Source organism: Occallatibacter sp., from assembly GCF_035317045.1.
Taxonomy (GTDB): domain Bacteria; phylum Acidobacteriota; class Terriglobia; order Terriglobales; family Acidobacteriaceae; genus Telmatobacter.
In genome coordinates this window covers 115,343-173,013 of sequence record NZ_DATHHT010000011.1, presented here as the reverse complement: position 1 = coordinate 173,013, position 57,671 = coordinate 115,343, and the positions used below count along the sequence as shown (strand labels likewise).

The 57,671-nt window shown below is 56.0% G+C and carries 48 protein-coding genes (2 of these 48 running past the window's edge); 28 read left to right on the top strand and 20 right to left on the bottom strand.

Translation table 11 applies throughout. The annotated features are described in order from the left end of the window. From VK574_RS04075 to VK574_RS04050, 6 genes are all read left to right on the top strand, one after another. Positions 1-87, top strand: partial view of a CpaF family protein gene (locus tag VK574_RS04075; protein WP_348262200.1) — the 3' end only. Its footprint begins 1,185 nt before the window's first position; only the last 87 of its 1,272 coding nucleotides appear in the window; its start codon lies beyond the left edge, outside the window; the stop codon is at positions 85-87. A 24-nt stretch (positions 88-111) separates the two neighbouring features. Beyond that, a complete protein-coding gene (locus tag VK574_RS04070) occupies positions 112-1,083 on the top strand; it encodes a type II secretion system F family protein (RefSeq protein ID WP_472798532.1) in 972 nt (323 codons plus the stop codon). A gap of 141 nt (positions 1,084-1,224) precedes the next feature. After that, positions 1,225-2,004: a type II secretion system F family protein gene (locus tag VK574_RS04065; RefSeq protein ID WP_472798531.1), complete on the top strand. Its 780-nt coding sequence runs from the start codon at positions 1,225-1,227 to the stop codon at positions 2,002-2,004. A gap of 453 nt (positions 2,005-2,457) precedes the next feature. Beyond that, positions 2,458-3,420: a PilZ domain-containing protein gene (locus tag VK574_RS04060; RefSeq protein WP_472798530.1), complete on the top strand. Its 963-nt coding sequence runs from the start codon at positions 2,458-2,460 to the stop codon at positions 3,418-3,420. A 110-nt stretch (positions 3,421-3,530) separates the two neighbouring features. Beyond that, positions 3,531-4,259 (top strand): glycosyltransferase family 2 protein, encoded by a 729-nt coding sequence (locus VK574_RS04055; RefSeq protein ID WP_472798529.1) that lies wholly within the window; start codon positions 3,531-3,533, stop codon positions 4,257-4,259. Further along, entirely contained in the window at positions 4,256-4,972 is a 717-nt protein-coding gene (locus VK574_RS04050; protein WP_472798528.1) for a methyltransferase domain-containing protein, read from the top strand. Before VK574_RS04055 ends, VK574_RS04050 begins: the two co-directional genes overlap by 4 nt. Before the next feature lie 143 nt (positions 4,973-5,115). On the opposite strand, the gene VK574_RS04045 is transcribed toward VK574_RS04050, so the two are convergent. Together VK574_RS04045 and VK574_RS04040 are read right to left on the bottom strand one after the other, a co-directional pair. Further along, complete coding sequence (locus VK574_RS04045; protein WP_472798527.1) at positions 5,116-6,495, bottom strand: hypothetical protein; 1,380 nt, start codon at positions 6,493-6,495, stop codon at positions 5,116-5,118. Between the two features lie 355 nt (positions 6,496-6,850). After that, entirely contained in the window at positions 6,851-8,359 is a 1,509-nt protein-coding gene (locus VK574_RS04040) for a hypothetical protein (protein ID WP_472798526.1), read from the bottom strand. Between the two features lie 619 nt (positions 8,360-8,978). Here VK574_RS04040 and cpaB point away from each other — a divergent pair. The 16 genes from cpaB to VK574_RS03960 all read left to right on the top strand — a co-directional run bounded on the left by cpaB (position 8,979) and on the right by VK574_RS03960 (position 29,379). Beyond that, on the top strand, positions 8,979-9,842 hold the full coding sequence (cpaB, locus tag VK574_RS04035) for a Flp pilus assembly protein CpaB (RefSeq protein WP_472798525.1): 864 nt from the start codon (positions 8,979-8,981) through the stop codon (positions 9,840-9,842). Beyond that, positions 9,839-11,389 carry a type II and III secretion system protein family protein gene (locus VK574_RS04030; RefSeq protein WP_472798524.1) on the top strand — a complete coding sequence of 517 codons (1,551 nt, stop codon included), beginning with the start codon at positions 9,839-9,841 and terminating at the stop codon, positions 11,387-11,389. The genes cpaB and VK574_RS04030 overlap by 4 nt, the downstream gene beginning before the upstream one ends. A 185-nt stretch (positions 11,390-11,574) precedes the next feature. Beyond that, a complete protein-coding gene (locus tag VK574_RS04025) occupies positions 11,575-11,997 on the top strand; it encodes a DUF192 domain-containing protein (protein WP_472798523.1) in 423 nt (140 codons plus the stop codon). A gap of 233 nt (positions 11,998-12,230) precedes the next feature. After that, a complete protein-coding gene (locus VK574_RS04020; RefSeq protein ID WP_472798522.1) occupies positions 12,231-13,436 on the top strand; it encodes a glycosyltransferase family 87 protein in 1,206 nt (401 codons plus the stop codon). Between the two features lie 412 nt (positions 13,437-13,848). Beyond that, positions 13,849-14,043, top strand: a complete 195-nt coding sequence (locus VK574_RS04015) for a Flp family type IVb pilin (RefSeq protein ID WP_472798521.1) — start codon at positions 13,849-13,851, stop codon at positions 14,041-14,043. 448 nt (positions 14,044-14,491) lie between these two features. Continuing rightward, positions 14,492-15,967 (top strand): hypothetical protein, encoded by a 1,476-nt coding sequence (locus VK574_RS04010; RefSeq protein WP_472798520.1) that lies wholly within the window; start codon positions 14,492-14,494, stop codon positions 15,965-15,967. Between the two features lie 31 nt (positions 15,968-15,998). Then, the gene (locus VK574_RS04005; RefSeq protein WP_472798519.1) at positions 15,999-16,784 is read left to right on the top strand and encodes a glycosyltransferase family 2 protein; all 786 of its coding nucleotides are present in this window, start codon (positions 15,999-16,001) and stop codon (positions 16,782-16,784) included. A gap of 22 nt (positions 16,785-16,806) precedes the next feature. Further along, positions 16,807-18,201, top strand: a complete 1,395-nt coding sequence (locus VK574_RS04000) for a hypothetical protein (RefSeq protein ID WP_472798518.1) — start codon at positions 16,807-16,809, stop codon at positions 18,199-18,201. A 37-nt stretch (positions 18,202-18,238) separates the two neighbouring features. Next, positions 18,239-19,597 carry a glycosyltransferase family 87 protein gene (locus tag VK574_RS03995; protein ID WP_472798517.1) on the top strand — a complete coding sequence of 453 codons (1,359 nt, stop codon included), beginning with the start codon at positions 18,239-18,241 and terminating at the stop codon, positions 19,595-19,597. A 66-nt stretch (positions 19,598-19,663) separates the two neighbouring features. Further along, complete coding sequence (locus tag VK574_RS03990) at positions 19,664-21,088, top strand: glycosyltransferase family 87 protein (protein WP_472798516.1); 1,425 nt, start codon at positions 19,664-19,666, stop codon at positions 21,086-21,088. A 25-nt stretch (positions 21,089-21,113) separates the two neighbouring features. After that, complete coding sequence (locus tag VK574_RS03985; protein WP_472798515.1) at positions 21,114-23,252, top strand: hypothetical protein; 2,139 nt, start codon at positions 21,114-21,116, stop codon at positions 23,250-23,252. 21 nt (positions 23,253-23,273) lie between these two features. After that, positions 23,274-25,460, top strand: a complete 2,187-nt coding sequence (locus VK574_RS03980; RefSeq protein WP_472798514.1) for a hypothetical protein — start codon at positions 23,274-23,276, stop codon at positions 25,458-25,460. A 374-nt stretch (positions 25,461-25,834) separates the two neighbouring features. Continuing rightward, positions 25,835-26,710 carry a methyltransferase domain-containing protein gene (locus tag VK574_RS03975; RefSeq protein WP_472798513.1) on the top strand — a complete coding sequence of 292 codons (876 nt, stop codon included), beginning with the start codon at positions 25,835-25,837 and terminating at the stop codon, positions 26,708-26,710. Then, entirely contained in the window at positions 26,707-27,933 is a 1,227-nt protein-coding gene (locus VK574_RS03970; RefSeq protein ID WP_472798512.1) for an acyltransferase family protein, read from the top strand. The genes VK574_RS03975 and VK574_RS03970 overlap by 4 nt, the downstream gene beginning before the upstream one ends. An 18-nt stretch (positions 27,934-27,951) precedes the next feature. Beyond that, positions 27,952-28,890 carry a glycosyltransferase family 2 protein gene (locus VK574_RS03965; protein WP_472798511.1) on the top strand — a complete coding sequence of 313 codons (939 nt, stop codon included), beginning with the start codon at positions 27,952-27,954 and terminating at the stop codon, positions 28,888-28,890. Next, entirely contained in the window at positions 28,891-29,379 is a 489-nt protein-coding gene (locus VK574_RS03960) for a GtrA family protein (RefSeq protein ID WP_472798510.1), read from the top strand. It abuts the gene before it with no gap. An 8-nt stretch (positions 29,380-29,387) separates the two neighbouring features. Here VK574_RS03960 and VK574_RS03955 read toward each other — a convergent pair whose 3' ends face one another. The 8 genes from VK574_RS03955 to VK574_RS03920 all read right to left on the bottom strand — a co-directional run bounded on the left by VK574_RS03955 (position 29,388) and on the right by VK574_RS03920 (position 37,160). Next, positions 29,388-30,479: a class I SAM-dependent methyltransferase gene (locus VK574_RS03955; protein WP_472798509.1), complete on the bottom strand. Its 1,092-nt coding sequence runs from the start codon at positions 30,477-30,479 to the stop codon at positions 29,388-29,390. Positions 30,480-30,576: 97 nt separating this feature from the next. Beyond that, entirely contained in the window at positions 30,577-31,410 is an 834-nt protein-coding gene (locus VK574_RS03950) for an SDR family oxidoreductase (protein ID WP_472798508.1), read from the bottom strand. A gap of 14 nt (positions 31,411-31,424) precedes the next feature. Continuing rightward, positions 31,425-32,267, bottom strand: a complete 843-nt coding sequence (locus VK574_RS03945) for an SDR family oxidoreductase (RefSeq protein ID WP_472798507.1) — start codon at positions 32,265-32,267, stop codon at positions 31,425-31,427. Positions 32,268-32,295: 28 nt separating this feature from the next. Beyond that, positions 32,296-33,066, bottom strand: a complete 771-nt coding sequence (locus VK574_RS03940) for an SDR family NAD(P)-dependent oxidoreductase (RefSeq protein ID WP_472798506.1) — start codon at positions 33,064-33,066, stop codon at positions 32,296-32,298. A gap of 4 nt (positions 33,067-33,070) precedes the next feature. After that, the gene (locus tag VK574_RS03935) at positions 33,071-33,913 is read right to left on the bottom strand and encodes a sugar phosphate isomerase/epimerase family protein (RefSeq protein WP_472798505.1); all 843 of its coding nucleotides are present in this window, start codon (positions 33,911-33,913) and stop codon (positions 33,071-33,073) included. A gap of 7 nt (positions 33,914-33,920) precedes the next feature. Further along, positions 33,921-35,741 (bottom strand): thiamine pyrophosphate-binding protein, encoded by a 1,821-nt coding sequence (locus VK574_RS03930; protein ID WP_472798504.1) that lies wholly within the window; start codon positions 35,739-35,741, stop codon positions 33,921-33,923. 9 nt (positions 35,742-35,750) lie between these two features. Continuing rightward, the gene (locus VK574_RS03925; RefSeq protein WP_472798503.1) at positions 35,751-36,278 is read right to left on the bottom strand and encodes a KdsC family phosphatase; all 528 of its coding nucleotides are present in this window, start codon (positions 36,276-36,278) and stop codon (positions 35,751-35,753) included. Positions 36,279-36,284: 6 nt separating this feature from the next. Then, entirely contained in the window at positions 36,285-37,160 is an 876-nt protein-coding gene (locus VK574_RS03920) for an N-acetylneuraminate synthase family protein (protein WP_472798502.1), read from the bottom strand. Positions 37,161-37,364: 204 nt separating this feature from the next. Here VK574_RS03920 and VK574_RS03915 point away from each other — a divergent pair, with 204 nt between their 5' ends. Beyond that, on the top strand, positions 37,365-38,486 hold the full coding sequence (locus VK574_RS03915; protein WP_472798501.1) for an NAD-dependent epimerase/dehydratase family protein: 1,122 nt from the start codon (positions 37,365-37,367) through the stop codon (positions 38,484-38,486). Positions 38,487-38,503: 17 nt separating this feature from the next. Here the strand turns inward: VK574_RS03915 and VK574_RS03910 are convergent, their stop codons facing one another. Both VK574_RS03910 and rfbH read right to left on the bottom strand, forming a co-directional pair. Beyond that, the gene (locus VK574_RS03910) at positions 38,504-39,124 is read right to left on the bottom strand and encodes a D-sedoheptulose-7-phosphate isomerase (protein ID WP_472798500.1); all 621 of its coding nucleotides are present in this window, start codon (positions 39,122-39,124) and stop codon (positions 38,504-38,506) included. Positions 39,125-39,152: 28 nt separating this feature from the next. Beyond that, positions 39,153-40,538, bottom strand: coding sequence for a lipopolysaccharide biosynthesis protein RfbH (gene rfbH / locus VK574_RS03905; RefSeq protein WP_472798499.1), 1,386 nt, complete (start codon positions 40,536-40,538; stop codon positions 39,153-39,155). Between the two features lie 134 nt (positions 40,539-40,672). Here rfbH and rfbF point away from each other — a divergent pair, with 134 nt between their 5' ends. From rfbF to VK574_RS03885, 4 genes are all read left to right on the top strand, one after another. After that, positions 40,673-41,443: a glucose-1-phosphate cytidylyltransferase gene (gene rfbF / locus VK574_RS03900; protein WP_472798498.1), complete on the top strand. Its 771-nt coding sequence runs from the start codon at positions 40,673-40,675 to the stop codon at positions 41,441-41,443. Then, positions 41,440-42,576 carry a CDP-glucose 4,6-dehydratase gene (gene rfbG / locus VK574_RS03895; RefSeq protein WP_472798497.1) on the top strand — a complete coding sequence of 379 codons (1,137 nt, stop codon included), beginning with the start codon at positions 41,440-41,442 and terminating at the stop codon, positions 42,574-42,576. Before rfbF ends, rfbG begins: the two co-directional genes overlap by 4 nt. Positions 42,577-42,617: 41 nt before the next feature. After that, positions 42,618-45,314 carry a DNA polymerase I gene (polA, locus tag VK574_RS03890; protein WP_472798496.1) on the top strand — a complete coding sequence of 899 codons (2,697 nt, stop codon included), beginning with the start codon at positions 42,618-42,620 and terminating at the stop codon, positions 45,312-45,314. Positions 45,315-45,440: 126 nt separating this feature from the next. After that, positions 45,441-47,048 carry an NAD(P)/FAD-dependent oxidoreductase gene (locus tag VK574_RS03885; protein ID WP_472798495.1) on the top strand — a complete coding sequence of 536 codons (1,608 nt, stop codon included), beginning with the start codon at positions 45,441-45,443 and terminating at the stop codon, positions 47,046-47,048. Positions 47,049-47,270: 222 nt separating this feature from the next. Here VK574_RS03885 and glmM read toward each other — a convergent pair whose 3' ends face one another. From glmM to VK574_RS03860, 5 genes are all read right to left on the bottom strand, one after another. After that, complete coding sequence (gene glmM / locus VK574_RS03880) at positions 47,271-48,644, bottom strand: phosphoglucosamine mutase (RefSeq protein WP_472798494.1); 1,374 nt, start codon at positions 48,642-48,644, stop codon at positions 47,271-47,273. A 4-nt stretch (positions 48,645-48,648) separates the two neighbouring features. Next, positions 48,649-49,995, bottom strand: coding sequence for an exodeoxyribonuclease VII large subunit (gene xseA / locus VK574_RS03875; protein WP_472798493.1), 1,347 nt, complete (start codon positions 49,993-49,995; stop codon positions 48,649-48,651). A gap of 110 nt (positions 49,996-50,105) precedes the next feature. Next, the gene (locus VK574_RS03870) at positions 50,106-50,438 is read right to left on the bottom strand and encodes an Hpt domain-containing protein (RefSeq protein WP_472798492.1); all 333 of its coding nucleotides are present in this window, start codon (positions 50,436-50,438) and stop codon (positions 50,106-50,108) included. Positions 50,439-50,447: 9 nt separating this feature from the next. Continuing rightward, complete coding sequence (locus VK574_RS03865; RefSeq protein ID WP_472798491.1) at positions 50,448-50,819, bottom strand: response regulator; 372 nt, start codon at positions 50,817-50,819, stop codon at positions 50,448-50,450. Between the two features lie 23 nt (positions 50,820-50,842). After that, positions 50,843-54,286, bottom strand: a complete 3,444-nt coding sequence (locus VK574_RS03860; protein WP_472798490.1) for a PAS domain S-box protein — start codon at positions 54,284-54,286, stop codon at positions 50,843-50,845. Positions 54,287-54,699: 413 nt separating this feature from the next. On the opposite strand from VK574_RS03860, the gene VK574_RS03855 reads away from it, so the two are divergent. After that, on the top strand, positions 54,700-55,626 hold the full coding sequence (locus VK574_RS03855) for a S1/P1 nuclease (protein WP_472798489.1): 927 nt from the start codon (positions 54,700-54,702) through the stop codon (positions 55,624-55,626). 48 nt (positions 55,627-55,674) lie between these two features. On the opposite strand, the gene VK574_RS03850 is transcribed toward VK574_RS03855, so the two are convergent. The 3 genes from VK574_RS03850 to VK574_RS03840 all read right to left on the bottom strand — a co-directional run. Beyond that, positions 55,675-56,145 carry a DUF2062 domain-containing protein gene (locus tag VK574_RS03850; protein ID WP_472798488.1) on the bottom strand — a complete coding sequence of 157 codons (471 nt, stop codon included), beginning with the start codon at positions 56,143-56,145 and terminating at the stop codon, positions 55,675-55,677. Positions 56,146-56,376: 231 nt separating this feature from the next. Then, positions 56,377-57,048: a uridine kinase gene (udk, locus tag VK574_RS03845; protein WP_472798487.1), complete on the bottom strand. Its 672-nt coding sequence runs from the start codon at positions 57,046-57,048 to the stop codon at positions 56,377-56,379. Continuing rightward, positions 57,045-57,671: the 3' portion of a purine-nucleoside phosphorylase gene (locus tag VK574_RS03840; protein ID WP_472798486.1), read on the bottom strand. 240 nt of this gene lie beyond the right edge of the window; the window shows 627 of its 867 coding nt (coding positions 241-867); the start codon falls outside the window, past its right edge; it ends in the stop codon at positions 57,045-57,047. Before VK574_RS03840 ends, udk begins: the two co-directional genes overlap by 4 nt.

The following is a 57,671-nucleotide window of genomic DNA, read 5'->3' as shown; positions in this document are numbered from 1 at the left end:
ATCCGTCCAAAGTTCCTCGAACAGCTGCGTACTGCCGGAATCTTCCTGCCGCCCAGCTTGTTTGAGAAAGTAACGGAAGTGAACTGAGCCGAAGCGTTTGCGGAGGTAAATATGGGAATTATTATCGTACTCGTGTTCCTGGGAGTTTTCGGGGTAGTTGTTCTGATCGCGGCCGCCAGTGGGTCCGGAGCGACGGAGCAGACCCGTGCAATCATGACCAGGCTTGAGTCCGCGATCGCCGTCGGCAAGCCTGAGATGGCAGATCTCATCGTTGACGTTCGCAAGAACGAACTGATGAGTTCGATTCCCTGGCTTGATCGCTACCTCTCACAACTCGAACTGGCGCCTCGTATTCGCCGCTTCCTGTACCAGGCGAATGTGAAATGGACGGTAGGCGGCCTGAGCCTGTTCTGCGGCATTTGTTTCATTGTGCCGGCTTACCTGGTTTACCTGCGCACCGGACTGGTGATTATCAGTCTTGTGATTGGACTGGTGACTGGGGCAGGGCCTGTGTTCTGGGTCTTCCAGAAGCGCAAGATGCGATTGGGTAAGTTTGAGCAGGGACTGCCCGAAGCGATCGAGCTGATTGTGAGCGCCCTCCGCGTCGGCCATAGTCTCAATGCTGCCATGGGCCTGGTGTCGCGCGAGTGTGCGGACCCAGTAGGTGGTGAATTCCGGCTGACATTTGACGAGATGAACTACGGCCTGGAGTTGAAATCGGCATTGGACAATCTGGTTACGCGCGTGCCCTTGCAGGACATAAAGATTGTTGCGACGGCGGTTCTGATCCAGCGCGAAAGCGGCGGCAACCTTGCCGAAGTGCTGGATAAGACGACGCAGGTAATCCGCGAGAGATTCCGCCTGAAGCGTCAGGTTGCAACTCATACGGCGCAGGGACGTTTGACCGGATGGATTCTGACGTTGCTCCCGGTGGTTCTGGGATTCCTGCTTTATCTCGTGAATCCAGAATTGATGAGTAACCTGTGGAAGAAGGATCTCGGAATCAAACTACTCTATGCGGCTGGTTCGATGATCGTCATCGGCGGTTTAATCATTCGCAAGATCGTGAACATGGACGTCTAGCGAGGACACATGACATTTGCAATCGTTTCATTCATCATCGCGTTTCTTCTTATTGGCAGCGGCGGCCTGCTGATCTTCTATCGCGACAAGATCCAGGAACGCATCTCGTCCGCGCTCTATCCGCGTGCCAATAAGAAAACGATGACCACCACGCTGGAAGAGACGCGCCATGTGATCGGCGGCGTGGTTGAACAATTTGAAAAAATTCTCCCCCGCAGCCAGGCCGAGATCTCAGTCGTGCAGCAGCGCCTCATCCGCGCGGGAATGCGTTCTGACAGCGCCGTGAAGACGTTCTATGGCGCCAAAGTGATGACGCCCCTCTTCCTGATCGTGCTGTCTTGGGTCACCGGCTTGATGCATTTCAGCCCGTTCTTCATTCTGACCCTGGCGGCAGGTATCGGCTTCCTCGTGCCGGACTTCTGGCTGGGGCGCAAGATCGCACACCGGCAGGCGGAAATCAGAAAGGGTTTGCCCGACGTTCTGGATCTGCTTGTGATCTGCGTGGAAGCTGGACTCAGCCTGGACCAGGCGACGGCGCGCACGGCGGCTGAACTGGTCAAAGCGCAGCCGGCGCTCAGCGATGAGCTTGGAATTGTTGCGCTTGAACAGCGCGCGGGACGTGGCCGGTCGGACTCGTGGAAGCACATGGCGGAACGCACTGATGTTGACGTCATCCGTAACCTGGTTTCGATGCTGGTGCAGGCCGAACAGTTCGGAACCAGCATCGGCAAGACGCTGCGCGTCCACTCCGATACACTGCGCACCAAACGTGTTCAGGAGATTGAGGAAAAGGCGGCAAAGCTTTCGGTGAAGCTGCTGTTTCCCCTGGTTTTGTTCATCTTCCCATCATTGTTTGTGGTCGTGCTTGGCCCCGCAGTTCTGGTCATGATGGATTCGTTCAAAGAGTTTTTTGGTCACTAGTTCTTAAACCATTCCATGAAGGGAGAGAATCGATATGGACACAACCACGATTATCCGGCTTGTAGCCGGGGTGCTTTTCGTTATCGTGCTGGTCATTCTGATTCAGCGTCGTCGCACACGGGTGAAGTAACCCGGCCTGTTTCGAGGGTGCCGTAAGGAGACACGGTGGATCTTATCCGTGTTTCTGTCCGGCACCCTTGCCTCGCATAGCGCCGTTTCGCTGCGGCGATGCGTGGGCTGTCTCGTCTGCGCCGATAGATTTTAGTGGTAGACTTCAACTGGCTTTTCCTCTTCGTGCGATCGAATGCTGTTGATCGATTGAGCGGATCTCATTCGGGGTGACATTGACGCGGGCGAAACTACTGCGTCTCCTGGCAAATTTTGGAGTTCGGAGCGAAGCGGACCCATTCGTACCGACCTTCATCCGGGCAGCTTTCTGAAGAGGCGCAGAACATGGAAACCCGCAAGTATTGTGTGTACAACCAAACGCGTGCGAGCTTTCTAAGTTTGGGCGTGAGTGTTGCAGATACCGCGGCCAAGCAACTGAAGGTTCTGATGGACAGCCTCTCCATCCAAGCTGACGCGGGCTTGTGGCTGACGCCTTTCCGGGGAGTTCCGGCCACAAAGGGTCTCACACCAGTGGATTTGATCTACCTCGACGAAGACAACCGCGTCATTCAGGCGATCGAGTCCTTCCCGAATCATGCAATCGAGCCGACGCGGGAGCAGCCCGCAAGCGTCCTGGTGCTTGCCGGGCACACTATTTTTTCCACGCAGACACAGCCCGGGGATGTTCTCTTGATCTGTGCCGCAGATGAAATGGAGGAGCGCCTGGCTCGCTCCTCAAACGGAGCTGGTTTCAATGCGTTGGCTTCGGGATCCGCAGCGGCGAGGTCGTCAGCAGCTGCTGTAAAGGAATCGTCTTCAGAGATTGACCAAGCAGCTGAACTCGAGAGTGCTCAGCAGCGTCTCGCGCAGAAGGACAGCGCCGATGCCGACGCCATTCAAAAAGCTTCGTGGTTCATCCGTTTTCTTCGCTGGCTTTCGACAGATCGGCGCGGTTCCAAGCGCCATCCATTGCCTGGCTTGGTTGCCTACTATTGGACAGGCGGCGCTCCGCAGGCTTTTCACATTTCGGATATCAGCACGAACGGCTTATATCTTCTGACCGACGAACGATGGTTTCCGGGAACGATGATCTTGATGACGCTGCAGCGGACGAATACTGATGGCGATGATCCAGATGATTTCATCTCGGTTCTGACCAAGGTGATCCGCTGGGGCACAGACGGCGTTGGGCTATGCTTTGTTCCATCGAATACTGTCGATCTGAACAGCGGAGAGCCACTGCCTGAAACTGGAGTAGGCAGAAAGGCTCTGCACCGCTTTATTCAGCGTGTGCAGGAACCATCCTGAGCCAACGGCTTCACCCATGAAGTTGGGAAGGAACCCGGGGTTGGCATGGAGCCGATTTTCTGTAGACGTCCATGCCTGCGCCATATTTCTTAAGCCTTTAAGCTGCTACGATGTCTGCAATGAAATCGAACGACGACATAGAATCGTGCATCTCGGTGGTGATGCCGGTTTATAACGAGTCCGTCACCGTTGCGGCAATTGTGGAATTGGTATTGTCGCAAAGCCACGTTGAACAACTGGTCATTGTGGATGACGGCTCACAGGACGGCACTTGGGACCAGCTCCAGCCACTCGCACAAAGCGATTTGCGCATCAAACTCATTCGGCAGGAAGTGAATCAGGGCAAGGGAGCGGCTTTGCGCATCGGCATCGCACACGCGACCTCGGAAATCGTCATCATCCAGGATGCGGATCTCGAGTACGACCCTCAGGAATATTCTCGCTTGATTGCGCCGATTTTGTCCGGCAAGGCGGATGTCGTCTATGGTTCGCGTTTTTGCTCCGGTGCGGATCCCCGCCGGGTTTTGTATTACTGGCATTCGGTCGGAAACAACTTCCTAACGACATGTTCGAACATGGCTACCAACTTGAACCTTACGGACATGGAAACCTGCTACAAGGCTTTCCGGCGCGAAGTGATCCAGAAGGTTCGGGTTAAGGAGAATCGCTTTGGTTTCGAACCGGAGATCACTGCCAAAATAGCCAGGACCAAAGCGCGCATATTTGAAGTTGGGATCTCCTACAGCGGCCGCACTTACGCCGAGGGTAAGAAGATTGGCTGGCGAGATGGTTTTCGCGCTCTGTGGTGCATCTGGAAGTATAATTTCTGGGACAGATGACCAATCAGCCCAACGTATTGGTGCAGTCGGCTGATTTCGAATTCGCTGCCTTGAGTGAGGCGAAGAACTATCGTGCGGCGCTGCTCCACGATTTCAGGGTGTATTTGCAAGGAAATGTACTGGAAGTCGGCGCAGGAATTGGCCAAATGACTTCCGAACTCCGACAGATTCCCGAAATCAAGAGACTATGTTCCATTGAACCCGACCCCGCTTTTTGCGCGAAGTTGCTTTCCACTATACCCCATCACGATTTGCTCAATGGAACGATAAGCGATTTGAAGTCAGAGACCAATTGGAATGCCATCCTGAGCATTAATGTTCTGGAGCACATCAAGTTGGACATCGAGGAGTTGGTTGCTTACCACCGATTGTTGCGGCCAGCGGGAGGTAAGCTTTGTCTGTTTGTTCCTGCACGGCCGGAGATTTACGCGCCGATTGACAGGGATTTCGGTCATTTCCGCCGCTACACCCGTCTCGAACTGCATACGATGCTGAAGAAGGCTGGGTTTAGAATCGAGCGGCTTCGGTACTACAACATCGTTGGTTACTTTGCGTGGTGGGTCAGCTTTTGTTTATTGAAGAAGCGATCCTTCGACGTCGCTGCGGTGAGATGGTTTGATCGCGCGATATTTCCGGTGGTCCATGGCTTCGAATCGCGCATTTGTCCGCCTCCAATCGGCCAAAGCCTGATCGCAGTAGCGGTCGCTGAGTGAATCAACACCCAACCTGCATTCAATCAGCTCCCAAGCGGGAATATGTTAGACACGACGCAGCCATATCCAATCGCCATGAATCGAATCCCCGCATTCTCCCCTGCGGCTATTATTTCTTTCTAGATGGCAGCTAGAATCGCTGTCTAGAAATGCGGACGGTAAATACCTAGCTTGGCCGACAGATTCAGGTTCGAGAGCATGCGTTCGCGCAATTTCACTCCGTCAGCTTCGCCGTTGGGTCCGGGGTAGCGGTATGGCGGAACCGGATATCGTTGAGGCGCATTCGGGTCAGGATGCTGGAATCTCGTGATGGCGGTGACGACGCTGTCGTTTCGCTGGCGAATCGATGCCATGCCGATCATGTCCCAGGAGAAGGAAAAAAGAACGGAACACGCCATTACCGCCAAGAATAATCCATTGTCCCAGGGACGCCGCAGGCGTGGAAGAAACCTCTCGACAAGAAGTATCCAAAGCAGAATCACGCAGGTGATGGAGTAGAGCGAATATCGCGAGTTGAGGCTCTGCGTTACGCCGAAAGCTGCTCTACGGCTTGCCGCGGTTGCGGCTGATAGCAGGAGGAACAGCGCACAGTCGAACGGCAAGTAATTCTTACTCATCTGGCCCGTTGCAAGCATCCATGCAAACGTCGCAACAAGCAAAATGCAGAGGATGAGAGCACCCGGCGGGAAATGGGAATTGACGCCGCCGGCGCTTCCCAGGAAAAACGCGACATAGAGGCAGTCTCTTGGGATGGTCAACCAGTTGAATTGTGGCATCGAGATTACGCCGCCCTCCGGCACGTGAAAGTCGAACCGGTACGCATAGATTGCCGCGCATGCCAGGGAGATCGCGAGGAAGAGCCCCAGTTCCTTGTACCGCCGTTTTCGCCCCAGAATCAACATTCCAATCGGAACGACCATGAACCCGTTGCCGAACGACGCAACGGCGAGCAGCAGGAATGCCAGTGCAGCCACAAACGACCTGTGATTGTCGCGATTCAGTTCGTAAAGTGCTGCGAGCGAGAAAAGAAGGCCAGCTATATGCGCCATCCCCGGAGTCACCACGCTTAGTTCGAGGGAATACTGGAGTTGGAACAGGAGAAACGTGACCGGAAGAAAGAGCGTCAGGCGCAACAGCCTATCCGGGCTCCTGGGGATGAACATCTTCCAGAACAGATAGGCGAGGCCAAGCAGGAGCCCTTCGGAAAACAGGGAGAGGAACCGGAAGTTCACGTGTCCCAGCACGGCGTACTGGGCAAGCACGATGGCGTGGAGAAGAAACAGTTTCACCTCGACGTGTTGGGAGGTCAGGAACCAGAAGAGCCTGTCGGTGATGCTTGGGCTGGTCGCCCAGCGATTCATGAACCCGAGAATGGCTTCATAGTCATCCAGGAGCGGAAGATCCAGCGCAGTCCTGAACAGGTTGAAGTAGAAAAGGAAAACTGGCAGCAGGACGGCTGACATCACACCGGCAAAAGCCCATCGGCGACTCCCGGATTCGGAACCGCCCGGTGCCACAATCATTGACGACTTTTTCTCTGTTTGGGAAAGTTCTCGCGCCATTTTCGCCTGTTTTCCTGGACCTTGGATTTCAAGACGTGATCGAACGAAGTATACCGGGAAGATAACCCATCGAAGACTGGGAAGCTGAGAGGAATGCCGCCAATGCCCACTTGCCCTGCAACAATGAGCAATCTGTCTTCAGAGAACATGCAGGCTCAAGAATCCCTGAAACAGGTATCCGTAATCCCTGAAACATCCCGATTCCAACGGACATATGAAGACGTTCCTCAGGAGAGTTTAAGGAGTTTTCGCGGCTCCTGCGACAGGCGGGCTGTCAGGAAAATCGCCGCAATCTCATCGGTGACTGTTCGAGCGGCTATTGATTGGTTTCCGGAATAATCAGAAGAACTTCGAGCTTCGCGACCTGGCCGTCATTGGTGCCGGCGCGGAACTGCCACTGCTGGAGGGCACCCAGCACGAGTTGCTCGCGCGCATAGCCGAGATCGGTCGGAAACACGACTGAGAGCTTTTCGAAATGACCGGCTTCATCGACGAACCCGTGAACCATAACGGCATCCGAATCGGCGTCATCGGGATTCAGGTTCGGGCGGACAATGTAGTACGGCCATGGGGCTGCAAGATGAGCGCTGCCCGCACTGGCTGAGTCGGCGGCACGCGGAAGTGAATACTGAAGGATCCAGCTCTTTTCCAGCCCCACGTGCAAGTAGACCGAGTAGGCCAGTCGGCCTTTCCATACATCCTGTGTTTCGGGGTATTGCTCGTCAAGAGACGATCCGACTACAACAACTCCGAATTGGCCGTTCTTTGGCACGTTGATGCGGGTGACCGCACCGTTATCGCCGCTGCCGGAGCCAAGGCCATTCGATGATCCCGAGCCTGCGCCAGGGTTGTGGCCGGTGCCTTTGCCCCCCCCGTCGCCTGCCTGCGAACCGCTTCCTGAAGTGCCATTTCCGGCGCCCTTCTGAGCGCCGCCCGTTCCGGGCCCGGCGGATTTGCCACCGCTTGCACTTTGTCCTTTGCCTGAGCCCTTCGCCGTGCCGGTGCTGCCCGTATCTCCCGAGCCATTTTGCAGAGCATTCGGTGTCTTACCGGTTCCGAGTCCGCCTTGGTCTGAACCTTCAGCAGATTGGTTTGCGCCAGGCATGGTGACAGTGCCCTGGTTCATATGAAGGTCAGAAGCGGAAAGTATCGCGGCAGGTGTGGGATCGATGGAGGCCACGGAACTCGTTTCCGGAACTCGCTGCACTTCCAGGTCGCGTTTCAGAACGACAGGAGACGAATTGGCCGGTATCGGCATCGGGAGCTTCGACTGAAAGCTGGTCGACGATACGTTCAGATCGGCAATCTGTACTTCCTTATTGGGGAAGTTCAACTTCGGCTTGTCGAGCGTAACGGAGGGAGGCTGCGGTTTCGGAGGAGTGAGAACCTGGACCTTGGGCCGATGGCCAGACCAGAGCAACATCGCAGGAAGAGGAGTCTCTTTCGGCAGCATTTTGTTTGGGTCTACATCGGGATCAATCAGTGTTTGCGCGGCCAGTTTGCGGCGCATGAAACGAACTCGGCTCGACGCGGGGGCGGCTAGCTCCTCATGAGCAGACGATTCAGCGGCCGATGAGGAAGACTTTGGATTCATGCTCCCACTTCCGCCGCCCTTCGGAATCGGCGGATAGGGCATATCCAGATTGACGTGCTGCATCATGTAGACGTCCGGTGTATTGAGCCGAAACTGCGGAGCGAAGAGAAAGGCGGAGAGTATCAGGAAGATCGCCGAGCCGTGCGTCACGACAGACGCCACCAGCGCCGACGGACTTCGGCGTAGTTCCGGCTGCAGCGTAAATAGGGTAATCGTTCGCGAAGACCTCATTCGCCGGGGGATCCTCTCTCCTGATGATGACCTGCTCGTACTTCACGGGGAACAGGTGCAGTTTCTGGTTGAGTGTTGAACCTCGAGGCACTCCGGACTTACGGAGCGGGCGAAGCTACACCCGGGAAAGGTCACAGCTGTATGGTCGCGTGATCCTTGTCTGCTAGGCAAACGTAGTTCAAGTATGCGCGTAGATGGTTAACTCGACAAGGGCATTTAGGTAATGCGAAACACTTTGGTCAGTTCGGAATTCTCTCTGAAACTTGCTTTCGAACTGGAGCGTTTTCACCAATGTTTTTGGGAACGCTTTGGTACTGTTGACAGCAAACCCCAGCCATGAGGAGATACGGTGACAAAACCGAATAAACCGAACAAGGTAGGCCCAAGGCTCACGCGGTTATTTCGTTAAGTGGCTTACTAGGTACTTCGGTTTGGAGGCGCTAAATTCGATGCACTCGAAATGCCACATAATGCTATACTCTAGCGGCATTCACCCGAGCAGGAAGTTCACCGTTTCGACCACTAACTCTGTGTGAAGAGGCCACTTCTACCTGTGCCTGCGCGATAAGGGCAGAGGAGGAGAAAACAGGGCGCTTCACCTCGCGAAGACAGGATTCTGATGAACCGAAGACTGGTAACCATTCTCCTTGCTGCATTTGTAGTGGCAGCACTGTGCTCCGTGCTCGTCTACCGGTTGGTCGGCACGCGCATTGCTGCTGCTAAACCGCAACCATCCACTCGCGTGGTTGCCGCTGCCAGAGACATCAAAATCGGCACGGTTTTGAGCGCTCCCGATTTGACCACAATTCAGATCATGGGCACGGCGCCGAAGAGTGCGATTCTGGATGCCAAAAACGCAATCGGCCGCGGAGTTACTTCTTCCATCTACAGCGGCGAACCGATTCTGGATGATCGTCTCGCCCCCATGGGCTCCGGAGGCGGCTTGGCCGCAACCATCAAAGACGGCATGCGGGCAATCGCTGTTCGAGTCGACCAGGTGGTTGGCGTTGCCGGTTTCGTCCTTCCGGGAATGCGCGTCGATGTTTTGATTTCGGGTGTTCCTCCCACCACCGCTACCAGTGGAGGCGGAGGAGGCAACAACACCCAGGTAAGGACCGTCCTTCAGAATATCGAGGTTCTTTCGGCCGGCACGGATATTCAAAAGGACGCCGAGGGTAAACCCCAGCAAGTGCAGGTTGTGAACCTGCTGGTAACGCCCGAGCAGGCCCAAGTGCTGGCACTCGCCAGCAATGAGACGCGCATTCAGCTCGTTCTGCGGAATCCACTCGACACAAAGGTCGCACCGGTGGAAGGAACGGCCATGACGAATCTGTTTCTGGATCAGAATGCGCCGGCGACCAAGCCCAAACTGACCGGCCGCGTCGCGCCCCGCAAGAAAGCGGCAGATACGTTTACGGTTACCGTCATCAATGGAACCACCAAAACCGAAGATAAATTTGCAGCGCCCGGGGGGAAACAGTGAACGCAAAAGCTGGGATCGTTATCGCCAGTGTCAGCGCTTTGACACTTGTATTCTGTGCCGAAGCGGCCATGATGGCCCAGGCACCCCCGCCGGGAGCCCAGCCGGCGGCATCGAACAGTCAAGATTCGACAAACGACTTGTCGCTCGCAGTGGGTAAATCGGTTGTGCTTGATCTTGCTAGGCCTGTAACGCGCATCGTTGTGGGAATGGGCGACTTTGCCAATGCGCAGGCCGTAAGCCCGACGCAGATTCTTCTCAGTGGCAAAGCACCCGGAGAGACCAGCCTGATCATTTGGGATCAAAGCGGCGGCAGGCAATTTTTCAATGTCACGGTAAGGCCAAGCAATTTCGCTTCAAATGACACGCTGGAGGGCGTTCGCCGCGAACTGCGCGCAGAACTGCCGGGACAGAATGTCAGGGTTTCCCAGGACAACGGGGTAATCTTCCTGCGCGGGACGGTGAGCAATCTGAATAGTTCAGATCGCGCTGTGATGGTTGCTTCAACCGCCGGCAAAGTTGTGAACCTGTTGAACGTGAATGTGCCGGCAGCAGAGCCGCAGATCCTTCTCAAAGTTCGCTTTGCCAGTATTGACCGAACGAAAGAGAAGCAACTCGGAATCAATATCTTCAGCACGGGGTTCGGCAACACGATTGGTTCGCTTACGACTGGCCAGTTCACGCCGACGATCCCAACAATCACGGGGACCACTGGAACTATTGGTAGTGTCACGCCGTTAAATCTCTTTGCGTTCTACCCGGGCATCAATCTCGGTGCGACGATGCAAGCGCTCGAACAGAAGGGTCTGGCGGAAGTTCTCGCTGAACCAAATGTCCTGGCGAAGAACGGACATCAGGCCAGCTTCCTCGCTGGCGGTGAATATCCCTATCCGGTCGCGCAAACGGGGGCCACCGGGGGCGGTTCTGCACCGATTACCATCCAATATAAGCAATATGGCGTTCTGCTCTCCTTCCTGCCAACGATCACGAATCGTGGCACGATCCGGCTACAGGTTGCACCAGAAGTCAGCGCTCTTGATTTCGCGAACGCGGTCAACATCGGCGGCGCGACGGTTCCTGCCTTGACCATAAGACGGGTTAAGACAGAAGTAGAACTCGCCGATGGGCAGAGCTTCGTGATCGGCGGTTTGCTCGATAACCGCGAGACAGCCAATTTCGAGAAGATTCCTTTTCTCGGCGATATTCCAATTCTGGGCAAGTTTTTCACAACGATGCAAAGGCAAAAGTCCAATACAGAGTTGATCATTATTGTGACTCCCGAGATTGTGAACCCGATCGACGCCAGTACGCCTATACCAGAGTTGAAGTTTCCAGAAGGGTTCTTGCCTCCAAATTCGCCGATTCCGATGCACACACCAGATTTGAAGGCTGCTGGAACTGCACCTCCGCCTCCGCCAGCGACGATACCAGTCGAAAAGCTGGTCGAGAGTCAGAAGCCGGAAGTACCGCTTATCGTTGAAGGCGGAGGAATGAGTGTCGGTGGTGGCGGTGGTGGCTCCTCCGCTTCAAGCCAACCTGCTCCGCAGTAATTCTGGGTGGGTCACGTCAACTCCAAATTCGGTGGCTTCTTGCTCTGCCCCAGCGTGCAACGAACGCTGGGGTGCTAATAGTGAAGGAATTCCAGGCCGGATTCAAATGCGGTTCGATTGTCGATCCGATGCAAGGGATACGAACAGGGACGCTAATAGGGTTTGTTGAGACAGCTTGAGCAGAAATGAATTCGTCTATACCGCCGGGAACTGCGATGAGCGCATTGGCTGACGCGCTCAAATCCTCAAAACAACCATGGATCGTGATTCGTAATCGGACACGGTCGACGGAACTCGCTGATCACGCGGAGTTGGCACACAGCGGGCCGAAGCGCTCGAAAGGCCTACTGGGCCGCACGGGCCTCGGACGCGGAGAGGGGATGTGGATAGTCCCTTGCGAGGCGGTTCACACGTTTTTCATGAAGTTTTCAATCGATCTGGTTTATCTCGACCGGACACTCAGGATTAAGAAACTAAGAGATAGCGTACGTCCATGGCGGATTTCAGCATGCTTGACCGCTCATTCGGTGATCGAACTTCCTGCCGGGACCATCCGAAACACGCAAACTGAGTGCGGCGACACTCTGGAGATAACAAACCGGATATAAACGAATGTTGTGGATGGGCAGAATGCGGTCCACTCATGCTCCGGATCTATCACGGATTTATCAAAGGTGATTATCAGCTGGCGCTCGAACAGCTGTACCCATCTCGATGAATCCACGGAGTACCTACCGGTACCACCCGAGGTTGCGAGTTACAGGTTCGGCTGCGCTTGTTGTGATCGTTCATTGAGACATCGGGTGGCGGTCGTCGATTCCGTTCGGGAGAGAGGTCCAGGGTGCCATCGGCAAAACAGCGCTGGCTGATTCTGTTTAGCGCCCTCGTAATCATCGGATTCCAGGTGGGCCTGTTCTATGCGATGCAGCGCTTCCAGGCTCGCAAGCCGGATTTCGCGGCGCTGTATCAGGCTGGCCGAAGGCTTGATCATGAGCGCTTTCCCGATTTGTTCACCCGCTTTCCGTCCCTGAATTCAGAGGGGCACAAGCTCTGGCTGAATGCTCAGGAGGAGTATCCGTCGGATACTATGCATCCTCCGTACGAGATGATCATTTACGTTGTGCTAGCTCTGTTCAAGTTCCGCATCGCTTACCCGTTGTGGTGGGCCTGCAATTTGGGGTGCCTGTTCCTGAGCGTATTCCTCTTGTCGCCCCACATACCCCGGCTGAACGGCAGTTATCCATATCTACTCATACTGGTCGCCACTTTCTTTCCGCTTCTGGTGGCTCTTGTGCAAGGTCAGAATTCCGTTCTGCTGCTGGTCTTGCTGACTCTCAGCTATCGTTCCCTTGAGAAGCATCATGATTTTCGCGCGGGCTTTCTGCTTGCGATGGGAATGTTCAAGTTTGTCCTGGTCATCCCGCTGGCATTCTGGTTTATTCTCGAAAGGCGCTGGAGAAGCCTAGCCGGGTTTATCTCCGGATGCGTTGTGCTTTTCTTCATAGCCTTGTGGCTCGTTGGTTTCGGCGGAATTGAAACCTACATTCGCCAGGTCACCGGATATGGCAAGAAAGCACCGGAGGAACTCGGCACGGAGGCCATCATGCCCAATCTCCGCGGACTGTTTCATGTTGCTGGTTCAGGAATCGCGCCCGAGTTCTGGCTTACAATCCTCACTCTCGTTGCTTCCATAGCCCTTCTCATTTGGGTCGACGCGCGGCTGAGCCGGTACAAGAGCCTGAGTTTGCGCTTTTCGATTCAGGTGCTTCTGGCCATTATGATCAGCTATCACCTCTATCCGCACGACGGAGCCGTACTAGTGCTCCCCGCCCTGATGCTTCTCAACTATGCCGCTCAGGATTCAACCGGGCGAGCGTTCAGAATAGTGGTCCTAACCTGTGCCATCTGTGCTTACCTGGTGCCGCTTGTTGCCGGACTTCACGTAGGTATGCCCGTCATCGGCGCCGCTGGTCTGGCGCTGTTGATCGTTGCGCGGAACCAAGCCCTAAAAGCCCCGGTCCTGAGTGCTGCTCGTGCGCGCTCGTAAATCCGTGAACGTGGCGTCATGAGGAAATATGCTTCCAAGCGCAATTGAGATCCGCCGGTCGCGAAGCCGCTGAGGGATACCCACCGCGATCATACCTTGGGGTCGGCCGGAATTTCCGCCCAACAAGCTGGAGTAGCCCTGTGAAAAAGAGGAGGGAATCGAGGATTCTCGCCCGAAGTTGGCCACTCTCACGCAACCGAAGATTTGTGAATAACACTTTCGTGTTACAAGGAAGTACATTATCTTGTCAAGTATCCGGGAGATACCAAGGTTACGTCTTTCGTGGTATGCACTTTTATAAGTGATTGACTTCTAATAAATCCAAGTGCTAAAAACAAGGCACAACACCTGCTCACCATGCACGACCACCAGTCTATGACTGGAACCCAACCCAGGAAATGGAGAATCACGAATGAACGATCTGATGATCAAGATGTATCTCACCGCAAAAACGTTTGTTGAGCGCGAAGAAGGTCAGGACCTCGTCGAGTATGCGCTCGTCGTTGCTCTGATTGCCTTCGGTGCGATCACCGGTATGAATATTCTCGCCAAGGGCCTGAACAACGCATTCTCGCAAATCGCGGTTACCCTTAACAACAACATGTAGTCCGGGATGATCTCTCGTTATTGTGAGGGATCCCGCCAGATCAATTACCAAGCAAAACTCGTAAACAGGGCGCGAAAAAGCCTTCTGTTTACGAGTTTTGTTTTTACGGAGAGGACACTTCTTCTATAATCTCGGTATCGTTCTCATGTCCTTCTCATCCCCTCCTGCTTTGACGGGAACATTTCCGCTCATCGGCCTTGAAGGGGCAGTTACCGCGATTCTCGTGGGATGCGCATTTGGGTGGCCCCGAATTTGCGCCGGGCTGTTCTCGCGAATTGAGAGCCAATTTCGTGTTCTTGCCCGAAAGCCTAAAACCGCGACGGCAGTTGTAGGTCTCACTGCTCTCGTGCTGCGGCTTGCAATTCTTCCCATTCTTCCAATTCCGATCCCTCTCCGCCCCGACGAATTCAGTAACCTGCTTGCCGCTGATACGTTTTGTCAGGGGCGCTTGACCAATCCCACGCCGGCAATGTGGGTCCATTTTGAAACCATACATGTCGACATGGTTCCGACATACATGTCGATGTATTTCCCTGCCCAGGGCTTGGTTCTAGCCGCGGGAAAAGTATTGTTTGGGCAGCCTTGGTTTGGCGTCCTGATCGGCGGCGCAGCGATGTGTGCGGCCGTGTGCTGGATGCTTCAGGCGTGGCTCCCGCCATCCTGGGCGTTGCTGGGTGGGTTCCTGGCTGTGATGAGGATCGCGCTCTTCAGCTATTGGACGAGCACGTACGACAATGCCGGACCGATCTCTGCGCTCGGAGGGGCGCTGGTGCTTGGGAGCCTGCCGCGATTCAGGAAAGATCGGAGCGCGTACAACCTGCTATTGATGGGCGTCGGAGTCGTAATTCTGGGTCTTTCTCGCCCCTACGAGGGACTCCTTCTTTGCATACCGGTCGCAGTGTCTCTCCTCCACTCGTCCGCGACAGCAAGGCGGCCGCCGGTTCAGACGCTCTTAAAGCGGGCGGCACCATCCTTGGTCCTGCTTCTTGGAGCAGCTGGGTGGCTGGGGTACTACAACTACCGAGCGTTCGGAAGTCCACTTACACTTCCGTACACAATTAACCGCGCAACTTACGCCACTACCCCCTATTACGTATGGGAGAAGCCCCGTCCCGAACCTCATTATCGTCACCCGGAAATGCGTCTCTTTTACAAGACTGACGCCCTTGACTACTACCGCGTCCATTCCATTGCAGGATTCCCTGCGATTACGCTGATTAAAGCCATTCGAGGGGTGTACTTTTTCTCCGGCTTCGCCTTGATCCCGCCGTTGTTCATGATTCCGTGGGTCTTGCGCGACAGCCGCATCCGCTTACTCGTCATATGTCTGCTCATGTTGGCGGCTGGTATGACGATTGAGATATATCTCTTCCCGCACTACCTGGCACCGCTTACACCGGCATTTTACGCGCTGGGATTGCAAGCGATGCGTCATCTGCGGCTTTGGAGACCGGGAGGGCTGGACGTGGGAATGGCCTTGGCCCGGTTTTCAGTTGCTACTTGCATTCTGATGGTTTGCGTGCGCCCCTTCAACAAGCAACTGGGTTGCCCTGTCCCGGAGCGACCGGTGGCGACCTGGATTCTTAATTGGTTTGGCCCCGATCATTTCGTCACGCAGCGCTCCATCGTGGAAGATCAACTTGAGCAGATTCCCGGCAGCCAGATTGCTATCGTTCGATACGCCCCCAACCACGATACGCTGGATGAATGGGTGTTCAATGCTGCAGACATCGATGGGTCCAAGGTAATCTGGGCTCGCGATATGGGCGACGCAGATAATAAGGAACTCCTTCAGTACTACAAGAACCGAAAAGCATGGTTGGTTCAACCGGATTTACCCTCGGCGGAGGTCACTCCATACCCAATGGCAGAGAAGGTTACTGCGGTGCCTTCAGGCGAATCCGCAGCGTGGGCAAAGATGTGAAAATAGAGCTCAGTGGGTATGGTGTTGAACAATGATCAACGGAAAACGCATCGCGGTCGTCATGCCAGCGTACAACGCGGAAAAAACGTTGGAAATGACTGTGCGCGAACTGTCAGATCTGGTCGACATCAAAATCCTTGTTGATGACTCGAGCAGGGACCAGACCGTGGCACTCTCCCGTCAACTTGGCGTCATGACGTTTGTCCATGATTCAAATTACGGATACGGCCGCAACCAGCAAACTTGTTACCGCGAAGCGCTCGCTGCGGGTGCGGACGTTGTCGTGATGGTTCATCCTGACTACCAGTACACGCCCCTGCTGGTTCCAGCCATCGCGGGTATGATCGCCAGCGGTGTCTACGATATGGTTCTTGCTTCGCGCATTCTTGGCGGCGGAGCATTGCGCGGCGGAATGCCGATTTACAAATACATTTCAAACCGATTCCTCACGGCATTGCAGAACCTGTTCCTGGGCGTGAAGTTGTCGGAGTACCACACGGGTTTCCGGGCATTTTCGCGCAAACTGCTTGAGACGCTCCCGATTCTAGAGAACTCCGACGACTTTGTCTTCGACAACCAGATGATCGCCCAGGCAGTGATGTTCGGCTTCCGAATCGGCGAGATCTCTTGCCCGACGAAGTACTTCGAGGAGGCGTCTTCGATCAATTTCAAGCGCAGCATCCAGTATGGCTTGGGCGTTCTGGTCACCACGCTCACCTTTGTGCTGCACAGATTCGGACTAATTCACTTGGCGCGATTCGACGCCAGCGGTCGAAAAGTTGGTCAACAACTCTATGCCGCCGGGAATCACCCCTGATGTATTGAAAGCGAAACGGGATATGCCAAACATGCGCGCGGTGAGTGTGTTCCTGATCCTGTTGAGTAGCGGGATTTCGATCCTATTGGGCGTTCTTGTCGATCGGACTTCTCCGGGTGGAACGGAAAACTATAGAGCTGTCTATTACGGCGCCCGCTGCCTGATTCACCGCAGCGACCCTTATCAGGCCAGCGAGTTCCTTCGGGTCTATGCGGCTGAGAGTGGGGGGGTCCCGTCCGATCCGTTCAAAAAACTCCTCTTCCTTCGCGCCGTCTCGATATGTGTAAACCTCCCCACCACTCTCTTCCTGGTGGCTTCGCTCGCGATACTGCCTTGGGGATTATCGCATGTGCTTTGGCTCGCGTTGATTTCTGTCAGTTTCACGATAGCGGCTTTTCTGGTGCACGATTTGGCGAGCGAATACGCGCCGTGCGTTTCTCTCCTCCTCATCTGTATCCTGCTCGCGAACAGCGAGGTACTCTACGCGGTGGGGAATACCGCGGGAATCGCGGTGAGCCTTTGCGTGATTGCCGTCTGGTGTTTCGTCAAGAAAAGGTATGAGTGGCTCGGCGTTATAGGTCTTGGCGTTAGCCTGGCTCTCAAGCCGCATGACTCCGGCCTAGCGTGGCTCTTTCTGGTCTTCGCGGGAGGTGCATTGCGGAAACGCGCGCTGCAGTCCCTGGCAATAACAATTCTGCTGGCTGTCCCGGCGCTCCTGTGGGTTTCGCAGGTTTCCCCCCAATGGCCCCGGGAACTGGCTGCTAATCTTGCGGAGACTTCTGCCCCGGGAGATATCAGCGACCCCGGCCCTCATTCGATCAGCCGACGTGGTAGTGCTGATGTGATCATCGACCTGCAAACGGTTGCCAGCGTGTTTCGCGACGATCCGCGATTCTATAACCCGGTGACGTTGGCCATCTGTGCATCCATCTTTGTCATTCTGCTTATCACCATGCTCCGCAGGGTGGATGCACAAGCAAGTATCTGGTGCGGACTGGCTTCGATTGCTCCACTCTCGATGCTCCCAAGCTATCACCGGCCTTATGATGCCAAGCTCTTGCTCCTTGCGGTCCCTGCCTGCGCCATGCTTTGGGCGGGTGGGGGTTGGCTCGCGCGGGCCGCCGTTGTGTTGACCACTCTGGCCGCGACATTGACGGGAGACATTCCGCTCGCGATCATCTCGATTCTTACGCGGAATATCAACGTGCTTCAAATGGGACTGACCACAAAGGTGCTTACGATCTGGCTGCTACGTCCGGCCCCGCTCATTTTGCTGTGCACGGCCATTTTTTACATGTGGATATACGTCCGGCGGGCGGTTGGAACGGAAACCGGAACGTTGAAGAAGACGATTGATCAGCCCGTGTCTTCTGTCACGGGCGGGTCCCATCGGGTGCCAAGAACGGCAGGAATTTGAGAGTCATTGCATCGGCTCTCGCTGAAGGACGGCTACCATGAAGAGATCGCGGCTGAGCGGCATTTCCGCCCTCCTTGTCGGAACGGCTCTCTTCATCTTCCTCGGTTCTGTCTTTGAGATTCACGCGCCAGGGGTAGCGGGAGATTTCAAAGCTTCTTATTACAGCGCACGCTGCCTCGTCCAGCGGGGTTGTGACCCATACGCCGAAGGCGACGTATTTCGAATGTACGACGAGCAAGAACACGTGCACCTTCCCGTTTCCGATAGCAGCCGATCAGTTGTTACGCGGTACGTCTATTTGCCGACCGCATTCCTCTTTACAACGCCCTTCGCGTTGCTTCCTGTTGGGCCGGCGCACGTCCTCTGGATGATCGTAACCGCGGGCAGCCTGGCTCTTGCCGGATTTCTGATGTGGACCTTCGGTCTCAACGGCGCGCCTCTGGCGTCTGGCGTGCTTCTGGGGTTCCTGCTTGCCAACAGCGGGATGGCCCTTGCCATCGGCAACCCGGCCGGCGTTGTTGTCGGTCTATGCGTTATAGCCGTCTGGTGCTTCGTGAACGAGAGACTTGTTCCAGCGGGGGTCATCTGTCTGGCGATCAGTCTGGCCCTTAAGCCTCACGATGCAGGTTTCGTCTGGTTGTATTTACTGCTTGCTGGCGGAACACTCAGACGGTGTGCGCTGCGTTCTGTCGCTGTCTACGTGGTGTTCACTTTACCCATCCTTTTATGGACGACACGCATCTCGCCGCACTGGATACAGGCTCTGCACTCCAACCTGCTGTGGTTTTCACAGCGAGGTGGAATCAATGATCCGGGTCCGTCCTCCTTTACGGGCCACGGGGTCATTCGTGCGATCGATTTACAGGCCGCGATCAGCGTCTTCAAAGACGATCCGCATTTCTATAATGCAATGAGCTTTCTTGTATGCGGCTTACTCTTCTTCGTGTGGGCCTTCGTCGTTTTGCGTTCGCGCCAGACTTCTGCCGGGCTCTGGTTCGTGTTCGCAGGCATTGCAGCGCTCTCAATGCTGCCAAGCTATCATCGGGCTTACGATGCCAAGATCCTTTTGCTGACGGTTCCCGGTTTCGCTATGCTGTGGGCGGAGGGAGGTGTGGTTCGGTGGGCCGCCTTACTGGTCTCAGGCTCGGCCATATCTGCCACTGGAGACTTTCCGCTTGCCATTCTCGCCTTGTTCGCTCGTCGGCTGCCGCTATCGGCCGACAGTTTCTTCGGAAAGCTCATCACGGTTTCGCTCTGGAGCCCAACTCCGCTCATCCTATTGGTCACTTCGATCTTCTTCTTATGGGCATTTGTGCGGCAGAATTCCCGCAGTGTTGCAATCAGTCCCTTTGCAGGCTCCGCAAACACTTTTGCTTCCGGGATAACCGTTTCATGACTGACCCAGCATCTTTGTCTGCATCCAGGAAATCAGACTTGCTCTGATACAGAACGGGACTTACACATGAATAAAGCACGGCTCGATGGACTGATCCTGGTGTTGCTGGGCATGATTGTATTTCTAGTCGTCGGCATTGCATGGCGGCATGTTTCCCTGATCGAAATGGGTGATTTCAAGGTCGTTTATTATCCGGCTCGATGCCTGCTCCAGCATGGCGATCTCTACAGCGAAAGGGATGTTCTTCGCGTCTACCAGGGCGAAGATCGAGAGCGGCCCAACGAACCGATTCTGGACCGCCAAATGAAGACCCGGTTCTTCTATCCGCCCACGGCTCTCATTTTTACCCTTCCGTTCGCCTTGGTCGGGTTTGCTGCGGGGAAACTGCTTTGGACCGTTTTTATGATCGTGAGTCTCGTTCTTGCCTCGATTCTCATGTGTGATATGGCTGGCGACCTTGCTCCGCTGCTTTCTGGCTCTCTGGCCGGGTTCGCCCTCATGAACAGCTTCTGGCTGTTCATGATTGGCAACGCCGCTGCGATGGCCGTTGGTTTCTGCGTGATTGCGGTCTGGTGCTTCTATCGTGAACGCCTTGTGGTGCTCGGCGTGCTCTGCCTTGCTCTAAGCCTTGCGCTCAAGCCCAACGATTCAGGTCTGGTGTGGTTGTGCCTTCTTCTCGTGGGAGGCGCCTACCGCAAACGCGCGTTGCAGGCTCTATTCACAGTGGTAATCCTGAGCCTTCCGGTCGTTCTCTGGGTCACTTACACGTCTTCGCATTGGCTTCAGGAGCTTCAAGCCAACATGGCATTCTTTTCCGGCGTTGGCAGCATTGCTGATCCTGCGGCAACCGGCAAGGCCGGGCTCAATATGGACTCGCTCGTGCAACTTCAGTCAGTTGCCAGCATCTTTTTTTCGAATCCCTCGACTTATAACCTGATCGCGTATTCCATCGGCATTTCGCTGATACTCATTTGGGTAGTCCTGACGGTACGCACCCGGCCCACCCCGATTGGAGTTTGTCTGGCACTTGCGGCCGCTGCGCCGCTCTCGATGCTTCCCACATATCACATGCAGCACGACGCGAAACTCATTCTGCTCACGATTCCAGCCTGTGCCATGCTCTGGGCCAGAAGGGGAGCTCTCGGCTGGGCGGCCATGCTCGTTACCGCCGCCGGATTTGTCGTCAACGGGGATGTCTTCTCGGGCATTCGCATCCTGCTTACGCACGGCATCCTGGTGCCGCAGCCTACGTTCGCAAGCCGCCTGATCACCGTCGTCTTTACGCGTCCAGCTCCGCTTGTTTTGCTCTTGATGGCGTTCTTCTACCTCTGGGTTTTAGCAAACCACTCTTTGCGCGATCAAGAAACTCGAGGCTTTGAAGCAGTGCCTGAGCAGGTTACAATGTCAAATCGAATTCGGAGTTTCCCGTTCTCAACCATGAAAATGAAGGTCAATCCTCAGGCGAAGCTCGTAATGTGGCAAGGAGATTGAGATTTCCGGCGCTCACAACATCGCTGTGACCGAGATCCGCGACGTTCTGCTGGCCATTGCGGCTTTTCTTCCTGTCGCTGTGTGCCCAGGTTACATTGTCAGCTGGCTCACTGACCTTTATCGCTTTCGCTCCCGTTCGTTCGTGGAGCGGATATTGTGGAGTATCCCGGCATCGTTTGCTGTTTCACCCATCGCATCGGTGTTGATCGCGTGGGCTTCTTCCCTGATCGCCGTGGTACGGGTCTTCGAGGCCGGCGTAGCCCTTTGGCTGGTCCTTCTTGTGTGGGAGCGCAGGAAACTGCGCCGGAATAACGTGAACTTGATCGCCGGCTGGCAGCCTCTGGGTGGCTCAGCCATCGTCTGGGCAGCCCTTTGGATCGCAGTTGCCGTGCTGTCCCTCGTTGACTTTGAGTATCACCATCAGCTTTTCATGAGCCTCACCATCTACGATCAAGGGGCGAGGGTCAGCTGGACTGAAAGCATCCTGCGCACCGGCGTTCCACCGGCCAATCCGTTCTACTGGTATCAACACGCGAGCGCCATGCGCAACTACTATTTCTGGTACGTCATTTGCGCGGTAGTGGCTCTTATGGCGCATGTTTCTGCTCGTACCGCACTTATGGCCAGCTGTGTGTGGTCGGGGTTTGGCTTGGCAACTCTCATTGGTCTCTACCTCAAACACTTTCTCGGCGTCACGGAAAAATTGCGTCGGCATTTCATTGTCGCCATTTCGCTGCTGATGGTTAGCGGACTCGATATCATCGTTCACGTCTGGAATTACATTTATTTGCGAATCCCGATCTTCGACCATCCGCGAGCATGGTTCGTTGGCCAAATCGACAGCTGGTTCGTGACGCTGCTTTTCGCCCCGCATCATGTTGTCAGCCTTGTGTGCTGCATGTTCGCCTTTCTCTTGGCATGGATAGGAAACAAGGAAGGCAGGGGGCGCCTAGCCCCGATCGTGACGCTCATCGCCTTTGCATTGGCAAGCGCTTTCGGCCTCTCGCTCTACGTTACATTTGCATTTGCTTTGATGATGTTGACCTGGGGATTGTGGCAGTTCATATTCCAGCGGAGCTTTCGTTCTTCGATGATGCTGGTGGCTGGTGGATTGGGCTCTGGCCTTCTCCTGAGTCCCTACCTCATGCAACTGGCCGGTACATCATCCGGAATACACGGCGGGTCTCCCTTTGGTTTTTCCGTTCGCGAGACCGTCCCTCCCGACCGGCTGCTTTCATCGGGACTGTTCCAGTCGATCGCCTTATCTCATCCAGCGGCGGCTAAGAACCTCGCCAAGCTTCTGCTCCTCACTCCGGGACTGGCCGTCGAACTGGGATTCTTCTTCGGCGTACTTCTTCTTTCCCTGGTTCCTGCCCTTCGTTTTCGCGCGCGACTCACTCCCGCCCGCCATACGCTCATCTTCATCACTGCGACTTCGCTCGTCATTACGTCTCTCATTAGGTCCTCTGTGATTTCCTACAATGACTTCGGCTTTCGGGGAGCTCTGTTCATGCAATTCTCGTTGCTTCTGCTTGCCTCAGAAGTCGTGATGAGCTGGCAAGGTCGGGATTCGAAGCAGAAATTGGTTGAGGATCGGTCGGGAGCACCTGCGAGAGTTCCTTACTGGCTGCGGTCGATCCTTGCTCTTGCTTGCGTCTTCGGGGCGCTAACCACTACCTACTATGCGGTGATGTTCCGGCTCACCATCCCTCTGGTGGAGGCGGCTCACAAGAGCGTCGTTCACGATCCAATAGCCGGCAATCTGTCTCACGACGCCTACATCTCATCCATTGGATACGCTCAGCTGGACGCGGCTATCCCGCGCGCTTCTATCGTGCAATTCAACCCGTCTCTCCCGAACGAATTCTGGGGACTTGTGAACCTCGTGGCTATCAATCGCCAAGTAGCGATTGCGGGGGACAAGCCGTGGTGCGGTTCTGAACTGGGGGGAGATCCATCCGGCTGCCCCGCTATGGCCTCAGCCCTTGACGCCCTCTTTCACGACTCTACCGCCGAACAGGCGCACTCAACCTGTCGCCAGTTCGGAATTCAGTACCTTGTCACCACCATTTACGATCCCGTATGGAAGGAAAGGCGAAGCTGGGTCTGGACTCTTAAGGCAGTTGTGCAAGACCCCGAGTTTCGCGCGCTCGATTGCCGTTAGCGAGGACGCAACCAGGTTCGCTTGCCCAAAGTCTCGCGGGAATGGAACGATTCGCATCGAGGGCAGGAGGATAATATCTCGATTCTCCAGTCAATCACGTCCGCCCAACTCATAGAGAGCTTTCTGGCGATACCAGCCTTCGCCCCTGTGACAGTCTTCACCGGATACGTCGCGGCCTGGTTTACGAATCTGCACGACTTTCGCCGACGCACATTTGTAGAGCGCCTTTTCTGGAGCATTCCGCTATCCATCGGGATCTCGACGATCTCCTCAGTATTAGTCAGTCGATTCCTCTCGCTTACGACAGCAGCCATCTCTTTCAGTCTTTGCGGTGTGATTTTCCTCGGATGTCTCGGTTGGGAATGGTTTGATCTGCACCGGACCGGTGCGAAGTGGCCCTTGGGTTTTCATCCGCTGGGCAGCATCGGAATTGCGCTGGCATTCGCATGGACCGCTCTTTCGATTCTGTCGCTGATTGACTTTCAACGTGGCCAACAATTGTTTCTGAGTCTGACCTTTTTCGATCACGGTACGCGTGTCAACTGGGCCGATGCTGTCCTCCGGACGGGACTACCGCCTAACAATCCCCTCTACTTTTTCGAACACGCAGCCAATCTGCGTTATTACTATTTCTGGCTCGTCGACTGCGCCGTGATCGCGCGGATTACGCAATTCCCCTTGCGCGTGATCGTGATTGCCAGCTGTATCTGGTCCGGGTTCTGTTTGGCAGCTCTCCTCGGTCTTTATCTCAAACACTTCCTACAGGTGGGCGCCCGGCTACGCAAGCAGTTTCTGGTGTCAATTGGACTTCTGGCAATCACCGGTCCCTACATTGTGATTGATGTGTTCGATATTTTCATCTTGCACAAATCGCCCCCGGGCATCGAGGTATGGCCTGAAGGCCAACTCACGAGTTGGATCGACAATTTCTACTTCTATCCGCACCATGTCGCGAGCCTGGTTTGCTGCATGCTGGCGTTCCTGCTGGCTTGGATGGCTAAGGAGCAACGCGGCCGGCTACAGCTTGGGACTGCAGTCATGATTGGGGTATCCTTTGCCAGCGCGTTCGGGCTGTCCATTTATGTCGCCTTCGCTTTTTTCCTGATCGTTCTTGCCTGGGGGATATGGCAGCTCGCCGTGGAGCGCGAACCAAAGCCGGTTTTGTATCTGGCGGTGGGCGCCGTGGTGGCCGCTGTCCTGCTCCTCCCCTATTTGCAGGAATTGGCACAGGGATCGTCCAGGTCACATGGCGGCCACGTTTTTGGTTTTGCAATTCGCGAAACAATCTCTCCGGCGGGCATGCTTGCCTTGCCCATTTTCCGGAACATTGCAATTGCGCATCCAGAGCCCGCACGGGCTTTCGCCAAACTCATCTTGATGATCCCCGGATATGCCGTGGAGTTGGGCTTCTACTTCGTGGTCATGGTTGCTTACCTCGTCCCTCGCTGGCGAGCAGGAAAGCCCCTGAATTCCGCACAGAGAGCGCTGCTGTTTCTCGCATTTGCGACGTTTCCCATCATCTCCTTCATTCGTTCAGAGGTTTTGACCATAAATGACTTCGGCATTCATGGCGGCATGTTTGTGGAGTTCCCACTTCTCCTGATGGCATCGGACTTCGTAATTGGCTGCAGTCGCGGAAAGCACAAGAGCGCAGCCCCTGTCCGCGATCCCGAAGTTCCCCAGACTCCGCTCTGGCTGACATCGGGCGCCAAGGTCTGCATGTTTCTGGGTGCGCTCAGTACGGTTTACATTTCCTCCATCCTGCGTTTTGGAATCCTCGCTCTTCCCGATGTTCGAAATGGCACTCTCCCCCATAAGGCGTACCTCTCCGCCCTTGGCTACGCGCAGCTGAATACTGAGATCGCTCGCAATGCAATCGTGCAGTTCGACCCCACTTCACCTGACACATTCTGGAGCAACATCGACCTAGCCAACATCAACCACCAGACCGCCATCACGTCAGACCAGCTCTGGTGCGGTTCCGAACTCGGCGGTGATCCCTCCGGCTGTCCGGCCATGATCGCAGCCATTCCGCCGCTATTCATGCACGCCACCGCTGAAACGGCACGAGACGTATGCCACATCTACCACATCGATTACCTGGTCGCGAACATCTACGACCCCGTTTGGAATGACCGCACCAGCTGGGTTTGGACACTTAACCCCATAGTCACCCAACCGGAATTCCGGGCGCTGGATTGCCGATAAGAAGGCAGATGTTACGCAGGAATCAACGCGTTCACCACTTGATGTGGAAGGACGACGGCCTCGAGTTTCATTCGCAACTGAGGTCGAGTGTAGCGCCGGAAGTGACCGAAGTCTTTGTCGATTGGTGCGCAGATTTCGGGGCGACCATGGCAGGTTTTGGTTGCTGAATCTGCCCCGATATGACAGACGGTAAGATCCGGAAAATGTTTGAAAGATCGTACACCCAGGCGTTAGTTTTCTTTGGTTTGAGGCGTTACGATGGTACCAACTTGATCAACACAAAAGCCCGGAATAGGTGCGCCTTTCGGTGGATACTGGCCTTAGGTTTGCAAACTCTTTTTAACTAGGTCCTATTTGCTGGAGCGGGGCGTTGCATGATCGAAGTAAAAAGCTGCGTCATCTGCGAAGCTCCAATCCGGCTGCTGAAGCGCGCACTCGTCGCTCCTTTCCTGGCGGAGCGGATTTGGAACAGAGCACCCTTCTGCGTGGATTTGGTGAAATGCGATTCTTGCGGCTTCATGTTCTACAACCCTCGCCTCGATGATGGCGATCTTCAGAAACTCTATAGCGGCTATCGTGCCCAAGAGTATCAACGCATGCGCCACGCTACCGAGCCTTGGTATACCACCAAATTCAATGCGGACCTGGCATCTGAGGATTCGTACCGGAAACGACGTGCAAAGCTTGCGCCGATTTTCAACGAGCACCTTAAGAACCGAAAGATCGAACGGATCCTCGACTATGGCGGGGATCGAGGTGATTTGGTGGTTGGACTGTTACCGGGTGCCGAGGCATTCGTCTACGACATCTCAGGAATCCCGGCCACAAATGGCGTGGAAGCGGTCGCAGACCCGGCAACCTGCATGGCCGATCTTATTGTCAACAGCAATGTTCTGGAGCACGTAGGATTTCCGGTCGATCTTGTGAAACAACTCCTCCGTGCGGCTCCCGAAAGGGGACTCGTTTTCCTTGAGGTTCCCTGCGAAATTCCGTTGGGGCTTTCGAGGATCGCACGACGACTCGCGCAGATCGGCGTGATGACGCTTTTCCACCCCTCACTTTCCCGCTATATCTTCCGTCCGGCTACGTTCTACATGATGCACGAGCACATCAATTACTTTACGGAGCAGTCTCTCATCAGCTTGATGCGTGTGTGCGGTGGAACAGTTTTCGCATCAGGCAGCTATTCTTCATCAGGCAGAGCGGGCGACGCAGACATGGCTTGGTGTCTGGCGAGCAAGCGGCCATGATAGATGCCGTGGGGATTCAGCAGGCCGAGCGACGGGGTCTGTTGCAGCACGCCGATGTTCTCGAGGTGCCAACTACTGGAGTTCGTGCAGCACAACCGAAACATATGCCCGAATTGGATGGCATTCGAGGTCTGGCAATCCTCGGCGTTCTCCTGTCTCACGGAGCCGGACTCACTGGAATCTTTGATGGCATGAATGGATCCGTTGCTGCAATCCTATTCAGACTCACGATGATTCCTCTTTGGGGCGGGGTCGATCTTTTCTTCGTGCTTTCCGGTTTCCTGATCACCGGAATCTTACTCAAGACGAAGGACTCTCCGCATTATTTTTCGTCTTTTTATGCCCGTCGCATTCTGCGAATTTTTCCGATTTACTATCTGACGCTGATATCTACGCTAATTGCAGCTCACTTCCTTTTCTTGATTCATACCCTCCTTCCGCCTACGACGTTGTGGAAGGTAGCGTACTTTGTCTACCTCCAAAACTGGCCCGGGTTTTGGCATGGTCAAGGGATGCTTTCAGGTATCTGGGGCGCATATTGGAGTTTAGCGGTTGAAGAGCAGTTTTATATCGTCTGGCCACTCTTCGTCTGGTTGTTTTCTGGACGGGCCCTGCAGAGACTATGCATCTTCGGGATTATTTGTGCTTTGCCGCTGCGGATCTTACTCTCCGTATATGCCTTCGGCGCAAGCTTTGGCCTGGCTCAGCTCACCGGTAGCAGAATAGATGGTCTTCTTGCCGGCGCGGCTTGCGCGCTCTATATGGCGAGGGAGCAGAGGCCTTTGCCGATCGGTATGATCAAAGCCTTAGGATTAACCGGTGCGGCAATCATGTGTTATATCGCCACCTTCCACACCATCGAACTCATTCGCACGAATCAATGGATCATGACGCTCGGAATAACTGGCTTTGTTTTGCTTTCAACGGCGCTCGTAGCATTGTCGCAGCACCATACCGCACCGGCGCAGAGGTTGCTTAGTTCCAAGGTGCTTCAGACGGCTGGAAAGTATAGCTATGGCATGTACGTTTACCACACATTGGTATTTCTGCCCTTCAGTTTCTACGTCAAGAGCGACGCAGGTGCGTGGACTCGCTCCAATTTTGGAATTGGCGTACTTTTCATGCTGTTCGAATTCTCCCTAGTGTTTCTCATTGCCAAACTTAGCTATGACCTCTTGGAGGTCCGATTCCTGCGTCTGAAGATGCACTTTAAACCGGCCTAGTGCCACGAAGGAAAACGAGTGGACAAGAAACTGATCACCATCATCACCCCCTGCTACAACGAGGTGCTGAATGTCCGCGAGACTCATCGCCGGGTGATGGCGATGGCGGCACAGCTGCCCGAATATCGCGTCGAACATCTCTTTGTCGACAATGCTTCGAAGGATGGCACGGTAGACGAGTTGCGCAAGATGGCCGCGGAGGATCCCAGCGTCAAAGTTATCGTGAATGCCCGCAACTTTGGCGCGGACCGTTCGGGAATGAACGGGCTTCTGCAGGCGCAGGGAGACGCCATCGGCAGCGTGGCAGCAGATCTCCAGGACCCGCCGGAGTTGTTCATCGAAATGATTCGCGAATGGGAGAAGGGCTTCCCGATTGTCGCCGCCGTCAAGAACTCCAGCGACGAAAGCGGCCTGATGTATCGCATACGTACCGCCTACTATCGTCTGGTGGCGCGTTTGACGAACGTCGAAGTTCTTGAGCACTTCACCGGTTTTGGCCTTTACGATCGCGCCGTGATCGAGCAAATCCGCAGCAATTTCCGTGACCCCTATCCCTACTTCCGGGGCATGATAGCCGAACTCGGCTTGCCGATTGCCAAGGTCTTCTACAACCAGGCACGCCGCGAGCGCGGGATCACTTCGAACAACTTCTACTCCCTCTACGACCTCGCGATGTTGGGGATCACAAATCTCTCCAAGGTGCCGCTGCGCCTTGTGATCTTTGGTGGATTTGTCTCGGCCATGATCAGCTTTGTTCTTGGTGTGTTTTACCTTGGCTACAAGCTTGTGTTCTGGAAAACCTTCACCGTTGGCGTAGCGCCCGTCGTCCTTGGCCTCTTTTTTCTCGGTTCGGTGCAACTCATCGCTCTTGGCATTATCGGAGAATATGTCGGCTCGATTCACACACTGGTGCTCAACCGCCCGCTGGTCACTGAGAAAGAGCGCATAAACTTCTAGGTGACTCCATCGCTTGTGAAACCGAGCCCCAACAAATCGCTGTCCCAGTTCATCCGTTACCTGCTGGTGGGCGGATTTAATACGGCGTTCGGTTACTCGGTCTTCGCTCTCCTGAACTGGTTGTTCCGGGGGCTCGGTTCTTTCAGTTACATGTATGCCTGGCTTATTGCCAATTTGATCGCAATCACAGCGGCTTTCCTGGCCTACAAGTGGTTCGTTTTTCGTACGCAAGGAAACTATGTAAGAGAGTGGATACGCTGCTTTAGCGTATATGGCAGCGGCATGATATTTGGGTTGATCGCCCTGCCTATCCTGGTTACAGCTCTCAGGCATACGATGCGCAGGCCCGAGCTTGCCTCCTATCTTGCTGTGGCACTCTTAACAACAGTCACTGTAATCCTCAGCTTCTTCGGTCATAGAGAGTTTTCGTTCCGACAAGGATTGGTAGGGAAGGACTTGAAACCTCCCCCCGAGGCTCCCAACGCATGACCAGAGCACTAGACAAAGAATACGGGCCTTCGCGGGTCAATCCGTTTGACCTGATCTTGTAGCGCATTTCGTCCCTCTGAGACGGTGATCGCTACCGGCCAGGGGTAGCGCATTATTCCTTCCTGAGGGTCTTCAGCTCTGTACTCCTTGCCCCCAATCGAGATTATTTGAGGCCGACGGTCCAGAATGACCATATTGCGCAAGTTGGAGAGAGGCCCCTCGTTTTCGGAAGACCGATAGAAGTTATCTCCTGACCCCCAAATCAGGACACCTTCAAACGTGTCGAGCTTGCTCTCAATCGCTCTTGCCCTTTGTTTCTCAGCCGAGATGTATTTGTTTGCCGCATCGAGGATGCTCGGGGACAAGGACCCGATAGCGCCGTTTCTTTTCTGGAGCAGCATCCCGAGAGCTGGGTACTCCCCTCCGTCGCGATATGGGAATGCGTACTCAAAATGCCGGACGTAGCCAAAGCCGTACACGGCGCACAGTCGCGTGAGAGCCTGTGGCGTGAAGTGGTTCACGTGCAGTCTGTCGAAATAGTAGAGAAATTCCTTTCGTTTATAAGTTTCATAACAAAGCGGATTTGGGACTTCAACATAAAGAAGCCCGTCGTCAACCAGAAGGCTATGTAACAGATGGAGGAGATCAAAATCGAGCAAGTGTTCGACGACATGGGACAATATCACGAGATCGAAGGGGCCATGCTCTTTGATGGCCGTCATATCGGAGACAATTATATTTTGCAGGCCTAGTGCAGACGCTTTGTTTGACCCGATCTGCACAGCGGGTCCTGGGTCGCATCCCAAAAATGTTGTTGTGGGAAAATCACCTGCAAGCTCTATGAGAAGGCTTGCCTCTCCGCAGCCAAAATCCAGAACTCTCCTGCTCTTTCCAAAAAATCCTCCTAGCGCATCCACGAGGTAGCTGCGCTGCAGGATTGAAATCGGCGAGTGAAGACTTCCCGCAGATAACTCCGCGTGATAGGAATCGTTAACCAGAGACTTGTAATACTCGTCGTAGTCTTGCTGGCGGCCACTCGCGACAAAAAGGAAGTTGTCTGAAGCGCAATGTCTGATCTCCAGTTCGGTAGGCAGGTTCATCTTCCTGTTGAATCGAAGACGCAAGATTGAATCTGTCTTTGATCCGCAGAGCGGGCAGTTTTGATTTCTCACATTCGGCTCCGATGTTGCGTATTAGTCATACAGCAGTCCATCCGCCGTCAACGACTAGGGCCTGTCCCGTCATATAACTGGAAGCGTCTGAAGCCAGGAAGAGCAGTGCACCGACCAATTCATGTGGTTTTCCGATCCGCCCCAGGCACGTGCAGGCACGCAGACGCTCTAGAAAGGGGCTATTCTGGTCGACGGTGTTGGCGCCGCTATCGTCTTCAGTGTTGGAGAACGGACCAGGCAAGAGAGCATTCGCACGGATGCCGTGCGGGCCCCAAAATGACGCTACGTAGCGAGTGAAACTGAGTAGCGCAGCCTTGGAGGCGGAGTAGCCTGGTGGGTTTATGAATTCGGTGCCTGCGTACAGCTGAGGTCGCGGCGCAACCAGTGCATACATCGTGGATATGTTGATGACGCTGCCTGAATGCTGTTGCTTCATTCGCATCCCGATTTTTTGGGTGGTAAGCGCAGCCCAATAGACACCCCCTGTAAGGTTGCGCATCCAGGTGTCCATTGTGGCGTTGTCAAGGGAGCCTTCTGGAACGTTGAATCCTGTGCCTGGGCCTAGCTCATGGGCATTGTTAATCAGCACGTCAATCGTCTTCTCACTATGTGCTATCTCATCCAGAACGCGGCTAAATGCCTCGATGTCGTACATATCGATCTGGAAATACGCGACTTTGTCATCACCGAATTCTCGCTCCCACTCTTTCGCCTCTCTCTGCAACCGTGCGGACCGTCCCAACGCTACGATTCGCGCTCCGTTTGTGAGGAGTGCTCGAACAAATGTTCGACCGAGGAACCCAGAAGCCCCTGTGATTACAGCGGTCTTCCCATCGAGCGAGAACAGGTTCGCACTCATAAGTTCTGGTGATTTCAAAGGCAACTACGGCCTCCATCAATGACAAGGTTCGTGCCCGTCATGTAGGACGACGCGTCGGAGCAGAGGAAAAGAATTGCACCCTGGTATTCGTCCCTTTCAGCCATTCGTCCCAGTGGAATCAATTGCCTAAGACGGCTCAGAAAAACCTCCGGCTGCCCGTTAAAGACACCTCCAGGAGATATCGCATTTACGCGTATGTTCGCTTGACTCCAATACGTCGCCAGATACCGGGTGAGCCCGATCAGAGCAGTTTTAACGACAGAATAGGTCACGGGCTTGACGGGCTGGAGGTCTTCTGGGAGGCCCTCGACGCGATAAAGCCGCTGATCCGGCGCTATCACGGCAAGGTCAGAAGCCACGTTGACAATTACGCCTGACTTCCGCCTCGCCATCTCTGCGCCAAAAACGCGGCTGCATAGGAAGGCTCCCGTTAAGCCGACGCGTATATCCGCTTCCCAGGAAGCTAATGGAAAGTTCTCCAATCGAGACCATGCGGTATTCCCATCTTCCACTTTAGGATTGTTGGCCGCGTTGTTAATCAGGATGTCAATTCGGCCGAATTTGTCGATGATCGTTTTTCGGACACCTTCGAGGTCGACCTCCGATGTGATGTCGCAGACGAGCCCCAGCGATTCTGTAGCGGACTCCGCGGCCAATTGCTTTCCGCGTGCCCCTGGGTTCGCCGTGTTCAGGTCAAGCAGAACGACCCGTGCACCCGCGCTCGCAAGAATGGCTCCATGATGATACCCAAGCAAACCGGCGCCCCCGGTGACAATAGCCACGCGGCCCGTAAGGTCGAAGAGAGTTGCAACTCGATTGGCAGGCTCTGTGGTCATAGAAGACAGTCCTTCACTTTCGCCGGCTTCAGATGCTCCGTGTTTGGCCGCCGTCAACGACGAAAACTCCGCCGGTAGCGAATTTTGAGACAGGGGAGACGAGAAAAGCAGCAAAGTCGGCAATTTCTTCCGGAGTTCCAAATCTTTGCTGCGGGACTTCAGACGAAATGTACTTCTCGACTTCGTGCGTTCGATTGGCCAAATGCCGTTCCCATGATCCACCCGGGAAGAGTACGTTGCCTGGGCATATGCAATTCACTCGGATGCGATCGGCGGCGACGGACCGTGATAAATTCTTGCTGTAGTTGACCAGAGCTGCTTTCGCAGCACTGTAGGGCAGCGGTGCGGGGCTTGCCTCCAAACCGGCAATTGAGCTCACAAACAAAATGTTACCCCCCCGAGACTTCATATGAGGGATGACGCTTTGAGCCAGGCGGATACTCCCAAAGAGATTGAGATTGAAGAGCCGCTCCCACTCGTTCTCGTCTAGTTCCCAACCCAAATTCCCGCTCCCGCTTCCAATGTTGGCAACTAGAATCTCAGGGCTTTGCCAAGTCTTGCAGATGGTGCTCAATACATCGTTTATTGCTGATGCCTGCGTTAGATCCGCCGAGATTCCAATTACCCGCTCGCCGAAATCTGTTCGAAGGTCCGCGCAAGCTGCATCCAGTGCGGCTTGATTGCGTCCATTGATGCAGACTCGGCATCCTTCACGAAGAAGAGCCGCAGCAATGGCTTTGCCGATTCCTCTTGAGGATCCAGCGACAATGGCAACGCGGCCGTTCAGTTGAAGATCCATATACTCACGTCAAGCACGATCGAATGAAGGCTGCCTGCTGTTTTGCCCAGTTTACCTCGTCACCATCCTGGCCTCGGGCGACCTGAAGAGTAAATCCGCCGGAGTAGCCAATTCTGCGAATACTTGAGAAGACATCAGCGAAATCTGCGCTCCCGTGCCCCAGGGGCTTAGTTTCGACTCTTCCGTCCGACCTACGCAGCCGGTCCTTGATATGGATGGAGCCGATGCGATTTCCGTAGGCGTCGAATTCTTCACTGGCAATGAAACCAAGGCCGGAGCTATTTCCAGTATCGTAGTTCACCTTGATCATTGGGTGGGGTATTTGGGCGAGGAAACGAGAGAAATCATCGGGTCTGAGATCTGCCTCCAGATGCATCTCCACGCCGGTTTCATCTGACACAGGCAACGCGCGCTCAAGCACGCCGAGTACAATGTCCTTTTCTCGCTGATCTCGCATGGCCGATGCATCCACGAATGGGAGCACGAGGCGTGAGGCCGCAATTTCCCCCCCCCAACGTAGTAACTGATGAATTATGCGTTCACGATGTTTTTGTTCTTCCGAATCACATCGAACGAGTGGAAAATCCATAAGCCAATCTGCGCAGATAGCGGGCGTCCCAATTCCGCTTTCGGATTTTAGTTGCACTAACTCTTCTCGGCCCTTTTCCGATGAGATAGGATTCTCTGACGATCCATAGTCGTCATAGATCCATTCGATGAAAGCGAGCCCGGCTTGCTGCGCGCGAACGAACTCCTGCCGCCACGATTTTCGAGGAAAACTCTGAAATCGTCCTTCTTCTGGCGGGGAGAGCCGTCCTTGCATGATTCCGATCGCGCGCTGTTGCATGCCTCTCCTATTCCGGAAGCGGCTTAACTAACATGTTGGCCAGAAACTCCTCACGCGGTAAGAAGGGGAATAAATCTTCGAGAGGCTTTGAAACAAACGACCCGTCTGGCTTTTGATAGGACTGGAGGCGCGGTTCTCGCATTTCGTCCTGAATTACGTTTACATCGCAGACGACGGGACCGTCCATCCTGAGCACATCCCGAACAGATGTCCGAAGATCCTCCTGACCTTTGATTACTGCTGTGCCTAAGCCAAAAGCGGATCCTATCTGCCTCAGATCCGGAATGGTGATGCCACTATTTCTATCAGCACCAATGATCGCTTGACCGAAATAGGCCCGCTGCGATGCTCGAATCGAGGCGTATCCCTCATTGTTTAGTACGAAGAATTTTATTGGAAGGCGGAGTCGGCGAATTGTTTCCAATTCTTGGATGTTGAACATGAACCCCCCGTCGCCGTCGATCGCAATAACCTCGCGTCCCGGGTTCGCAATTGAGACTGCGATTGCCATTGGGACTGCATATCCCATCGCGCCGAGGCCGGCTGTATGGTAGAGACGTTGCGAATGGGGAGTCGGACAAGCGAGCAAATAGATTTCGATTGCGGACCCTGAGTTTCCGACTACGAGCTTGTCTTCGGTCCCAACTTCCGTGCCAATGATCTCGGCGAGATGAAAGATGCTGACGCGGCCCTCGGGTTTGCGATGTTCTTCTGTGACGACGGGGTAGCGTGTCTTCCATTCGGCGCAGCGATTGTCCCAGGCGGACCGATCCGACCTCCGAATGGAACTGCCTTGGCTCAACAACTCGGTCAGGAAGGACTTGGCGTCGGAACAGATTGGCTGCTGCAGGTAAGGGTGGAGCTTTTTCAGTTCAGCCGGATCGATGTCCACGGCGACCTTGTGTGCTTCGCGAGCGAGATTTTGCGGCGCGTACCCGGTGATCGCAAAGTCCAGACGCACGCCGATGGCAAGCAGAAAGTCAGAGTTTTGCAGTGCGAAATTAGCACCGCGTGCTGCCACTGATCCGGGGCGCCCGACGTACGTTGCATCGTCGCTTGGGACCAGATCTGCCGCGCACCAGGTTGCCACGGTCGGAATCCCAAGGTGCGCTCGAAGCTGCTCGAACTCAGCTTCAGCATGTGCCAGGCGGATGCCGTTCCCAGCAAACAACAAAGGTCGCTCTGCTTCATTCAGCTTCTCAATCAGGCGACTGACTTCCGCCTTGAGATCCGAATACGCGGTTGAGTCCTGAATTTCGCTTGGATCGAATGGGCGCAGGTTTGCTGGATCTTCGATTGGAGAAGCCTGAACATCCAGCGGGATATCGACCCATACTGGGCCAGGCCGGCCATGCATCGCCACGTAGACAGCCTTTTCCAAGTGGTAGCGAATATCGTTCGGGTCGAGGACTGTCATCGAATACTTTGTAATGGGCTTCACAATGGACACAATGTCGACTTCCTGCACGCCTAATTGGCGCATCCCCAGCGGCTGGCCGTCGTTGTCGAACATTCTGTCCGGACGCTTCACTTGTCCTGAGATAAAGAGAGTCGGCGTCGAATCTAACCAGGCACCGGCGACACCAGTAACGGCGTTTGTTCCGCCTGGACCCGTGGTGACCATGCAAACGCCGAGATGGTTCGTCGCCTTGGCATATCCTTCAGCGCACATGGCGCTTGCCTGTTCGTGCGAATTGCAGATTGCCTGAAGCCGCGGCTCTGCGCCAAGAGATTGATTCAGGTGCATGGCGCCGCCGCCGGTGACGAGGAAGACGTGTTTGACGCCCTGGTCGGCGATGAAGCGCACAACGTAGTCGGAGAGTTTCATGTTTGGTTGTTAGGGCCTGGCTAAAACTTCGCGTGTATTCAGATCCTTTGCTGCCAGCAAGGCATCGATAACTTCACGCACAGCGCCGTTGCCTCCGGGACTCTGCGTTACCATGTGCGCCTGGTCGAGCACTTCGCGTGATGCGTTAGACGGAGCGGCAGAGAGCCCGGCAAGCTCCATCGCCGCAAGGTCGTTTATATCGTCGCCCATGTAGCAAATCTCTGCGAGCTCCACCCGCGCCGACGTTGCAAATTCCTTAAGAGCGCCAGCTTTGTCTCGGCAGCTCTTGGCTACGAATGCAATATGCATCTTGGAGGCATAGCGGTCTACCAGCGGAGAATCTTCTCCAGAGATCAGCGCCATGATCAATCCGGCACGCCTGGCCAGCGAGACGCCCATTATGTCAGCGAAGCAAAAGCGCTTCCACTCCTCACCGTTCGGACCCCACCAGAGACCGCCGTCGGTAAGCACGCCATCCACATCCATTGCGAGAGCACGGATCCGGCGGAGGAGGCTTGCTGGATCTGTTTCAGCCATATCGGACTAAACCGACGCCCCGACGCGACGCAGCTTTTTGATGATTGGGAATTCGCGTTCGTAGACCCGCTTAACGCCGTCTCCCTTGGCTTGTTCCCACAACCGAATGTCCCGCGCGAGCCGCGAGATTCCATTGGGTTCGAGCGAAGCTGCCTGATCCGAGCCCCATCCCGCGCGATCGAGCGTGATATGGCGTTCAACGCAGCATGCGCCGAGTGCGGCCGCGCAAACGCTGGTGGGAATGCCGGTCTCATGACCGGAGTAGCCGACTGGAACTTGATAGCGCGCTACCATTGTCGGAATTGCACGCAAGTTCAATTCGTCGTAATTAGCCGGATAGGTGCTGGTAGCGTGCATCAGAATCAGGTTCTCTTTTCCAAGGACATCCACCGCGTGGTCAATCTCAGCATAGGTGCTCATTCCAGTCGACAGGATGACGGGCTTTCCCGTCTTGCGAACGTGTCTGAGCAGGTTGTCATCGGTAAGGGAAGCGGAAGCGATCTTATGGACGGGTACCCTGAATTGTTCGAGGAAATCGACCGAGTCCTCGTCCCAGGGCGAAGCGAACCAGCACATCTTGATCGATTTGCAAAAAGCGTCGATCTCCTCGTATTCCTCGTGCTCGAATTCCAATCCGTGTTTCAGGTCGCCGTTGGTCGGGCCAAAAGGGTTCTCGCGCGGTTTTGCCAACTCTTCGGCGGTATACACCACATCCACCGTGCGTTTCTGGAATTTCACGGCGTCGCATCCAGCCGCGAGAGCAACGCTGATGAGTCGCTTGGCAATGTCGATGTTGCCATTGTGATTGATGCCGATTTCGGCAATGATGAAACAAGGCTGATCGTCGCCAACCAGTCGGGTACCAATCTTCAGGGTGCTCATGGGTTATTTACTCCTTCTTCGCTTCATGGGAGCGTCCCAACTTTCGGCAGTCCGGCTAGCTCATTGGCGATTCAGATCCCACTACGCGGTCATGATACCAGTTCATTTATATCTCGCTCTTGGATTTACGTTTGGTAAAGGTTACTGAAGATATGCGGCAGGAGCTTGCGGCCCCTCGTTCGGTGAAAAGGAGCGGCAGCAGGGATGGTCTGCCGACTCCCGCCCGACCCAGATCCGCTAACAACAGGTCCCTGCGCTTGCAGCGTTAGGGTTTATGCTGGTTGCGTGAAACCCCTGCCAGCTGAGGATCTCGAACACATTTGTGCGCATACCCGCGAGCTTTGGGAAAGTGCGCGGAGAAAGCGGTTGTTCATTACTGGTGGCACAGGGTTCTTCGGCACGTGGCTGGTTGAGTCCTTTGTCTATTGCAACCGCGAACTCTCTCTCAACGCGGAAGCGATAGTACTAACGCGAGATCCCTCAGCCTATTCTGCGAAAGCCTCTCAGCTTGCCAGCGACCCTTCTGTCAGATTGCTTTTGGGAGATGTTCGCACATTCGCCTTCCCACAGCAGCATATCGACTTTGTTGTTCATGCGGCGGCTCCAACGTCGACTGAGGCGGCCTCGCATCCGATGGATCTAATTGGCACGATGATTCATGGTACTGAGCGCGTGGTGGAATTGGCCAGAACGCGCGGAGCAGAGCGCTTTCTCCTCACCAGCTCTGGCGCAGTTTACGGACGACAGCCTGAAATGATCAGCCACATCGGCGAGGATTATATCGGAGGGCCGGACTGGCTGGATACGAACGCGGCGTACGCCGAAGGCAAGCGAGTTTCCGAGCAGATCTGTTCCATTAGCGCAAAGGAATCCGATATCCGATTCACTCTTGCCCGGTGCTTTGCGTTTATCGGACCGCACCTTCCGCTCGATCAGCACTTCGCAATCGGAAACTTTATCGGTGATGTGCTAGCCGGCCGAGACGTGGTCATCCGGGGAGATGGTACGCCCAAGCGCTCCTACCTTTACGCCGCTGACCTCGCCGTCTGGCTCTGGACCATGCTGCTTCGTGAACCCGATGTGCGATCGAACCCGAGAGTCTTCAATGTCGGTTCAGGAGAAGCGATCAGCATTCGCGATCTGGCGCAGACGGTGGTTGAGGAACTCAATCCTTCGCTGCGCATTGAAGTTGCCAAGCTTCCACAAGCAGGCCAGAGAGTGGAACAGTATGTTCCAAGCGTCCAAAAGGCCGAATCTTGCCTCGGCTTGCGTCCAAGGATCGAACTCAGGGAGGCAATACGCCGAACCGCGGCCTGGCATCGTTAGGACAATCAGTGTCAACGCTATGAGCGCACCGTGTGATGCGCCTCCGCCGGCTGCGCCGCACAAACACTCAGTTCAACCCAGTCGCAGAGCATGTGGCCGCATAGGATGTGCCCCTCCTGGATACGTGCGGTATCTTTCGAGGGGACTCGGAGAGTCGCTTCTGCGATCTTCAACATTGCTCCGCCTCCTTCTCCGGTAAGCGCTACCGTGAACGCACCTATCTTGCGGGCGGCCTCAAGTGCCAGGCAGACATTTTTGCTGTTTCCCGAGGTGGATATTCCGACCAGAATATCGCCGACGTTACACAGGGCTTCCACCTGACGCTGGAACACCTTTTCGTAACCATAGTCGTTGCCAATTGCCGTCAGAGCCGAGGTATCGGTTGTCAGAGCGATGGAGGGAAGCCCCCGTCGCTCCCGTCGAAAGCGCCCCATCAATTCGGCTGCGAGGTGTTGAGAATCAGCAGCGCTTCCACCGTTCCCGCACCAGAGGATTTTCTTGCCTTGAAGGATCGCGCGTGTCATTTCGCAGGCGATGCGCTCAAAAACCGGCCGTTGGCTCGACATGGCTTGAATCACGGCAATGTGTTCGTTGAGGGCGTGCTGAAAGATTGAATCCGGATTCGGAGAATTTGTCATGTCTAATCCTTGAACGGCGCGCGCTTTCTTATGGGCGACTTTGCGAATTTGGCTTAGCGGCCACACCGCTACCTAAGGGAACAACCAGTTCGCCGAGCCTCGGATTTGCTGCGAATCCCACGATCGTTTCCGCCACGTAGTCCAGCATCTTCTCGGTCAAGCCCGGGTAAACGCCGATCCAGAAAACGTTGTTCATGGCGAAGTCGGTGGTTTTCAGGTCGCCGATTACTCGGAATTCACAGCTTTCATAGGCGGGTTGGCGCAGGAGGTTGCCGCCAAACAGAAGTCGCGTTCCGATCTTTTTGGCTTCCAACTCGCGCACCAGGTCCTGGCGCGTGAAAGGCGCCGACTCGCGTACGCCTATCGGGAAGCCGAACCACGAAGGATCCGAACCAGGTGTCGCCTCGGGGAGCATTAAACAATCCTGCAACGGCTGCAAAGCCTTGAAAAGATGTCGAAAGTTTTCTTTGCGCCTTTCGATGAAGTGCGGCAGCTTGGCGATCTGCGACGCGCCGAGCGCGGCCTGCATGTCAGTGGCTTTGAGGTTGTAGCCGATGTGGGAGTACGTGTACTTGTGGTCATAGCCGCAGGGCAGGGAACCCAACTGCCAGTCGAAGCGCTTGCCGCAGGTGTTGTCTTTGCCGGGCTCGCACCAGCAGTCGCGGCCCCAGTCGCGGAAAGACTCGATCAGAAGCTGCAGGTTCGGCTTGTCCGTCAAGACCGCGCCACCTTCGCCGAGGGTGATGTGGTGGGCGGGGTAAAAGCTCACCGTGGCGATGTCGCCGAAGGTGCCCACATGCCGGCCATTCCAGGTTGATCCCAGGGCGTCGCAGCAGTCCTCGATCAGCCACAGATCGTGCTTTCTGGCGAAGGCTGTGACTGCATCCAGATCGAATACGTTGCCCAGGGTGTGCGCGATCATGATGGCTCGCGTCTTTGCGCTACGAGCCGCTTCAAGCTGGCTGACATCGATCTCGTACGTCGGCGGCGTGACGTCTACGAAGACCGGGATGAGCCTGTTCTGAATGATGGGATTGATCGTGGTTGGAAAGCCGGCCGCAACTGTGATTACTTCGTCACCCGGCTTGAGACGCCGGTCGCCCAATTTGGGAGAGGTCAGTGCGGTAAGCGCCAGAAGATTTGCCGAAGAACCGGAATTGACCAGGGAGGCGCAGCGAACGCCGACAAAGCGTGCCAGCTTGCGCTCGAAGTTCTCAGCGAAACGCCCCGTCGTGAACCAGGCGTCCAAAGCCGACTCGACTACTGCGCTCACATCGGCAGCGTCAATTACCTTGCCGGAGACAGGAACAGGCGTTACCCCGGGTATGAATTCGGTCGGCGGAAAGGCCTCATCAAAATACTGGGCCGTGAGGTCTAGGATTTGCTGCCGAAGCCGTCCACTGACATTAGTCATCGGGGGTCCACTCCCCAAGCATACCCAATCGAATCATCGCGGTGTACTGTATTAATCAAGGAAAGCCACCAACGTACCTAGTTGTATTCTGCCTGTAGCAAAATCGCGGGGTTTATTGACAGCAAGGGGATGAAATGAAAGCAGTTATCCTTGCCGGCGGTCTCGGCACGCGGCTTAGCGAAGAGACGGTCCTTCGTCCCAAGCCGATGGTCGAAATCGGGGGCCGGCCGATCCTATGGCACATCCTCAAAATCTATTCGCAGCACCAGATCAACGACTTCATCATCTGCTGCGGTTACAAGGGCTATCTGATCAAGGAGTACTTCGCCAACTATTTTCTCCACATGTCCGATGTGACTTTTGACATGCAGGAAAACCGGATGGAGGTCCACCAGAGTGTTGCCGAACCGTGGCGCGTGACCCTCGTCGATACCGGAGAGACTGCCGGGACCGGCGGCCGTCTGCGCAACGTCGCTCGCTATCTCAAAGACGAAGAGGCCTTCTGCATGACCTATGGCGATGGTGTCAGCGATATCGACATTACTGCCTCTATCGCCCTCCACAAGAGCCACGGCAAGCAGGCAACGATCACCGCGGTGCATCCCACAGCGAGGTTTGGTGGTCTTAGTCTGGAAGGGACGGAAATCACGGCCTTTCAGGAAAAGCCCGAAGGCGAAGGCGGCTGGATCAATGGTGGCTTCTTCGTCCTGTCGCCGTCTGTCATCAGCGAGATTCCCGACGAAGGAACGGCGTTCGAAGCCGGACCGATCCAGAGACTCACAGCTAGGAAGCAAGTGCAGGCCTATTTTCACCATGGATTCTGGCAGCCAATGGACACCTTGCGCGATAAGCAGCGCCTCGAAGAGCTTTGGGCCAGCGGGAGCGCTCCGTGGAAAACGTGGTGAACCGTCACCCCACGAACGAAGACCCGTTCGTGGGGACCCCGAACCCATGGCGGGGTCGCCGCGTCTTCCTCACCGGCCACACTGGATTCAAAGGCGGCTGGCTGGCCCTATGGCTTGCTGCGAAGGGTGCGCACGTCAGGGGATTTGCTCTCGATCCCCCATCGGAGCCCAACCTGTTCAATCTTGCTTCGGTTGCCGATGAGCTCGACGATGTTCGAGGCGATATTCGGGACTACTCCAGGCTTGAGGCCTCGCTTACTGACTTTGCTCCCGGGGTCGTCTTCCACCTCGCCGCGCAGCCTTTGGTGCGCCGTTCGTATGCTGATCCACTCGGCACGTACGGCGCAAATGTATTGGGTACAGCAAACCTGCTTGAGGCAGTTCGGAAGTCGGCAAGCGTTCGAGCTGTTGTGTGCGTCACAACCGACAAGTGCTATGAGAATCTCGAAACCGGTCAGTCTTACCGCGAATCCGACCCGCTTGGAGGACACGATCCCTATTCCTCAAGCAAAGCCTGTGCCGAGATTGTTGTGGCAGCCTATCGCGACTCATATTTTCCGTTGACTCGAATTGGCGAACATCGGGTCGCAATTGCCACGGCCCGCGCGGGCAATGTGATCGGCGGTGGAGACTGGTCAGAAGATCGCCTGATCCCTGACCTGATCCGCGGATTCGGTTCCGGCAAACCTGTGCTCATCCGCAACCCCAAAGCGATTCGCCCGTGGCAGCATGTGCTCGAACCGCTGCACGGGTACGTCATGCTTGCAGAGCATCTTCTGGCCGGTCGAGCGGAAGCGGCCTCCGCATTCAACTTCGGTCCCGACGATACCGAAGAGTGGCAGGTTGAGCGAATCGCGACGAAATTCGCTGCCATGTGGGGGGAAGGTGCATCATGGTCAGGCGATTCGAGTCAGAGCGTCCATGAAGCTCACACTTTGCGCCTCGACTCTCGAAAGGCGCACACCATCCTGGGATGGAGGCCACGTATGAACATCGAAACAACGTTTGAATGGACTCTTGACTGGTACAGGCACTGGCATGAAGGCGCGGACATGGCTCTCGAAACAAAAAACCAAATCGATGCTTACGACGGCCTGGTTCAGGGGAAACGGTCAGAGCCGTCGCTCTCTTAGAACTCAGCATTCCCTAGTCACTGCACTGATAAACTCATATCGTGCCAGACCAGCAGAAGCCTCCAGTCTTTCTTCTCGACGCGATGTCGTTTATTTTCCGCGCATACCATGCGATGCAGCGCAGCCGCCCCATGTCCACGCGGTCCGGCCTGCCCACCGCGGCAACGTACGTCTTCGTAAACATGATCAAAAAACTGCGCCAGGATTTCACCCCTCGCTACTTTGCCGCAGTCTTCGATCCCAGCGGCGCAGTCTTTCGTGACGAACGCGCCCAGGCTATGGGCATGCTGCGCAAGTGGAACTCCAAGTTGCAGAGCTTCGAAGATGTGAGCTACGACGGCTACAAGGCCAAGCGGGAATCCATGCCCGAAGATCTTCGGCGGCAGGTTCCTTATATTCGCCGCTCTCTCGAGGCGCTGCACATTCCGATTCTCGAAGCTCAGGGCTTCGAGGCGGACGATGTCATCGGCACTTTGGCTCGCGAAGCTGCCGAGCTTGGCCATGAGGTCTTCATCGTCTCCGGCGACAAGGACATGATGCAGCTCGTCACCGAGCACGTGAAGGTATTGAACCCGCAGAAAGACAACCTCATCCTTGACGCCGCAAAAGTGACCGAGGTCGTTGGCGTCCCACCGGAAAAGGTGGTCGACGTCATGGCTTTGCGCGGCGACTCCGTCGACAACATCCCTGGCGCCCCGGGAATTGGCGACAAGGGAAGTGTTGACCTGATCGTCGAATTCGGCAGTGTGGAAGCCGTCCTTGATCGTGCTTCAGAAGTTAAGCGCAAAAGTTACCGCGAATCGCTGGAGCAGAATCGCGACGCGGTGTTGCTTTCGAAGGAATTGGTCACCATCGACTGCCATGTTCCGCTCCCGCTCGATCTGAGGGCCATGGAGACACAGGAGCCGGACTTGGAAGCCTGTCGTACCCTCTTCAGCGAGCTCGAGTTCACGTCGATGCTTCGCGAACTCGCGCCATCTGCGTCTGCGCCCGCGCTCGAACTGATTGATAAGGCCACTGAACAACAGGAGGCGACATTTTACGAGGCTGCCCGCAAGAACGGTTTTGCTTTTGCTTTGGCGGCGAAGGAACCAACGGAAACGGATCCGGAGTCCGATGGACAACCGGTTCAGCAGACCATGTCATTGCTGGATGTTGTCGAAGAGGCTGAAAAGAAGACCGAATCGAGCATTGGTGTCAGCGCCGAAGCCGGCAAGGGTCTTTGTCTCCCGCTAACGCCACAGTTGAAGGCTTTGCTTGAAGATGCCGCTGTGTCAAAGTGCGTCCACGACTTGAAGCTCGCGATGCATGTCCTATGTGGCCTGGATGTCGACTTGCATGGCAAGATCGATGACTCGATGCTGCTCTCATACGCGTTAAATTCGACCCATACCACGCAGACTCTTGCCGATGTAGCTGCGCGCCACAATCAGTCCGCACCGAGTTCTCTGCCGGCCGCTGCCGCAGCAACCCAGGCTCTCGTGACCGATCTTCGTGCGGAGGCGGAACGCTGCAACGTCACAAAAGTCTACGAGGACATCGATCTGCCCCTTGCGCCTGTTCTTTACCGCATGGAGAAGAAAGGCGTCCGCATCGACACGGCTGTTCTCGACCATCTCTCGACGCGATTTGGGCAGGAAATGGAACGCGTTGGTGAACGTATCTTTTCGCTCGCCGGACGCCGGTTCAACATCAACTCGCCTAAGCAGCTCGGCGAGGTGCTCTTCAAGGATATGGGCCTGCCTGTGCCAGTGAAATACGGCAAGGGCAAAGCCATCTCCACCGCGCAGGACGTGCTGGAGGGCCTTGCGGAGACGAACGACGTGCCGCGACTCGTTCTTGAGTTCCGGCATCTTTCAAAACTCAAATCCACCTACGTTGACTCGCTGCCATTACTCGCCGACTCCGAGTCGCGTGTTCACACCACGTTTCAGGCCGCGGCCACATCGACCGGCCGCCTCTCATCGGTAAATCCGAATCTCCAGAACATTCCCATCCGCACCGAGTTGGGTCGCGAGATTCGGGCAGCGTTCGTCGCCGCGTCAGGCACAGAACTCCTCTCGGCCGACTACTCGCAGATCGAGTTGCGACTCCTTGCGCACTTCAGCGGAGATCCGCTACTTGTGCGCGCCTTTCAGAACAACGAAGACATCCACACCATCACAGCAAGCGAAGTATTCGGCGTCCCCGCTGACTCCATGGACAAGGAGACGCGGAATCGTGCCAAAGCGGTGAACTTCGGAATCGTGTACGGCATCTCTCCTTTTGGACTCGCCGCACAATTGGGCATCCCGCAAGCCGAAGCAAGAGCCTATATCGATCGCTATTTTGCTCGCTACCAGGGAGTAAGGGCATTCATCGAGAAGACCCTTGAAGACACGCGCCGTGAGGGTGCGGTGCGTACGCTCTTCGGACGCGTCCGGCCCATTCCCGATATCACGAGCCGGAATCCGAATTCCCGTGGATTCGCTGAGCGCACCGCCGTGAATACACCCTTGCAGGGAACGGCGGCCGACCTGATCAAGCTGGCAATGATCGCACTCGATCGTAAGCTCACAGGGCGCAAGCTAAAAACCCGCATGGTTCTGCAGGTTCACGACGAACTGCTTTTTGAGGTTCCCTCAGCCGAAAGGGAGGAAGTGGAAGAACTGGTGCGCGGTGAGATGGAAGGTGTGATCAAGCTGAATGTGCCCCTGGTTGCCGACCTGGGTTTCGGCCCTAATTGGCGCGACCTTTAGTCCGTAATTCTTGCCGATAGGGCCATTGCATTTGTCTTGGTTGGCGCTGGCTTCGAGTGTTTTTAGCCACCATCCAGACGGATCCGTCAATGTACACTGAAGCCGCCATAGTACATGAGGTTAGGCTTGAAAGAGGACACTGCGAGAAAGAGTCCACCAAAGCAGGGGACGGCGATCATCATTGGTGCGGGCCCCGCCGGACTTACGGCAGCACTAGAATTGCAGCGCCACTCAAACATCAAGCCAATTCTTATTGAAGCTGACACCCAGGTTGGCGGCCTCTCGCGCACGGTCTGCTTTAAGGGTAACCGTATGGATATCGGCGGCCACCGATTCTTCTCAAAATCAGACCGAGTTATGCAGTGGTGGCTCGACCTGATGCCCGTAGAAGGCGATGCTTCAGGCGATGGCGAACTCCGATATCAAGGGCAGCAACGTGGAGTTCCAAAGAGTGGCAATTTCGCAGATCCGGCGACTGATGAACTCGTCATGCTTGTTCGCTCCCGCAAAAGCCGCATTTATTTCAGACGTCGCTTTTTCGATTATCCTATCCGCCTCACTGCAGATACGCTCAGGAAGATGGGTTTGGCTCGCACAATTCGCGCCGGCGCGAGTTACATGCGCTCAGCGATCCTGCCGCGCCGCCAAGAGCGCTCGCTTGAAGACTTCCTTATCAATCGCTTTGGCCGGGAATTGTACGAAACGTTTTTCCGTTCTTATACCGAAAAGGTCTGGGGTGTACCGTGCGACAAGATCAGCGCTGAGTGGGGTGCACAACGAATCAAAGGCCTTTCACTCAAGGGTGTTGTCACACATTACCTTTCCAGGAAATTCGGCAATTCTGACACCAAGAATATTACGCAGAAGCAGACGCAAACTTCGCTCATCGAGAAATTCCTCTATCCCAAATTCGGGCCAGGTCAATTATGGGAACACGTTGCGAGGCTGGTGTGCCAGAACAGCGGCGAAATTCATTACGGAATCCAAGTTGATCGGATCAATGTAGTGGGAAGCAACGTGATATCGGTCGCAGGAAGCGATGTGAAAGGTCAGCGCGTCCTATTTGAAGGCGACTACTTCTTCTCCACGATGCCGGTGCGCGACCTGGTGCGCGGACTTTCGATACCAGCCCCCGCTGAAGTCAGGGACGTGAGCGAGGGACTTGTATATCGCGATTTCATCACCGTCGGTCTTCTCGTCAAGAAGCTGAAGCTCGCAGAGCCGGACGGAACGCTTCTCCGAGACAATTGGATTTATGTGCAGGAATCCGACGTGCACGTCGGGCGGTTGCAAATCTTCAATAATTGGAGCCCGTGGCTTCTGGCCAACCCAGACAAGGTTTGGATTGGCCTCGAGTACTTCTGCAACGACACAGATCCTATCTGGAGATTATCGGACGAGCAGATGACAGAATTTGCCATTGGCGAAATCTCCAAAATAGGCATGCTATCTGCTGAAGACGTAGAAGACGCACACGTTGTTCGCGTACCCAAAACCTACCCGGCATATTTCGGTACGTACAACCGATTTCATACCATCCGCGATCATCTCGATCAATTTGCGAATCTTTACCTGATCGGCCGAAATGGGATGCACAAATACAACAACCAAGATCATTCCATGCTTACGGCAATGGCCGCCGTCGAGAACATCGTAAACGGCATCACAACCAAGGACAACATCTGGGCCATCAACACCGAGATGGATTATCACGAGGAAAAAGCCGCGAAATAAACTCCATGTTCTTCGCGAATCTGTGTCGCAATCGCCCCTGCGTGTCGGCTCGTCTTCGCCAATTGGTAGCAATCTGTCGGGTGGCACTCAGGAGAAATAAGACCGATCAGCGTATGCGTCGATCGTGAGGTCCAATCCGCCTGTCGACGTCGTCGAATTTCGGCAGGCTACTCTGGCGATCCCCATCGGTATGGCGGATCCAAAGCAATATACGCCGGAATTCTACGCCCCCAACTCCGACCGAATCGCGCTAGCAATCGCGTCTGCGTGTCGACGCATTGCCTCTTCGCTCTCGGCTTCGATCATCACTCGTGCCAGAGCTTCGGTTCCGGAGTACCGGATCACAACGCGGCCTGAATCCTTCAACTCTTCTTCCGCCGCGCGAATACTCGACGCGACCGTCGGAATCCCCTCGAGTGGCATTTTCTCTCTGACTTTTATATTCACAATAATCTGTGGGAATACCTTCAAGTCGTGTGTCAGTTCGTCCACGCTTTTACCTGTGCGGGCAACCAAGTCCAACACAACAAGCGCCGTCAGAAGTCCGTCTCCGGTTGTGGCAAGGTGAGGGAAGAGAATATGACCGGACTGCTCTCCACCCAATGCCGCGCCATGCTGCTGCATCTGTTCGAGTACGTATCGGTCGCCGACAGAGGCGCGCAACATGTGAATCCCCGAGCGTTTCAGCGCTGCTTCCAACCCCATGTTGGACATGGTAGTAGCCACGACAAGATCGCCGGTCAGCATTCCACGCGCCTTCAGGTCGCGCGCGGCCATCAGCAGAATACCGTCGCCATTGATGACGTTTCCATGTGCGCCAGCCAGCATGCACCGATCTGCGTCCCCATCAAACGTCAGCCCGATCGCCGCCGCCCGCTTCTGAGCTTCCTTAGCAACCCACTGCGGATGCAATCCACCGCAACCGTCATTGATGTTGCTGCCGTCCGGTGAAATATTGAGTAACGCAAACTCCTTCGGAATCCGCGCACCCAACCTGGCAAACAACTCCGGCGCAACCGCCGAGGCAGCGCCATTCGCGCAGTCCGCAACGATTCGCAAACCATCGAGATTCAGCCCCGGCACGCAATCGATGAGGAACTGTATGTAGTCCTCGGCAAGAGCCGCGTTGTCGTCCACACGCGGAAGCGCTGACACCTCCGGCACGATGGCCTCTTCGACGTGGCGAAAAATGTCGTCCTCAATCGATGCCTCCACGGCATCCGGGAGCTTGAAACCGTCCTCGCCGAATAGCTTGATCCCGTTATCGCGCCATGGGTTGTGGGAAGCAGAAATCACCACGCCCGCATCAAAGCCGTGCGTTCGTGCGAGGAATGCCACCGCGGGAGTTGGAACCACACCGGCGGATTCCACGTTCACTCCGGTTTTGCGCAATGCGTGGGAGATGGTTGCTGCGATCCACAGGCTCGACTCGCGTGTGTCGCGACCGAGAATTACTTTTGCCTCGTGACGGCCGTGCAGTGAGTGTCCAAGCGCCAAACCCGTAGCGTGGATCGTTCTTGCATCCAACGGCGGTTCGCCCGCGACGCCTCGAATCCCGTCAGTGCCAAAGAGCTTCCTTGAAGTTCCTTTGCTCATAGCCTCACTTCTTGCGCTTTTTCCTTTCAGTTGATTCGTCAACGGTGCTGCTGAATTCACCGTCATGGAGCCGGGTTCTGATGTGCTCTCCCTGAACCACCTGGGCCACCGAGCGAATCACTGCACCGTCAGAGTCCAGCACAAGCGCGTAGCCGCGTTCCAGTACGGCGAGCGGTGACAGCGACCGCAGTCGAGCATCGAACGCCTCGACGCGGGCAGCCCACCTTCGCAGCGTTCTCTCGAGCGAGCGCTCCAGTCTTGCCGTTCCATCTGCAAGCCTGTCCCGCATGCGCGCCAGCATTTGGCGCGGTTCGTGACGAAGTACATCAGCCGCAAGATCCGCTACTTCTCGCCCTCGAGCGCGGATCGACTCACTGGCGTTTGCCTCCAAGCGAAACCCGAGATCATCCAGCCGCTGGCTGGCTCGGTACAGCATCGCAGTCACCCGCCGTTCCACGCGATCCAGCGGAATGCCGTCCAGCGATCGCCGCGCGTGCATCAGCTGAAAGCGCGCGGCGCGTTCCAAACGATTGCCCAGATTTTCAACTCGCTCCGCTACGCGATGCTGCGCCTCGGTAATCAGTTCCGCGGCCGCTGAAGGCGTGGGAGCTCTCAAGTCTGCCACAAAATCTGCAATCGTAAAATCCGTTTCGTGTCCAATCGCGGAAACTACCGGCAAGTTTGACGCGACAATTGCCCGCGCAACCTGCTCGCTATTGAACGCGCTCAAGTCCTCGAGCGATCCGCCGCCGCGCGCGATGACGATGACATCGACTAGCCCACTGGCGTTCAACTGAACCAGAGCCGCTTCCACTTCACTAGGTGCCTGCTCACCCTGGACCGCGGCTGGACACACAACCACATTCAGCCCGGCATGCCGCCGCCCCGCGATGTTAAGGAAATCGCGAATCACCGCGCCGGTCGGGGAAGTCACAATTCCCACGGAACGCGGAAAGGTCGGTAGAGGGCGTTTACGCGCAGACTCGAAAAGTCCTTCCGCCCTCAGTCGTTCTTTGAGTTGTTCAAATGCCAATTGAAGGGAGCCCGCGCCGACAGGTTCGATCGTTTCGCCCACAAGCTGCAGTTGCCCACGCTGTGCGTAGACACTCACGCGCCCGCGCACAAGCACGTGCAATCCGTCTTCCGGCTTGAAGCGCAGCAGAAGCGCCTGCCGACGAAACAGGACGACCGGCAATTGGGCATCCGCGTCTTTCAGCGTGAAGTACAAGTGTCCCGAAGGCGCCGGGCGGCAATTCGATATCTCGCCCTCGACCCAGATGTCGCCGTACTCCTGCTCGACCTGCTCGCAAACGCGTTCGACAAGCTCACGCACCGGCCAGATGCGACGCATTTGTAGCGGCGCTTCAAATGTCAGGTCGAGCTGTCGCACAGATGTGTCCTGTCGAGTCACCACTAAGAGTGTAATTGGTGAGGTGAGACGTGAAGTTGCTGAGAGCGCGGCTAACTGCGACTGGCGATGATCTTCTGGAGCTGCTCCGCTATCTGTGCCAGGCGCGCAGAAATTGTGGCGGGGTCGTTCAGTGGGCCTGTGTACAGATTTTCCGCTTCACGGGCCAGCTCCGTTCCTTCTTGCAAGCCGAAGGTCCCCAGGACGCCTGCGAGCTTGTGCGCGTCCGAACTTGCCGTTTGCTGTTCAGCGGCGTCAAGCGTTCCGTTGGCCGCGCGCTCTGCAGCCCTTTGCAGGGTTGTGACCCGTTCCACCATCTGCGGCAGGAACTTCGTCCACAGTCGATTCATGGTTTCAGCCAGCGGCGCTCCGACTGTCTCGTTCACCAAGACGCCTCAGATCCAGCCCAGAATGCCAGCAACCTGCTGCGAAAGAGTCATCGGGTCGAACGGCTTCACCAGCACGGCCTTCACGCCGAGATCGGCAAAGCGTGAGCGGTCCGTCGCCTGTACCTTTGCCGTGAGCAGCATAACCGGAATGTGTGCCGTTGCCGGGTTCTTCTGCAGTTCCCGAAACGTCGCCGGACCGTCCATTCCCGGCATCATCACGTCAAGCAGAATTGCGTCCGGTTGGTAGGACGTGGCGCGCGCCAATCCCTGGGCGCCCGAACTAGCCACCATCACTTCCCAGCCCGCCACTGTCTCCAGGCTCAATGCAGCTATTTCGCGGATATCGTCTTCGTCATCAATGATAAGAATGCGATGCATGAACTACATCTCCAGAATCGGCCTCAGGAACCCTGGCCGGCGGAAACCTCGGTTACGGATTCTTCGACTTCCTGCGAACTACGCAGCATCGTTAACACGAGGGCTTCCAATTGTTCGGGTTCAACGCTGGCCTTGGCCAGGAAGTGACTCAAGCCTAGCACCAGTTGCATGCGTTCGGCTTGCGTCAAACCATGGGCAGAATAGGCCACCAAGGGCGCCCGGTTCAAATCTTCGTGCTGACGCAGCCAGTCCACCACGTTGAATCCATCGCCATTTGGCATTCCGATGTCGAGGATAATAAGGTGGGGCTGCATCGTCAGGCACTCATCCATCGCTCCCTGGCGCGTATGCGCCACGCGTACCACGATTCCTTCGCGTCTGAAGATCTCAGCGACAACCTGTCCCAGATCGAGGTCGTCCTCCACGACGAGGATGCGTGCCTGCTCCCCGGGAGAGCAGAGCACCTTCACCAGTTCGCCAAGGAGGGCGTCGTCGCTCGGCCTGGGGAAGAGATGGTCCACCTTGTGATTCTGTTCTGCTGGCGGTTGTGGATGTGCCACTCCCAACAGCACGATCGGAGTGTGCGCCTCAGGATCTTCGCGGCGCAGCATGGGCAGAATCTCCCATCCATTGATGCCGTCGATGGTCGTATCCAGCACGATCGCCGAAACGCCATCGTGAGCGACTGCGACCGCCTGGTCTACGGTTGTGGCTTCGACCACGCGGTATCCGTATCGTGAGAGTTGATCGGCAATCAACGGCCGCGTCGCGCCATTTGTATCGGCTACGAGTACCGCGCCGTGAGTTGCGGGGCTGGATTCCCCTTCCTCTGTCTTCGCGGCAACGGGCTGGTAGGGCAGGAAGACCCTGAACGTCGATCCGCGAACTGGATTCCGCTCCGCCCAGATTCTCCCGGTATGTTGCAAAACAATTGCACGGCAAATTGCCAGTCCAAGGCCGCTGCCGCCCTTCTGGCGCGAGTCCGAGGCATCCACCTGCTGGAATCGACCAAAGATCGCTTCCAGCTTGTCTGCCGGGATTCCGCGGCCCTGGTCGATGACTGAAAGAGTTACGCCGCTGGCGCCCGAGCGCAACATCACAGAGATCGCTGAATTGGCCGGCGAAAACTTGATTGCATTCGACAACAGGTTCGTCACCACCTGCAACAGGCGGTCCGGATCCGCCGTGACCTCCACCTGCGTCTTGTCGTGGATCAACAGCACCCCGGCCTCATCCGCCATTGGCTGAACGCCGTCGATTGCCTGGCGCACGATTTCGCCAAGTTGGATCGGCTTGAACGCAAGAGGTTCGCGGCCGCTCTGCGTGCGCTCGAGGTCGAGAATGTCGTTGATCAGTCGGACAAGGCGCTCGGAGTTGCTGAGCGCAATGCGCAGCAGGTTGGCAGCCTTCTCGTTGATCACGCCCAGCATGCCCGACGAGAGCAGCCCCAGCGCACCGCGAATCGAGGTCAATGGCGTGCGGAGTTCGTGGCTTACCGTCGAAACGAATTCGTCCTTCATGCGATCGAGCGCGTACCGCTGGCTGATGTCTCTGAAGCTCAGCACCGAACCGGAAAATCTTCCCTGGTCGAGAATCGGGTTCAGGAAGAACTCTGCCGGGAATCCAGTACCGTTGCTGCGAAAGATTGTGCCCTCGCCGGTTACCGATTTCCGCTGTCCCGATGCCCGTCGCAGCGGGCAATCTTCGGGACATTTCTTATCCGGCGGCGCTGATCCGTGCACAAGCTGATGAACAGGCTTGCCGATCAGGTTTTGCGGCCGCGCACCCAGCAGCCGCGCTGCCGCGGGATTGGCAAACCGGACCAGGCCATTGCGATCCACACCGCAGATGCCATCGGCCACCGATCCCAGCAGAATCTCCTGTTGGCGGCTCAGTTCCTCGGCGCGCTCGCGCTCGCGTGTTCGCGCAAGCATCTGCGCCAGCGACCCGGCTACCGTCTCCATGGCTGCGGTGGTCTCGCGATCTTCGCGAATTCTTGCGTGGCAATAGAACTCGAGCACCGCCAGCACATGATTGCCGACCTGTACCGGTGCAGCCCAGCCCGACGCCATCTTGCTGCGAATGGCCGCCTGCACGCGCGGACTGGTTGTCAGTACCGCCAAATCCGATGCCCAAACCAGGCGGCCTTCCTTCCATGCGCGTCCCGGCAGGCTTCCACCAGGAGCCAGCGTGATCCCCATGCTTTCCTGGATCAGAACCTCGGCGCCTTTTCCCTGAACGCCCCATGCGGTATTGAATTCGAGCCGGTTTTCTTCAGTGTTCACGTCCCACTTGACCGCGACGTCCCAGCCCTGTGAAATACAAAGGGCTTCGAGGACGCGCTTGGTGGCAATCTCCGCCGAGATGTTTTCGCCCACGATCTGGCTTACTACCAGTTGCAATGCCAGGCGGTGCTCCCGTTGCTTCTGCTGGGTTACATCGTGCAGGAGGCATTGCACCGCCAGCGGTTTGCCGGCCCGGCGCCTCTGATGAAGACTCATCTCCAACTCAAGCACGCGACCGTCTGCTGTCTCCGTGCGCAGCGGGGCGCGATCTACGGTTACTCCATCCAGAGCCTTCTTTAGCAGTGTCGCCACCTCTTCGCGGCAGCCGGGCCCGAAGACATCGGCGAACGAATCTCGCTCCAGTGGTGCGCTTCTATCCAGTCGAAACGTCTGCCTCCACGCGGGATTGGCGTAAAGGAACTTGCCCACCATGTCGAGCGTGGCGATCATTTCGCTCGAGTTCTCAAACAGATCGCGATATCGATCGCGCGGGATGCGCAGACCTTCGCCTTGCGTAGCGTTCACTGACTGGTCGAGCGCGACAGCGACCAGTCCGATCGGTAAACCATCGCGGTTGCGCAGCGTTGAGATGTGCAATCGGACCGGAAAGAGCGATCCGTCCTTGCGCCGCAGGTGGGTCTCAAAGCTGGGAACCTGGCTGGGTGCCAGGGAATGGACGACCTCCGCGTAGGTTACGAGGCTGCCTTCCTGTCTGCCCTCGACCGGCTTGTTGATGTCATAAAGCCGGCGGACTTCCGAGACAAGCCGATCCTCTTCACCAGGCGCGAGCAGCTTTTCAGTGCTCTCTTTATCAACCAGTTCTACCGCGTGGTAGCCGAGCAGTCGCTCGGCGGTCGGATTCATGTAGGTGAGATTGCCGTCGAGGCCGATCGAGATCACCATCGTTCCAGCGGAATCCAGAATGTCCCTGAGGGGATCGCCGGCATACCGCGCAGCTGCGTCCCGTTCCGCAGTGACGTCGGCCAGTACGCGCATCAACACCGCCGCGGTAAGCCCCATCGCGGTCATCAGCAAAAGCCAGTCGAATTTCGGCCCCGCCTCAAGTCTGGCCAGAATGAAACCGGCGGCCATCGCCACGGCCAGCACGGACAGTGAAGACCAAATCGGCGGAGAGTGATTCTCTCCCTCCGGGTTCGACTGTCTCGCTTCGCGTAAATCCATCGGGTTGCCGCGCTCCTGCAGGTTCACCGGTTACGCTGCGCTTCAATCCCATCCGAAAGGCAGATACACCGGTGTTGCGTTTCCGCTGCACAACAAGCTGTCAATCGCGCAGGCGCCTTGCGGGGCATATCGACTACGACCCCGTAGTTCTCTTCTCGCACTGTTGAAGCGAGAATACATCCGACTTGCCTCGACCGTATCGAGGTACGAGAGCCCGTCAATCTTGGGCGAACTGCAAGCGCGCAATAAGGCTTATCTTGCACCCTCACACAAATCAGCTTCGGTTTCAAGCGTATGTTACTGAACCAGCGTACTGTTGTACCCGAAACGCCACCGCCAATCGTGGCCAATTTTTTGCAGAGCTTCAGTCCTGCGATGCGGCCTTTGATTTTGCTCGCCGTATACTTGCTCCCATGCGTCGGACAACTGCATGTGGCACGCTGACTCTACCCGTATTCATTCTGCTTGCAAGCGCCTTCTTGCATGCACCTTTCGCCTATGCATGGGGTAACGAAGGTCATCGTATTATCAATCGTTTGGCCATCACAAACCTGCCTCTCGATTTTCCCGCTTTCCTCCGCTCTCCGGCTGCAATCGACGAAATCGAGTATCTTGGCCCCGAGCCGGATCGTTGGCGCTCCCCAGGCGAACCGGAATTGAATGCAGCGCAGGCTCCTGAGCACTTTATCGACCTTGAACTCGCTGACGCGCTGGGGCCGCTGCCTCGCCGCCGGCTCGACTTTGAGGCGGCCGCTTGCGCCGCTGGCCAACGTCCTGAAAAGATTGGCCTTCAACCATGGGAAGCCACCGAGGTCTGGGAACGGCTTAAGGCGGCGCTGCGCGAGTACCGGCATCTCTCTGCCGCACACCAGGACACGCGTGCTGTGGAGCAGGCGGCGATCTTCTATGCCGGCTGGCTGGGGCACTACGTGGGCGATGCCTCACAGCCCCTTCACACCACCGTTCAATACAACGGGTGGACAGGGCCCAATCCCAATGGCTACACCACCGCGCATACGATCCACTGGCAATTTGAAGGGTCCTTTGTGGGGGCCAACCTGCACTCGTCCGATGTTCAGCCGCGCATGACGCCTGTGCATTCTCTCGAGGGCGACGTTTTTGCGGACTACATTGCCTACCTGCGGCAAAGCTCAAAATATATCGAGAAGGTCTACCAATTCGAGAAAATCGGTGGATTTGAGGGGCAGGGAACGCAGGAATCGCGCGATTTCACCGCCGATCGGCTCGCTGCGGGCGCCAGCATGCTCCGCGACATGATCTATTCCGCCTGGCTACAAAGCGGCAATCCAGTTTCCGATCCGTATTCCTCGAGCAAATGAGGGTCGAATTGCAATCTTTCTAATCATCTCGCCGAACCGAGAACCCGATCAGTCTCTCGACTGGACAATCGCAACCACAGGTACTTTTCGGAGGAGAGGTGTCAACACCAGCGTCAGGAGCATAACCATGGGAATCGCTGTGACCAGCCACGCTGCAAGCGCTTCGCCTGCCAGGCTTCCGGAAGCCCAGATGAGCCTGGAGGGAGACTGATGATCAAGCATGGAACCATTGAGGGCCGGGTGTACGCTTGAGGAAAATAGCCATCCGCCGAAGCGCACAAATGGGAAGATAAGCGCGATCTGGAAAGGCATGGCGGCGTAATTGGCTGCCTGAATCGCAGGCATATTCAGCCGCAATCCGAGAGCAACCACCAGGCACAGTGCGGTAGGGATTCCAATAACAGGGATGCAGCCGATGGCAAAACCCAGGGCAAGCGTGAGCGCAAGCCGCTGCGGCGAGATGCCCTGCCGCAACCATGACTCCGCTTTTTGTCGCATCGCTCTGAGTGATCTGCTCATATCAATTCCTACGTTATCGATACGAAACCTGCGCCCGTTTGGATGTTGCGTAAATCTTCCGTGAACGGTACCAGATTTTGCACCAGACCCTAGCTTCATGCAGAATCGGGAAAGGTGCTGTGACTCCCATCAACAAGCATAGGCACCATTCACGGGCGCACACTGCACCACTTTGGATGTATTTGCCGCTCAAAAGTGTCAATTCTGATGGGGTTTCGCGGTTTTTTCCCGTTATCTCGGTAATCGGAGCAGGCCGCGTTCGCGCATTGCTGACAGCGCCAGCTCGACTTTCCAGTCCAGGGCCGCTGTTCCGTCGATGACGAGGTCAGCGTGTGCTGCGGACGGCCGAACGAAGGCAATGCTGGAGGGCCGGACCGTCGATTCGTACTGCCGGCGTACCGACTCCGGAGTGCGGCCGCGTTCGATCGTATCCCGTCTCATGCGACGATCGAAGCAGACGTCGTCTGGAGTGTCGAGGTAGATGCCGAGCTGATAAAGGGGAAGAAGATCTCGGTAATACAGCGCGAACAAGCCTTCCACTAGAACGAATGCGCCCGCCTGCATCGTTTCGGTGCGATCAGGAACGCGAATATAGTGCGAGAAATCATAGAGAGGCCGCTCGATGGTCTCTCCCCGGCCCAGTGCGGCGACATGCGCAATGAGCAGCGAACTCTCGATCAGGGCAGGATCGTCGAAGTTCTCTTTGGCCCGTTCTGCCGGCGGCAGATGCGAGAGGTCGAGATAGTAATTGTCGAGAGGGAAGTGAATGCCCTCGAGTTCGCGGGCGAGTTCGGCGGCGAGCGTGGTTTTGCCTGATCCTGAAGCGCCTGCAATGCCGATGATGCTCGGTGGAAATGGCAGCCGAGGCATGGCCGCCTCCGCATAATGTGCCTCGTCGCTCACGCTTCTGCTTCCACCAGCGCCGAGATCCACATGGCTACGCGCTCAAGCAACTCCGCCAGTTTTCTTTCCACCTGTTTGCCGGCTTCGAAGACCTCGGCGTGGCTGAGCGGCGTTGCGCTCAATCCAGAAGCGAGGTTCGTGACGCAGGAGAGACCCAGAACCTCGATGCCCATGTGGCGAGCCACGATGGTCTCCGGTACGGTCGACATGCCGACCAGCGTGGCGCCCATGGTGCGGAAAGCTCGAATCTCCGCAGGCGTTTCGAAGCTGGGGCCGCTGACCGCGAGGTAGACGCCCTCTTCCAGCGTCTGGCCCTCCAGCTCTGCAGCCTGGATGGCAACCTGGCGCAGCCGTTTTGAATAGGCCTCGGACATATCAAAAAAACGGAGTCCGCTGTTGGGCCGATCGAAAGCGAAACGAGGATCATTCGGGCCTACCAGCGGATTCCACCCCATCATGTTGATGTGGTCGGAGATCAGCACCAGCTGCCCGATCTTGTACCCGTCGGTAATGCCCCCGGCAGCATTGGTGAGGATGACCGCGCGCACCCCCAAGGCGCCCATCACGCGCATGGGGAAGGTGACGTCCTTGAGCGAGTAACCCTCGTAGAAGTGCACGCGCCC

What these genes read in the sequence shown, in the direction of transcription:
- VK574_RS04005 (WP_472798519.1), top strand. Translation starts at nt 15,999, where the DNA reads ATGATCAACGGAAAACGCATCGCGGTCGTCATGCCAGCGTACAACGCG.
- VK574_RS04040 (WP_472798526.1), bottom strand. Translation starts at nt 8,359, where the DNA reads ATGAGGTCTTCGCGAACGATTACCCTATTTACGCTGCAGCCGGAACTA.
- VK574_RS03935 (WP_472798505.1), bottom strand. Translation starts at nt 33,913, where the DNA reads ATGCAACAGCGCGCGATCGGAATCATGCAAGGACGGCTCTCCCCGCCA.
- VK574_RS03975 (WP_472798513.1), top strand. Translation starts at nt 25,835, where the DNA reads ATGATCGAAGTAAAAAGCTGCGTCATCTGCGAAGCTCCAATCCGGCTG.
- glmM (WP_472798494.1), bottom strand. Translation starts at nt 48,644, where the DNA reads ATGAGCAAAGGAACTTCAAGGAAGCTCTTTGGCACTGACGGGATTCGA.
- rfbH (WP_472798499.1), bottom strand. Translation starts at nt 40,538, where the DNA reads ATGACTAATGTCAGTGGACGGCTTCGGCAGCAAATCCTAGACCTCACG.
- VK574_RS04015 (WP_472798521.1), top strand. Translation starts at nt 13,849, where the DNA reads ATGAACGATCTGATGATCAAGATGTATCTCACCGCAAAAACGTTTGTT.
- VK574_RS03850 (WP_472798488.1), bottom strand. Translation starts at nt 56,145, where the DNA reads ATGAGCAGATCACTCAGAGCGATGCGACAAAAAGCGGAGTCATGGTTG.
- VK574_RS04050 (WP_472798528.1), top strand. Translation starts at nt 4,256, where the DNA reads ATGACCAATCAGCCCAACGTATTGGTGCAGTCGGCTGATTTCGAATTC.
- VK574_RS03930 (WP_472798504.1), bottom strand. Translation starts at nt 35,741, where the DNA reads ATGAAACTCTCCGACTACGTTGTGCGCTTCATCGCCGACCAGGGCGTC.
- xseA (WP_472798493.1), bottom strand. Translation starts at nt 49,995, where the DNA reads ATGCGTCGCATCTGGCCGGTGCGTGAGCTTGTCGAACGCGTTTGCGAG.
- VK574_RS03945 (WP_472798507.1), bottom strand. Translation starts at nt 32,267, where the DNA reads ATGACCACAGAGCCTGCCAATCGAGTTGCAACTCTCTTCGACCTTACG.
- VK574_RS04045 (WP_472798527.1), bottom strand. Translation starts at nt 6,495, where the DNA reads ATGATTGTGGCACCGGGCGGTTCCGAATCCGGGAGTCGCCGATGGGCT.
- rfbF (WP_472798498.1), top strand. Translation starts at nt 40,673, where the DNA reads ATGAAAGCAGTTATCCTTGCCGGCGGTCTCGGCACGCGGCTTAGCGAA.
- VK574_RS03990 (WP_472798516.1), top strand. Translation starts at nt 19,664, where the DNA reads ATGAATAAAGCACGGCTCGATGGACTGATCCTGGTGTTGCTGGGCATG.
- VK574_RS03955 (WP_472798509.1), bottom strand. Translation starts at nt 30,479, where the DNA reads ATGAACCTGCCTACCGAACTGGAGATCAGACATTGCGCTTCAGACAAC.
- VK574_RS03995 (WP_472798517.1), top strand. Translation starts at nt 18,239, where the DNA reads ATGAAGAGATCGCGGCTGAGCGGCATTTCCGCCCTCCTTGTCGGAACG.
- VK574_RS03920 (WP_472798502.1), bottom strand. Translation starts at nt 37,160, where the DNA reads ATGAGCACCCTGAAGATTGGTACCCGACTGGTTGGCGACGATCAGCCT.
- VK574_RS03970 (WP_472798512.1), top strand. Translation starts at nt 26,707, where the DNA reads ATGATAGATGCCGTGGGGATTCAGCAGGCCGAGCGACGGGGTCTGTTG.
- VK574_RS03855 (WP_472798489.1), top strand. Translation starts at nt 54,700, where the DNA reads ATGCGTCGGACAACTGCATGTGGCACGCTGACTCTACCCGTATTCATT.
- VK574_RS03860 (WP_472798490.1), bottom strand. Translation starts at nt 54,286, where the DNA reads ATGGATTTACGCGAAGCGAGACAGTCGAACCCGGAGGGAGAGAATCAC.
- VK574_RS03910 (WP_472798500.1), bottom strand. Translation starts at nt 39,124, where the DNA reads ATGACAAATTCTCCGAATCCGGATTCAATCTTTCAGCACGCCCTCAAC.
- VK574_RS04055 (WP_472798529.1), top strand. Translation starts at nt 3,531, where the DNA reads ATGTCTGCAATGAAATCGAACGACGACATAGAATCGTGCATCTCGGTG.
- cpaB (WP_472798525.1), top strand. Translation starts at nt 8,979, where the DNA reads ATGAACCGAAGACTGGTAACCATTCTCCTTGCTGCATTTGTAGTGGCA.
- VK574_RS04070 (WP_472798532.1), top strand. Translation starts at nt 112, where the DNA reads ATGGGAATTATTATCGTACTCGTGTTCCTGGGAGTTTTCGGGGTAGTT.
- VK574_RS04025 (WP_472798523.1), top strand. Translation starts at nt 11,575, where the DNA reads ATGAATTCGTCTATACCGCCGGGAACTGCGATGAGCGCATTGGCTGAC.
- VK574_RS04060 (WP_472798530.1), top strand. Translation starts at nt 2,458, where the DNA reads ATGGAAACCCGCAAGTATTGTGTGTACAACCAAACGCGTGCGAGCTTT.
- VK574_RS04000 (WP_472798518.1), top strand. Translation starts at nt 16,807, where the DNA reads ATGCCAAACATGCGCGCGGTGAGTGTGTTCCTGATCCTGTTGAGTAGC.
- VK574_RS03950 (WP_472798508.1), bottom strand. Translation starts at nt 31,410, where the DNA reads ATGAGTGCGAACCTGTTCTCGCTCGATGGGAAGACCGCTGTAATCACA.
- VK574_RS04065 (WP_472798531.1), top strand. Translation starts at nt 1,225, where the DNA reads ATGACCACCACGCTGGAAGAGACGCGCCATGTGATCGGCGGCGTGGTT.
- VK574_RS03925 (WP_472798503.1), bottom strand. Translation starts at nt 36,278, where the DNA reads ATGGCTGAAACAGATCCAGCAAGCCTCCTCCGCCGGATCCGTGCTCTC.
- VK574_RS03915 (WP_472798501.1), top strand. Translation starts at nt 37,365, where the DNA reads ATGGTCTGCCGACTCCCGCCCGACCCAGATCCGCTAACAACAGGTCCC.
- VK574_RS03940 (WP_472798506.1), bottom strand. Translation starts at nt 33,066, where the DNA reads ATGGATCTTCAACTGAACGGCCGCGTTGCCATTGTCGCTGGATCCTCA.
- VK574_RS03865 (WP_472798491.1), bottom strand. Translation starts at nt 50,819, where the DNA reads ATGCATCGCATTCTTATCATTGATGACGAAGACGATATCCGCGAAATA.